Here is a 57671-nt window from a genome sequence, read left to right on the forward strand (position 1 = left end):
GGCGAACTTTTAGTTCTTCATCAATATCGGTAGAAGTGAATATTTTGCCGGTGTAAGTATCAATGGCAAGCATTTCACCTGGGCCAACACGACCTTTTTCGACCACTTCATCTTCACCGTAATCCCAAATACCTACTTCAGAGGCAAGGGTGATAAAGCCATCACGAGTAATAACATAACGAGCAGGACGTAAGCCGTTTCTGTCTAAATTACAGGCAACATGGCGACCATTGGTAACTACAACGCCGGCTGGGCCGTCCCATGGTTCCATATGCATAGAATTAAATTCGTAAAACGCTTTTAAGTCTTCATCCATTAACGGACTATTTTGCCAAGCAGGTGGCATTAACAAACGCATACCTCGGTATAAATCCATACCGCCAGCAAGGAATAATTCAAGCATGTTATCTAGTGATGATGAGTCAGAACCACTTTCATTAACAAAAGGCGCAGCATCTTGAAGATCGGGTAATAAAGGTGATTTAAAGATGTGGGTACGGGCACGACTCCACTGTCGGTTACCTTTAATTGTATTAATTTCACCGTTATGAGCCAAATAACGAAAAGGCTGTGCTAAATGCCATTGTGGAGAAGTATTGGTTGAAAAACGTTGATGAAAAACACAAATGGCCGTTTGCATGCGAATATCAGCAAGGTCTAAATAAAAGTTAGGTAAGTCTACCGGCATCATTAAGCCTTTATAGATAGTTACCAAGCACGACAAACTTGCCACATAAAAAACGCTATCTTCAATGCGTTTTTCTGCACGACGACGTGCCATAAATAAGCGGCGTTCTAAATCTCTATTTCTCCAGCCCGGAGGAGCATCAACAAAAACTTGCTCTATTTGCGGCATGTTATTGACAGCGGTCTCACCTAGCATAGAAGTATCAGTAGGCACTATGCGCCAGCCAATAAGTGTTAGGGTTTCACGCGCTAACTCTTCTTCAAGAATCTTTTTACTTAAAGCGGCTTGAATAGGGTCAGGATTGAGGAAAATCATACCTACAGCGTATTTTTTGCCAAGCTTCCAGTTGTTTTCTTCGGCAATAGCTCGAAAGAAGGTATCAGGTTTTTGCATCAACAAGCCACAACCGTCACCTGTTTTACCATCAGCAGCAATACCGCCACGATGTTGCATGCGATCAAGGGCATGAATTGCCGTTTTTACTAGTTTATGACTTGCTTCACCTTGTTGGTGAGCAATTAAGCCGAATCCGCAGTTGTCTTTTTGAACGCTGTGATCGTAAAGCATGATGTTATTTTCTCCTCAGGAAATAACCACTTGAGCACAGAGAACATGTTAAAGGAATAAAGTTATACAAATAATGCATAAATACTCTGTTTTCACTCAGGTGGAACCCTTCACATTAAACACTTATCGATAAAAGGTCAATCAAAATAGAGTATTTGCTCGTAGTTTTTGTACATTAGTGTAACTATATGTTTTTATTGGTTATTGCTTGTCTAGGTTGGTTTTGTTGATTTTATCGCCTGTTTTTTAAGCTGTTATCAATAGCTTTTAGCGAGTTGAGAATGATTTTTGTTTACTTTGTTGTAATTTTATTACATTTTTATTTTTATGACGAGATATGCTGAGATATGTTGATTTTAGCTGTTATTCATCTTTTATTCATTGATGTATGGATAAGATGGTGTAGAAGACGCTGAAAATTCATCAATAAAAAAGCCAGTAATTACTGGCTTTAATACTAACTTATTTTTTGTACTTGAATATCAATAGATTAGGGTTGGTAGCCACCCTCAATGCCTTTAGTCGTAATACTTACCGCATCGTGGGCATGTAAAGATTCAAGGTGGTTGATACGTAGCCAAAAGTCGTCATATCCAGCGGTATTATTCATTGCGTGTTGTAAACGACGAGCGGCGTCTTCACAAAACATTAAGTTTTGACCATTCAGTAGCGCAAATTCTTGTTCATCTTCTCTTTTTACTGCGGCTTGAACGGGTGTCTTTAAACAGCCTTCAATAATATCGACTAATGCAGTAATAGGGAATTCACTAATGTTGGCATTTAACTTTACTTTTAATTCAGCAACTGAGCGTTGACTATGAGGTGTAGCAACAATACCTTCAGTTGTACCCAGCCACTCATGAATTGAGTCTAAATCGGCTTCTTGGCCATTAAACTTCTCTTTAAAAGCTTTTTGGATTAACTGTCGAGCAAGGGCAGCAGAACAAGGACAAGTTGATGAATATCTAACATCAACTGCTAGCTCTATATCGAGTTTACCTTTATTTAAACGACCGGTTAATGTTACTGGGTATGCTTTCCAGCCTTGCTTACCACTGATTAATGATTTTCTTCTTAAGTGATAGTCGAAGCGGAACTGCACTTTAGCATTATCGCTAAGATCGTGGTGACTACTGATAAAACCACTGAGTAAAGTGACCAAGCTTTGAAAGTCTAAAGTATTACTGGTTGAAAGTTCATCAAGCAGTAAATACAAGCGAGACATATGAATGCCTTTTGCTTGTGGTTCTTTTAAGTTTACAAACGCGTCAATAAAAGTAGAAACCATTCGCTCATTCTCACCTTGCGAAGCAACCATCATCGGCATTTCTATATTACTCATTCCAACCCAATCTAGGGTACCTTCGGTTTGAGCTGTGGTGTGGTTGGCGATATCAGGCATTAATGTGGACATTTCTACTCCAGTATTTCTAACACGCTATGTAAAGGGCTTTTTGAAACTTCAGTACATAACAAACTTATTAAGGGCGCGTATTCTAACGTATATTTCCTTGTAGATATAGCGACAGTTCTTTTTTAAGTTACTGAGCAAGATAACTTATTGAAACGCTCTGTATTCATATGGTTTTATGCTTTTCAAATGACTTTGAAGTAATCTAGATGAAAGGCATTTGTTTAATGACATCGGCGTTGATATTGTTACAATGAAGAAAATTACGCCACGATAATTATAATTTAAGGTAGGTTTTGTGAATTATACCGAACAGTTAGATGTTAATTTATTAGATGGATACTTGGATAGCTTAGGACAAGATATTGTGCAACAGATGTTGGACTTATATATTGAGCAATCAAAGACCTATATTGAAGACATTATCGATTCGATTGCACAAGAGTCACAAGTATTATGGCAAGAACGTTGCCATAAAATGAAAGGTGCAACTGGCAGTGTTGGTTTGTTAACCGCTCATGCTAAGTTGGTGGCAATTGAAAAATTACCCGAGCAATGGCCAGAAAAATCAGCCTTTATCTCTGAGTTGAATGAGATAAATAAAAATGCCGTTACTGCTTTTAAAGTATGGTTAGACTCAAAATAATCATGATTTAAGACAATTAAAAAAGGGGAAGCAATTATTGCTTCCCCTTTTTTAATTATTTATTGTTAAAGCGCGCTTAATCTACAGAGCCAATAAAACGATATCCTTCACCGTGAATGGTATTAATTAATTCAGCAGCGTCAGGTACCGATTCAAAATGTTTGCGTAAACGCCTAATCGTTACATCAACGGTACGGTCATTTGAGCGAAGGTCACGCCCGGTCATTTCTTTAATCAATTGCTGGCGAGTAACAATTTGGCCCGTGTTTTCAATTAATAAACGTAGAGCGCGATATTCGCCGCGAGGTATAGATAAAACTTGCCCGTCAGGTGCGGTCATTTTTCTTGAATTACCATCGAGTGACCATTTATTGAAAGTGATCACTGCTTTTTCAATTTCATTCTTTGTCTGACCAATTCGGTTAAGAATGTTTCGAGCTCGAATTGTTAATTCACGTGGGTTAAATGGTTTTGTTAAATAGTCATCAGCACCAATTTCTAAACCAAGTATCTTATCTATATCACTATCACGACCGGTAAGAAATATTAACCCTAGCTCGTTGTTGCTGGTTAATTCTCTTGCCAATAATAAGCCATTTTTACCCGGAAGGTTAATATCCATGATGACTAAATTAATGGTGTTTTTTTGTAATTGAGTATCCATGCTCTCACCGTCTGTAGCCTCTGATACTTGATAGCCTTCTGCTTCAAACAAGTTACGTAGGTTAAAGCGTGTAACATCTTCGTCTTCTACGATAAGTATGTGAGGTTTTTGCATGTTTTTTTTTCCATTCTTTATGTATTTAGCAATAATGTTTACGGTATGTTAGTTATAGCTGAAAATTATATTAACGCTATGTTACTAATGCTTATTTTGTTAATTATTTATACAATTATTAGTATGGTATAGAACCACTAACTAAAAAACAATCAAGTTTGTTAGTTTCTTCTTATTCAACAAATATTTATCAGCACAGCTTTAATCTTCTTTAATGACTTGTGTTGGGATAATAATTTTGAAATTAACCCCTTTTTCAATTTCACTAATAAAGGATATTTTTCCACCTAGTGCTTGTGTGACTAAATTATACACCAGATGTAAGCCCAAGCCACTGCCACCCGAACCCCTTTTTGTGGTGGTGAAAGGCTCAAAAATTTTATTCATAATAGAAGGCTCAATACCCCTACCGTCGTCCTGATAGTCAATAGTAAGCATATCGCTAGAAATACTAGTCTGTATGGTAATTACACCATGGTCTCTGTCATCAAAGCCATGATTAATAGAATTTTGTATTAAATTAATAATTATTTGATTGATAGGACCGGGTTTGCTTTTTATGACGAGTTCGCTTGGACAGTCCACATTAATAATAAAAGGTAACTTTTTAATTTGTGGGGCTAACGTTAATAATATGTCGTCAAACAAATTTTTGATATTGAATGTTCTTGCTTCTTCACTTGATTGGTCAACGGCAACTTTTTTGAAACTGGCAATTAATTCTGCAGCGCGCTTCAAGTTACGGTAAATAATTGCGGTATTTTCTTCACCTTCAACAAGAAACTTTTTCAATTGACTTGATTTTAAGGTTTTATCATCAAAAGCTTTTTTTATTTCTAATAAGCGATCCGATAATAATGTTGAAGCTGTAACGCCTAAACCTATCGGTGTATTTACTTCATGAGCGACACCGGCAACCATATCGCCTAACGAAGCCATTTTCTCACTTTCAACAAGTTGCCCTTGAAACTGATGCAATTTTTCTAATGTTGAAAGTAATTCATTATTGGAATCCTTCAAGGCTTGGGTACGTTTATTGACTTTATTTTCAAGATCTTTGTTTTGCTGATAAGTGAGTTGCTTGGCATCTGAGAGTTTAGCAAGTTGTGTTTCAGCTCTATTGAGTACAATGTTTATGTTGCGCGCTAGAATATCGAGCTCTTTAAAAGGCATTTGTTCAATGCGTAAATTGAACTGTTTATGTTTCGAAATATCTTGTACTTTATTTGCCATATCTGACATAGGAATGGTGATAAAGCGGTTGAGTATTATTGTTATTAAAAGCGTCACTAAAATAAGCATGAAAATAATGACGCTATAACGCAAGAACATGTTGTTTGTTATACGTTTAATATAGTCAGTACCAACTTGTATATAAACGTAGCCAACTTTTTTATCTTGCTGGGTAATGGGTACCATAAGCTCTATAATATAAGTACTTATCTTTACCGAAGATAACTCCATTATTCTATCTGTTTTTTCAAGTATAGGTGAGCTCATACTTTTATTATAGTTCGCAAAAAACACTATGCCTTCAGGCTCAGGGGATACTTTATAAATATGAACGTGGTTAATATAAGGGACAGATTTAAGCATGGATAAATAATGATCAGTTAACAGCATTTTATCATTAACAAGATTGGTGCTGCTGGCATTAGCGATAAGCTCGGCCCAATATTTTGTATTAGTCGCTGCGTCTTCTTTTGTATCTTCAATAAATGAATTAGCGATGATAAAAGAAGAAAGAGTAACAAACAATACAATGAAACCGATGATCATAATCATCAGTTTTTTCTTTAATGAGTGAATGCGTTTCATTTTTTCCATATATTTATAGTAACTTAAATTTTATATTGAGCAATTAAATTGAACAATGATAAAGAGAAAAGCCCTTTTGCTTAGCTAAAACTTGTGTTCTTCCAATCGCCTCTTCCATGATGGGTTGATAACGGAGAAAACTATTTGCCACCACAGTGACTTGTCCTTTCGGTTTTAAATGGGGTTTTATTTTTGAAAGGAATGTCTCTGTTGCTTGATAATTGGTTTTAAGGCCCTGATGAAAGGGTGGATTTGAAATAACGTAATCGTACTTACCTTTTAGATCTGACAAGCTATCTGATGGAAAAACGTGGCCAGTTAAATTATTTAATTTCAATGTTGCTTGCGCTGAATATAATGCTAAGGCACTGACATCAAGTAAGTGTAACTTAATCTCAGGAAAAACTTTACCCAAGTAACTGGCTATGACTCCGGCACCACAGCCAAAATCGAGTAGCTCGCCGGTAATTTTCTTTGGTAAATTTTCCAACAATACCTGAGTGCCAATGTCGAGGCCGTTTTGACTGAATACACCAGGCAAGGCAACCACATCTACACTTGTGTCTTTAATCATAAAAGAATATGGCTTTAGCCAGTTGTCTAAGATAAAAGACTCTTGCGTCGCAAGTATATTGCTTGCGAATAATAAGCAATGGCGAGCAGCATCAATTTTTGCACAATCGCCAAGCTGTTGTTCGGTCAACTTTGCTAATGACTTAATACCGCTTTTATTCTCACCGACAACCAAAACTAAACATTCATTTGCTATCGAGTCTTTTATCATCGCGAGCATAAAAGTTAACTCGGCCTTACTTTTAGGAAACTGAATAATCACTAAGTCGTGGGCAGTCTTACTTTGATAATAGACATTAAATACCGCAGTCATTTGAGTGAGGTCTAATCGTTTGGCTTGTAAATGTGATTGATAATTCGTGTTATAACATGTCATCACTGCTTGAGGGTGAAGTGCATGGTATTCTTCAAAAAAATCGTCAATAGGTAAGTTGATAAATAATGGCGCTTTTGCTTTTAGTAAATCGGGATTACGCAGCAATAATTGATTGATGTTATCTAACAAAGTTATTCTCAAATAATTGGGTTATGGCATTCATAAATATATAACTTATACCCTAAATTAATTAACGGTATTTTATACGCTTAACGAAAAGATATGTTTATAATAGCCGCTATTCTACGTGAATATTATTATCATGTCAGAAAGGCGAATAATAAATTTGCAAATCACCATATAAAATTCAGGGAGTGGGTTATTTTTACTAAATTTTTTACTTGGTTTAAAGTGAAACTAATACGCAGTGATAAGCGTGCATGGTTATTAAAATTTCGCTATTTTACCGTCCCTAACTGGTTTAGAAAAACACCTGTCGCTGAAGTTTACTTAGCACTTAATGACCCTTATAGCTTTATGCTGATTCAAGTGTTACCAGAGCTAGAGCAACGTTTCAATATTCAATTTAAATTGTTCTTAGTCTATGAAAGTGTTCCAGGGGTAACTATCGATCCCAAATTAATGCGCACTTGGGCAATAAAAGATGCCAACTTTATTGCTGATCAATATCAATTGAAAAAAATAACGCAACGACCGACTCAAGAATCACTCTTTACTGGTCAGCAAATGTGGCAGTTGCGACCTAAAACACTCGATAATGCTTGGCAACTCTTTCAACAGACTTGGTCGAATGATTTTGATTACTACTATCATGCTTCTACACCGGTAATAAATTATCAAATTAAAAATTTAATACGTTTAGTTAAACAAGGGCATTACTTACCTTCGTCTATTTTTATTGCGGGGCAATGGTTTGTTGGTATTGATAGGCTTGAACATCTAGAAAAACGTTTGGCTGACTTTGGTTTAGCAAAAGATGACAGTGTTGCAGTTTATCAAAAAAATAAATTAGTCTTTGCTGAGCAACAAGTGAAAGATAATGCAGCTGACATCGCTGACACGAAAATATTAGAAGCCTTTATTTCATTACGAAGCCCTTATTCTTACATTGGTTTATTACAAGCAGAAAAGTTAAGTCAGCATTATCAGATCCCTTTAAAGATAAAACCGTTATTACCTTTGATTATGCGGGGGTTAACCACGACAGAAAATAAAGAACGTTATGCTGTTTTTGATGCCAGTCGTGAAGCTAAAAAACTTAATATTCCTTTTACCGGTATTGCAGATCCTTTAGGGCAAGGTATTTTTAATGCTTTTCAAATTTTTTCGTATGCAGAACAACAAAATAAAGAACTCGATTTTATTAAGTCTGCGTTTAAGGCCATTTATGTTGACGGTTTAGACTTATCAAATAAATCGGTAATCGAATCTTTATGTCAGCAGCATAAAATCAATTATCTACAAGCGTTAGAATATAATAATGAACATGACTGGCAACAATGGTCTGATACCAACCAAAGTACTTTAGATGGCATGGGGTTATGGGGAGCGCCTTGTTTTCGATTTCAAAATGTTATTTGTTGGGGGCAAGACCGCTTGGCACAAATTGAACAAGCGATCATTGTTTCATAAGATATAATATATCCGTATTATCTTCATTTAGAGCACTATTGACTCAACATTAGAATAAATGTTCTAATGTTGTTGTCCTGAATTCAATAAAGTTTTGTTTTTTCAAACAAGCGAAACTTATGATAAAGGGCCAGAAGAGGAGCATTAACCAGGTAGTTATCATAAAGAGATCAAGCTCTAATGATTGGTAACGAGGGGGATTAATGCCGAGGTAAGTAATTTTTTGATAATTTACTTATCGGTTGTTTGGGTTGAATCCTAACAATTGTCACCAACTTGGTGGGGAGCTTCTGGCCTTTGTAAAGCCTAATGCTCTTCACATAAGTGATTGTTATCTTGGTTATTACAAACGCCTAAAAGTTCTCCGAACGAACAGAGTTCGAGAGAAATGAATCAAATAAAACTATCAAAAAAAATTAGCTTAACAGCTAACCCAACGCTTCATCATACTATTTTATGGACCGCATTAATTACGCCATTACTTGATGATGGTCAAATCGATTTTCCAAGCCTCAAACAATTAGCTATTAGTCAGTCTGACGCCGGTAATGGTATTGTCTTGCTAGGTAGTACAGGAGAGGGCCTGGCCTTAACATCGCAAGAGCAAGTTAAGATTGTTGAATTCGTTTGCCAATTATCACTAAGCGCACCTTTAATGGTTGCTGTTGGCGGTTATCAGTTAACCGAGCAAATTAATTGGATAACAGCTTGTAATAAATTACCTATTTCAGCCTACTTACTTGGTAGTCCCATTTACGCAAAGCCTGGTGTGATAGGTCAAACGCAATGGTTTAGTGCTTTACTTGATGCCGCCAACTTCCCCTGTATGTTATATAACGTCCCCTCTCGTAGCGGTGTTTCTATTGCTATTGAAACTTTACAGGCGGTGCAAAATCATCAGCATTGTTGGGCGTTAAAAGAAGCCAGTGGCGATTTAAATCAGGTACTCGCCTATCGCCAGTATTGTCCAGATATTGCCCTATATAGTGGTGAAGACGCCATGATGCCTTACTTAGCACAAGCAGGTGTAAAAGGGTTAGTTTCGGTTTGTAGTAATGTCTGGCCGGCAGCGACTCATCAATACGTCGAGCTATCACTAGCTGGTGAGACTCAAGGTTTATTTCCACTTTGGCAAAATGCGGTCGATGAGCTTTTTCAGGTGGCAAGTCCCATACCCGTAAAAGTATTAATGCACCAAAATAAAATGATCAACACTCCCTTTTTACGTGCGCCGTTAACCCATTTAGAACTTAACGACTGCAACTCGCTGTTAGCATCAGATAAATTAATTAATCAATGGCTTGAAACTCAAGCTAAGTGATCCCTTTAAGTATTAACATGAGAATTTAAAATGAATTGGCAAGAAACATTAACACAATTAGAAGCAGGTACTGTTCGTGCGGCAAATCAAGATAAAGCAGGAAATTGGCAGGCCAATGTAGCCGTAAAAGAAGCTATATTATCAGCATTTAAAGCGGGCGAAAACATTGCTTTTGATGGCATTTATAAGGGGTTTGTCGATAAACATAATTTACCTGCGCGTGAGTTTACCGCTGACGATAAAGTGCGATTAGTACCGGGTGGTTCTTCAGTTCGCCGTGGTGCGCATGTTGCTCCTGGTGTCATTATTATGCCACCCGCTTACATTAATGTTGGGGCTTTTGTTGATACAGGTACTATGATTGATAGCCATGCATTAATTGGCTCGTGCGCCCAAATAGGTAAAAATGTTCATGTTTCTGCCGCTGTTCAAATTGGTGGTGTTTTAGAACCGGTTGGTGCAAGCCCTGTTATTATCGAAGATGGTGCCTTTCTAAGTGCTGGTGTGGTCATTGTCGAAGGTATTGTTGTTAAAAAAGGGGCTGTTTTAGCGCCAGGTGTCTCACTTTCAGCGTCAGTGCCTGTTTACGATTGTGTGAATGAAGTGATGCTTGAAAAAGGTGCTGATATTCCTGAACGTGCTGTAGTGGTGCCAGGAACACGTCCGGTTTCAGGGGCGTGGGCGAAAACGCACGGTTTAAATATGGCTTGTGCATTAATCGTTAAATATCGCGATGAAAAAAGTAATGCCTCGTTAGAGCTCGAGTCTATTTTACGTTAAGCCCTCTAAGGTAAAGCAGGAATATCATGTCTGAGTTAGTAAATACTACCTATTGTTTTGATTCTCCTTCGGCGCTTGAATTAAGCGCTGAGTTAACAAAGCAACAACCTGAAAGTAGCCAGCAAGAAGGTTACTTTGTTTATCATCTTGATGCGCTTAAAGCCCATTTAGCCGAACTACAACGCCAAGACGTCATTAAGTTATGGTTTGCGGTAAAAGCGAACCCGTTATCTAACATCATTAAAACCTTAGACGATGCGGGTTTTAATTTTGATGTGGCGAGCAGTGGCGAATTAAATCAAGTCTTAAAGCAAGGTATTACACCCGAACGTATCTTAAATACCGGTCCGGCAAAATCAAAAGCACAAATAACGTCGTTCATTAAACAAGGGGTTAATATTTTTGTTGCTGAAAGTTTGAATCAATTAACTTGGTTAAATGAAGCAGCTATTGAGCATGATGTTAAGCCAAGAGTGCTGTTGCGGGTTCAGTTGCAATGGCCAGAGGGTGAAAAAAACCCTTTAGGGGGAAATTGCCTAACACCATTTGGTTTGTCGATAGAGCAGTGGCAAAGCATTAAAGTCGTTAACTTTCCTGGTATTGAGTTGTGTGGTTTACATATTTTTCAATGGGGCAATATGCTCAGTAATGAAAAAATGTTCTCGCTGTGGTCACAAATGGTTGCACCATTAAAAGGTTTAGCTGATGACATAGGTATGCCATTAAAAATCTTAGATTTAGGTGGCGGTTTAGGTATTGATTATTTACAGCAAGGCAAAACACTTTCTTGGCAGAAAATTATTGCTGATCTGGCGATCATAAAGCAGCAGGCAGGTGCCGAAGAGTTATGGTTAGAATTGGGCCGTTTTGCGGTTGCTGAGTGTGGTTATTATGTGGTCCCGGTTGTTGATAGAAAAATGAATTATGGTCAAGAGCAGTTAGTCTTAGCCGCAGGTATTAATCATTTGTTAAGACCGGCGATAACAGAACAGCCTTTTCCGGTAAATTTACTACGAGAGTCTGCACGCGAAAAACAGTTGTTTGATATTCATGGTCCGCTATGTACCAGTATGGACAAATTGGGTAAGTTGCCTTTGCCTGATGACGTATCTGTTGGCGATCAACTGGTATTTGGCTATTGCGGTGCTTACGGTTTTACTGAAAGTATGCCGTTCTTTCTTTGTCACCATATCGCTGCTGAATACGTGTTTAGTCAAGGGACGTTGGTTGAAGTCAGAGCAGCACAACCAGCGGATTGGTATTTAAGATAGCGATAAATACTTCAGCTTAATGTTTAAGATAAAGTGAACAAAATGAATGAAATAAAAAAAGAAGTTATGCATGTTGGTGAAATGGCGAGCGGCGCAGCACTTACCGTTCCTGTTTATCGTATAAAAGGACGTACTGATGCACCCAGTGTTTATATTCAAGCGAATATGCATGGCGCTGAAGTGCAAGGTAATGCGGTTATTTTTCAACTATTAGAATTATTGAAAAACACAAAAATAAATGGCGATATTACCTTAGTACCTTATGCCAACCCTGTGGGTTGTAATCATAAAAATGGTGAATATACCCTTGGCAGATTTGATCCTATCACCGGAGTGAATTGGAATCGGATGTATCACTTTGATGAAAGCATCATCAAGCCGTTTGTTCGTGAATGTATTGGCAAAAAAAATCAAGTTATTGAAGCCAATTTTAAAAAGCTAATGATTGAAAGTATTGAAGAAAAACTTAACCATAATATTTATGGGCTAACGACCGGACAACGCATTGCTTATCAATTACAGCGCTTGGCTCATCAAGCTGACTACGTTTTAGACTTACATACTGGGCCTATTTCAAGTAAACATTTATACTGCCCTGAATATGCGCAAGAAAGCGCTCAGTACTTTGATATTCCACATACATTATTAATTCCTAATGACTTTGATGGTGCCTTAGATGAAGCAACATTCTGCCCTTGGTGGTCATTACAAGACGCTTTTGCTGAATTAGGTATCGAGTTTTCGATTAGTTCAGCGTCTATTAACAAAGAAAGCTTTACCGTTGAATTAGGCTCGCAAGAACAGATTGATCTTGATGTAGCCTTAGAAGATGCTAAAAGTATTATGAATTATTTACAGCATAAAAACGTCATCAACACCACTGAATACCGACCTAAAACGATGACACGTTATGGATGTTATTTAAAAAACTACAAAGCCTTTTATTCGCCAATGGGAGGGATGGTCGATTACTTGGCTGAATTTGGTCAACCATTAGCTGCAGGTGAACCGCTGGCGAGAATTTTACGCATGGATAATTATGGTGACGGCGATCCATTACACTATATTTCACTGGATAAAAAAGTCATTCCTATTTTACATTTTGCCTCGGCGAGTGTGAATCAAGGTACAGAATTATATAAAGTGTTTAGTGAGTATTTTGAGTTTTAATACTGTGTGAATTAGCCTTGATTTATAAATAAGGTATTGACAATACTACTGTTGCCAATACCTTTGAACTACTTGTTTGTTTGCTCTTTTTGGCGAGATTGTTCGATACTCGCGCTAAGTTCTTTGGCTAAAGATTTGACTTCGGGTATAAAATCTTGCATTAACTGTTGTGAAAGTATGATTGAGTCTTGAATAATTAAAGGCATTTTTTTCGTCATACTTCTGCCAATATCTGAACGATAAAATGTTATTAACCCTTGTATTTCTGCTTCGGTAAAATTGCGGCTGTAAATGTCTATCATTGGCTCTTTAAAGCTATGCCAATTCATTTTCTCATCAAGAAGGGCATTTACTTTATCCATATATTTATCAAAATGAACTTTCTCTTTGTTCGAAATATTCATTTTTTTCGACATACCTTCAAACATTAGCGTAACTTGACTTTGCATACTCTCTATCATTTTTGAAACTTCAGTTAATTCCATTAATTTTTCAATCGATGCCCTTGATGATAAGTCGTTAGCTTTACTAGTAAAACTAAGCATAAGTACCAATAGCAGCATGGTGATTCTTCTCATTATTATTCCTTTAATTTTTAATAGAGTGAGTATTGATCATAATACTTGTTGATTATATTGCAACATTTTCATTACATTTGTAGCAACAAAATGATGAGTCGTAGAGTGACTGAAAATCATCACTAGATTACCATCGACTTCTGATTATGGTTAAAATTGGAAGGTAATAAATTTGTTTAACGCATTTATGAAGCATAGGAATCAAATTAGTCATTAAATCGTCACTTAGTAAGCCATAAGCATATTTATTAAAGACAATTTTGTGGTATAAATAATGCTCTTAATAAATTCTAAACGATTAATAAAGGACTAATGGTGAATTTTAAACGGATGTTTTTCTACTATATTATACTCGTTGTTTTTTTGCCTCTTACTATACAAGCGGCTGAAAAAAAATGGGTTTATACCGTTGTAGAAGGCGATAGCTTATGGAGTATCAGCCAAGAATACCTTGAAGAAACAGCTTTTTATCAAAAACTTCAAAAACTTAATGGGATCACATATCCTAAAAAATTACAGCCCAATACCTTAATAGAAGTACCTATGTCGTGGATAAAAAGCTATCCAACCTATGCGACAATAACGGCTGTTTCGGGCAAAAGTACCTTTTTTAAACAAGGTGAAACGCAAGTCACTAAACTCGGCTCAATATTGAGCTTTGGTGATATATTAACTGTTGATGCTAATTCTAGTGTCAGCCTCACGCTTGTTGATGGCTCTGTGCTTACTCTTCTTGAAAAAAGTAAATTGTCTTTTGAGTCTTTAATAAGTTATGGCAAAACAGGAATGTCGGATACGCAACTAAAACTTCACCAAGGTAAAGTTGAAACACAGGCAAAAAAATCAAAGGGACCAGGGTCTCGTTTAGATATATCTACAGCCTCAGCCATAAGCTCAGTGCGAGGCACGGTTTATAGAGTTGCACATTCCTCGCAAGATCATAATTCACTTATTGAGGTATTAGAGGGCGAGGTCGAAGTTAACGCACAAATGCAAAGTGAATATATAGCGAAAGGGTTTGCCAGTAAAGTAGCGAAAGGACAGGTTCCTAGTAAACCGATAATGCTATTGAATGCCCCACGTTTTATCAGCACAAAAAACCGCTTTGAAGGTGAGGAGGTAAATTTTGACTGGGAAAATGTTAAGGATGCAATAGCATACAAAGTGCAAATTTCATCTAATAATACTTTTACAGATATTGTTTGGCAGCAACATCAACCTCAAACAGTTGCCACGCTCGCAAAAATCGTAGATGGCGATTACTTTATTAGAGTTAGTGCGCTTAGTCTTTCAAATATAGAAGGGTTCGCTCGAAGTACTTCATTTTCTGTTAATAATAAGCCATTACCTCCAGCCATTAGTGAAGTAGATAGCTTTTTTGATGCTGGTACTCGTGAACTTACTTGGGCTTATGCGAAAGAATTATCAGGCTCGCTTTTACAAATCGCCTCGGATAGTAATTTTGACAATGTTATTATTTTAACAAATTTGTCTGAAAGCTCATTTATTATTCCTAATACACTTCCTTTTGGGAAATACTATTGGCGGGTGGCTGGCGTTGATCATAAAGGTCGAGGACCTTTTTCGAAGGGCAATGATTTTTTATGGCAGGCATTATTATCTCCTGTGCAATGGAATTATCAGCATAAAACTGATCAGTTAGTCGTTGATTGGTCAGCACTTAAGGTCGATGAGTCAGTACAGATACAGGCTGCTGATGAGTCTGATTTTATGACTAATACCCAGGTTTTTGAATCGGTAGTAAAAACGCTTTCAATACCTATACCTAACGACAGAGATATCTATATACGTTCGCGTGTTATCAATAAAAAATTAAATGTTCATGGAGAGTGGAGCGACGTGAAGACTATCAGTAATAATGATGATAACGCGCTTATATCGTTTGCTTTTTTAGCGCTTTTTATTCTTTTGTAATGGGTCATGATTAGCATTATGTTTAGGCTACTATTTAAAGACAAAAATTTAATGGCAATGCTGCTCATTAGCTTCCTTTTCATATTTTTTTATACGCCAGAAAATGTGTTAAACACCTTGTTTTATGATGTTGTGCTTAAGCAAAAGGAAGTTAAAGAAAATCATGCTGTTATTATTGCTATCGATGATAAAAGTATTCAAACAATAGGCCGTTGGCCTTGGCCACGTAAAGTTCACGCTCAACTAGTCGATAAATTAGCGTCTGCAAAACCTGTCGCTATTGGTTTTGATATCTTATTTGTCGATCCGGACCTAGCCGAGCCAACATCAGATGTCACATTTGCTAAAGCTATCGCCAATACGGCTAATATTGTTTTGCCTTTATCCCCTAATTTTGAAGAAAATGCTAGCGCTCATGAGCTTTTGCCATCGACGATTTTTTTAACAAACAAGGTAGTATTAGGTCACAATGATTTTGAATTAGACACTGATGGTGTTATGCGCAAAGTCTATTTATATGCCGGTTGGCAGCAGGCTAAATGGCCTAGTTTTGCATTATCTCTTGCTCAAATTATGCAGCCTAATAAATTTATTGCTCCCGATAAAGTTTCAAAAGGAAACTTTTGGACAAGACAAAAACCAATAAATATCGCTTTTAATAGCATAGATATCCCCACTTTATCTTATAGCGATGTGCTCAGTGGTGATGTTGACAACACTATATTTAACCATAAAGTTATATTGATTGGAGTTACCGCATCAGGACTTGGAGAGCGCTTTACTACACCGACATCTATGTCTCACCAACGACTTTCTGGTGTTGAAATTAATGGACATATTGTTAATGCTCTACTCTCAGATGCAACGATTACTTTAATACCAAACCTTGGTCAGTATGCTTTTGCAGCGATAATCGTTTTACTCGCGATTCTCTGTTTATCTTTATTGAACTCTGCTTTTGTCTTAATAAGTCTAGCCGGACTAATTATTGCTACCTTTGTTATCGCAACAGGGAGCTTGCTCGTCTATAACCTATGGCTAGATCCGCTGTTGCCCATTGGCTTACTTTTGTTAATTATTTTGTATTTATTGTTTTTTAAAGTGAAATTTTATAAAAATAATTTGCTACAACTCAATCAAAAAATATATACGGATAATGCAACACAACTACCTAACGCTGAAAAAGTAAATTTAATTATAAATGAGCTGATTTTATCAGCACAGCTTGAAAAGAAGCCTTTCCCGGTCATTATTATCAATATAGGTAAATTTAACGCAGTAAATGATCTGGTTGGCTTTAGTGAAGGCAATAACTTATTAAAACTAATCACCAAACGAATACAGTACTTTATTGATGAGCAGCAGGTGATAGCTCGACACACAGGAACAGAATTTATTGTTACTGGGTTAGGTCGTCATAAAGAAGACGATATTAAGCTTATGTGTAATAACATTAATGTTAATTTATCTAAAATATTATCTATTAAAAATGAATCGTTTACTTTGCCGATCAGTATTGGTGTTAGTACTTACCCACACGATGGCTTATCCGCAGAAACCCTGATTAATTGTGCAACTTCAGCAATGCAAAGGGCTAAAGAAAGATCTGGCAGAGGCGTTTGCTTTTATCATAAACACATTAATCAAGAAACTTTAGAGCGACATCATTTTGAAAATGACTTAGCACACGCGTTAGAGAAAAACGAAATTGAAGTTTATTATCAACCACAAGTTAATGCTCAAACAAGTGAGATAGTTGGTGTAGAGGCCCTTGCTCGTTGGCTTCACCCCGTAAAAGGTTATATACCGCCAACTGAATTTATACCCATTGCCGAATCAACAGGGCTGATTAATGAAATAGGAGAGTGGATATTAAGAACGGCCTGTCAGCAAATTAAAATATGTCAATTAACCTATGGTATACCAATAAAGTTGGGCGTTAATGTCTCTGCGATTCAATTTAATGAGGAGTTATTAATAAAAAACATTGAAAAAATTCTTAATGATACTGGCTTTAATGCGCAGTATTTAGAATTAGAATTAACGGAGAGCTGTCTCATCGACAATATGGGGAATACCGAAAATATATTGTCTCAATTAAAAAAATTGAATATTAACTTGTCGATTGATGATTTTGGTACCGGTTATTCGTCTTTAAGTTACTTAAAAAGCTTTCCTATTGATCGCATTAAAATCGATCGCTCATTCATTAAAGATATTAATGACAGTGATGATGCAAATAAAATTGTTTTAGCGATTATATCTATGGCTCAGAGTTTAAATATGTCGACTATTGCAGAAGGTATAGAATTAATAGAACAGCAAAAATTCTTGCAAAAACATCATTGTGATGAGCTACAAGGCTATTTATTTAGTAAGCCTTTATCTTATAAAGATCTTGAATCATTACTTAAAAAAGGTAGGTTTTTGTAACTTTATTTGCTGTGGTTTTACTATTTATTATCACATTATTTGTTGTATAACACCGCTAATGCTTATATTTTTTTTAGCAAGGCTTACCTATATTAAGGCCTCTTAACATTCATTAAGAGGCCTTATTTTTTATCAGATAATTTTTTTATTTTAACCGCTACAGCTTCAAGTGTGTATTGAAGTAATTAGTCATCATGGTTTTAATGTGTAACGTTGTGCCACTGCCTTCGTACAAGCCATGGCTTCGATTCGGGTAAGACATGAAGTCAAACTGACGGTTGTGCTTAACTAATTCATTAATTAGGCGTTCAGAGCCTTGGTAATGAACATTATCGTCGCCTGTGCCATGAATAAGCAGTAACTTACCTTGCAAGTTTTTAGCATGGGTAATAGGTGAACCTTGCTTGTAACCTTCGGCAAAGTCAGCTAATAAACCCGAATAGCGTTCTTGGTAAATAGAATCGTATAAACGTTGATCAGGCACAGGTGCTAAAGAAATACCTACATGATATTGCTCAGGGTAACGGAACATCATATTTAAGGTCATCGAACCACCGCCAGAATGCCCCCAAATAGCAACATGGTCAGTATCAATATAGTCCCAACGATTTGCCATTGCTGTTAATGCATCAGATTGGTCACGTGAAGAAAGTACACCGACTGCGCCGTAAATTGATTTGCGCCACTCTCTGCCTTTTGGTGTGCGTGTACCGCGATTATCAATAGAGGCTATTATGTAACCCTGTTCAGTTAACATTTGATCCCACATAGTTGCACTGCCACGCCAGCTATCAGTAACCGTTTGTCCCCAAGACTCTCCATAAACATAAAAAATGATAGGATATTTTTTCTTAGGATCAAAATCTGCAGGGCGAATAATATAACCGTCTAAAACGACACCATCTTGTGCTTTTACTTGAAAAAACTCATGATCTGTTTTTGGCAACTCAGCTAATTTATCGATTAATACCTTGTTGTCCATCATCATGTGTTTGGTTTGATGACCTTCAATTTTCACTAAACGTTTCTGTGTTGGTTGGCTAAATGTCGAGTGTGAATGAATCGCCCATTGCCCGTCTGCCGACATTTGGTAACTGTTAGTACCAGCAAATTCTTCAGGAGTGACCCGTTGATTACTTAAACTTCCATCAAGCTTGCTGCGATATAAGTAACGCTGTGCAACATTTTCAGGTGAAGCTATGTAGTACAACCAACCATTTTCTTCGTCGATGGTTTGAATGCTTATTACATCAAAGTCACCTTCCGTTAAGTTTAAAGCGGTTTTTCCGTCACGTGTTATGTTGAAAACATGGCGCCAACCACTGCGTTCACTAGTCCATAAAAAGCTGTTGCCTTGGTTTAACCAGCGAGCATCGTCAAAGAAATCAAGAAAGGTCTCTTCTTGCTCTGTCATCACAGTTGTGACATCACCGGTATTAGCGTTAGCTAAATAAAGAATATTAGTGTCTTGTTTGCGGTTGACATGCTGTACCAATATTTGTTGACTGTTACCTGACCAATTCATACGTGGAATATACATGTTGCGTGAGTTGTTGGGTAGATTGGCCCAGATAGTTTTTGTTGTCGCTAAATTTACTACGCCAACTTTTGGTAATGCATTTGTTTCACCCACTTTAGGGTAAGGGAATTTTGTGATGGTCGGGTAAAGTTCGTCAGTATTATTAATCATAATGAAGTCTTTACTACCACTGGTGTCTAACTGCCAGTAGGCAATTTTTTCACCGTCAGGGCTCCATCGAAAACCATCCTTAATGGTAAACTCTTCTTCGTAAACCCAGTCAAACAAACCATTGATTTTTCCATCGCCAGCGTCAAATGTTAATTGAGACACCTTATTATTTGCTAAGTTTTCTACATAAATATTGTCTGCAACCACGTAAGCGACTTTACTTGCATTAGGTGAAAATTTTGCAAACATTAATGAGCTTGCTAAGGGATTTTTGCCACCAAGTTGCATTAATTTATTGGTTTTTATATCTAATAACCAATAATCACCTCGACTGTTTGAACGCCATACTTTTTTACTATTAGTATAAATAAGCAATTTTTGACGGTCGTCTGACCAAGTGTAATTATCTATATCTAATGGCTTTTCAGTGCCTTTAGGTGTCAGTTGTTGTGCCGAAATCAATACCGAACGCTGTAAGGTTTCAGGGTTATAAACAACGATGTCACGACCTATGCTGACTTCTTTGCCTTTTTCATCTGTTTTTGTTTTTGCTGATTTTTCAACGATGGTGTAACCACTACCGTCGGCTAACCAACGTAGGCGAGAAATATAATCTGAGCTAAATTCACCCTCTTTGTAAATACGTTCAACGGTTAACGGCGTTGATTTTTTAAGGTTAATGTTAGTATTTGTGGTATTTTCTGTGGTGATGTTTTGACAAGCAGCTAATGATACTGCAATAGCAGTGGTCAATGCGGTTGAGCATAGCCAACGAGTTATTTTTATTTTAGGCATAATATTTCCTTAATTTGCGTACAATCACTTTAAATTGTATACAATTAATTGGCAATGCTGTTGGTCGACTATTTTGTCACTTTTACCGTATTTAAATGATCGCTTAGCGGTTGAAAAAAGTAAATTTGACCTCACCTATTGCACATCAAAAAACAAAAGGTTGAACCATGGATAACGCACTAGAAATTTCTGGCTTAAAAAAAGTTTATAAAGGTGGTTTTACTGCACTTAAAGGTATCGATCTTACGGTTAAACAAGGTGATTTTTTTGCTTTACTTGGTCCTAATGGCGCAGGTAAGTCGACAACCATAGGTATCATCACCTCTTTGGTTAATAAAACCGCAGGTAGTGTTAAGGTTTTTGGCCATGATATCGATAAAGAACTTGAACAAGCCAAGAGCTATTTAGGTCTAGTCCCACAAGAGTTTAACTTTAATCAATTCGAAACCTTGTTAACTATTTTAGTTAATCAAGCCGGTTACTATGGTGTTGAACGTTCTTTAGCATTTAAACGCGCTGAAAAGTACCTGAAAAAACTCGATTTATGGGACAAGCGTAACGATGCAGGTCGTATGCTTTCAGGAGGAATGAAACGTCGTCTGATGATTGCAAGAGCGCTAATGCATGAACCGCAGGTACTTATTCTTGATGAACCTACTGCTGGTGTTGATATTGAACTTCGTCGCTCAATGTGGATTTTCTTACGTGAATTAAACAAGCAGGGTATTACGATCATTTTAACGACCCATTATTTGGAAGAAGCTGAAATGCTTTGTCGAAATATTGCCATTATTGACTCAGGTGTGATCGTTGAAGATACTGATATGAAATCTTTGCTGTCAAAATTAGACCAAGAAACAATCGTCTTTGATATTGACTCCGTAACTAATGCGCCAGAGCTTGATGCCTTCACTTGTCGGTTGATTGACGACCACACCTTAGAAGTTGATGTGAAAAAGTCGCAACTTATTAATGATATTTTTAGCCAGCTTAACGGACAAAATATTAATGTTCGTAGTATGCGCAATAAAAGTAATCGCCTAGAAGAGTTATTCGTCAGTCTCGTGGGTAGTGGGCAAAAAGTTAAACAGGAGAATAAATAGTATGTCATCAAAAAGTAATTTTATTGCTCTGAAAAGCATCTTATATAAAGAAATAAATCGTTTTATGCGTATATGGGTACAAACATTGGTCCCTCCGGCTATTACCATTAGCTTATACTTTGTTATTTTTGGTGAACTTATTGGTTCGCGCATTGGACAAATGGGCGGGTTTGATTATATGTCGTTCATTGTGCCTGGCTTAATCATGATGAGTGTCATTACCAATTCATACTCCAATGTCGCCTCGTCATTTTTTAGTGCTAAATGGCAACGCAATGTTGAAGAAATGCTGGTTGCACCGGTACCAAATTGGGTGATTGTTGCCGGTTATGTCGGTGGCGGTATGGCACGTGGTATGTTGGTGGGTACGATAGTGACTTTAGTCTCTTTATTGTTTGTTGATATTCAAATTCATAATATTTGGGTGATTATTGCCACGGTTAGTTTAACGTCAGCCACGTTTGCCTTAGGCGGTTTGATTAACGCTATTTTCGCTGGTAGTTTCGATGATATATCCATTATACCAACGTTTATTTTAACGCCATTAACGTATCTTGGTGGTGTCTTTTATTCGATCAGTTTACTCCCTGACTTTTGGCAAGGTGTTTCACAATTAAATCCTATCGTTTATATGGTCAATGCTTTTAGGTACGGATTTTTAGGCATCAGTGATGTGAGTCTAACATTAGCATTCTCTGTATTAGGGGCATTTATTATTACCTTATATGCGATTGCCATGACACTTATCACCAAAGGAATAGGGCTACGTAGCTAATGACTATCAATATCGATAAAGAGGATGTCAGCGTGACGGGTGATTCAAGAGTTATCATCACTAATCAACCTGGCATTCATGAAAAACTTGAAGAAATTGTTGAAAAACATTTACAGCACCGCTCACAAAAGCCTTTTCAAGCACATACCGAGCAAGCGTTTGCCGAAATGGATGCTTTAGTGAAAGCCCATCAAGGGGATATTATTTTAGACTCGTGCTGTGGTGTTGGGCAAAGTACACGTATTCTAGCCAAACAAAATCCGCAGGCTTTAGTGATTGGTGTAGATAAGTCAGCGCATCGCATTAATCGTAATGTTGATGAACTTCTCCATGACGATGGCTCTAAAATTGAGAATTTCCATTTAGTTAGAGCAAATTTGAATGATTTTTATCGTTTAGTTGACCAAGCGAATTGGCCAGTAAATAAACATTATATTTTGTATCCCAATCCTTGGCCTAAATCTAAACATATTCAAAGGCGTTGGCATGGTAGTGCGGTATTCCCACAAATTATTAATATTGGTGAACAAATTATTCTGCGCAGTAACTGGCGATTATACTTAGAAGAGTTTCAATTTGCTGCCGATGTAGCGGGTATTTTAGGTGATATTAGTGCGATTACTAATGAAGAGCCTTTAACGCCATTTGAAGCAAAATATAAAGCGAGTGGTCAACCTTGCTGGCAGTTATTGCTCAATCGTGAATATCTACCTTTTATTTAATTTTATTAACTATGCTGCTTAGCAAAATTGACAATAAGTTAGTGAAACTCGCTAATTTATTTAATGAGCAGTAAATAATGATTTGAAATTAAATTTGATTTTCATTAAAAATCAACTCTTTAACGTATATGGCTTAGATCTTGATTACTTTTTGATTAATGAGTAATAATACTCAATCAAAAAGGATATTGAAGATGAATAATTTAATTAAAAAGAATGTATTAATGATGGCGTTGAGTACTTTAGCACTTGTAGAATTAGCGCTAGTTTACGCAGCAACCATTATGTAGTGACTTTATTGCTGGACTTTTCTCTGGTAGATAAAAATAAAGTACAAGACATTTCAGTCATTTTTTATTAAAGTGCCGTTTTATGTTTACTTACCAACATGGTTACAGCGGCAAGGTATGACGACGAATAAGCGCACAGCAAAAGCGACTCAAGAGTCTTTACACAGTATTTTTACAATTCCGGAAGCACCTGATTCGACGTTGGGGCTGATCGAAAAAGAAATATCAGAAAATCTTGCTGGTTTTTTAGGTAATCATATTGCTGCTAAAGAACGTGCCTTAAGCGAAATTGAAAAAGATTTCGCTAGCTCGGCTATTCCCGAAGAACCTAGTTTTGTCTCTGATCATACTCGTCATATTTTAGATAAAGTTGTTGCACAATCAGTGCATACATCAAGCCCAAGTTTTATTGGTCATATGACTTCAGCTTTACCTTACTTTATTTTACCGCTTTCTAAATTGATGGTGGGTTTAAATCAGAATTTAGTCAAAATTGAAACATCAAAAGCATTTACCCCACTTGAACGTCAAGTGTTAGGTATGATGCATCGTTTGGTTTATAAAGATAATGACCATTTTTATGAGCAATGGATGCACAGTGCTAACCATTCATTAGGTGCCTTCTGTTCTGGTGGCACTGTCGCCAATTTAACGGCCTTTTGGGTCGCGCGTAATAATTTGTTGAAAGCTAATGGTGATTTCAAAGGTATTGCACGAGAAGGCTTATTTAACGCATTAAAACATTATAAATATGATGGCTTAGTGATTTTAGTGTCTGACCGTGGCCATTATTCATTAAAGAAGTCTGCTGATATCCTAGGGATTGGTCAGGACAGCGTGATATCAATTCCTACCGATGGCCATAACCGCATTGATTGCCAGAAATTGCGTGAAAAATGCCTTGAGTTGAAACAAAGAAACATCCGCGTATTAAGTATTGTTGGCGTTGCTGGTACGACAGAAACAGGTAACATTGATCCATTAGATAAAATGGCTGATATTGCTGAAGAGTTTCAAACACACTTTCATGTCGATGCTGCATGGGGTGGTGCGACGTTATTATCAAATAAATATCGTCCACTGCTTAAGGGTATCGAACGCGCTGATTCAGTAACTATCGATGCTCACAAGCAAATGTATGTGCCTATGGGGGCAGGCCTGGTGGTGTTTAAAAATCCGGCTTCTGTGGCTTCTATTGAACACCATGCAGAATATATTTTACGTAAAGGTTCAAAAGATTTAGGCTCACATACCTTGGAGGGTTCAAGACCCGGTATGGCGATGTTGGTTTATGCAAGCTTACATATTATCAGTCGACCTGGTTATGAAATGTTGATTAACCAAGGAATTGACAGAGCAAGGTATTTTGCCGAACGCATTAATCAGCATGCTGACTTTGAGTTAATAACTGAACCAGAGTTATGTTTATTAACCTATCGCTACAATCCAAAAGCGGTGCAAAACTTATTAGCAAATAGTTCAGCAGAACAACAAGATAAGATTAATTATTTACTCGATGACCTGACTAAATTTATTCAAAAACGTCAACGTGAAAATGGTAAATCATTTGTTTCACGCACGCGTATTGAAGTGCAGCGTTATCAAGGTCGAAAAACTGTGGTTTTTCGTGTTGTATTGGCGAATCCATTAACCTCCAATGAAATTCTTAATGATGTGCTAGTCGAGCAACTTGAATTGGCTCAAGAAAGTGAAACCTTTCTACCTGATTTGTTGTCTTTAACTTAGCTTATATTTTGTAATTCTGCTTGAAATGTTTTACTTATACTTTCGTTGTGTAAGTTATTTCTTTCGTTTTATTATTTATCTTCCTAAAAAACCTTATTTAACTCACTGTTAAATAAGGTTATATATATTTTTAATGAATTTTTGTTCTATAAAGTTTCATTTAGATCTATAAATGTTATTTTCTTTATGAAAGTTGTTGTGTAATAATTCATACACGATTACATTTTGTGGTGGTAATAATTATGGAATATGACATGAGAAAAACTCCAGTAGAAGTATCTGAACACAATCACGCTGACATTTCATCGGTTCAACAAGCCTTAATTGAAGCGCAAAAAGAAATTTTAGAATTGCAATCGCAAATTCAATGGTTAGAACGCTCATACGAATAAATTTTTGTCGCGTTTTAGCACAGTAAATACTAAAAAGCCGAACGTTATGAAAATAGCATTCGGCTTTTTTGATCTTTATTGATTAATACGAGCAGTAAATAATTATTACAGGAAAACTTGTAAATTATCGATTAACCTTGCTTTACCACAATGGGCAGCGGCGAGGATCACTAATTCTTTATCATCTTTATTGGCGGGTTGCAGTGTTCTTGCATGACAAATATCAATATAGTCAGTCTTCATACCGGCATTATTAATCAAATGTGTGGCTTGTTTGATCAGACCACTAAAGTCGTGATCAGACTTTATTTGCTGTGCTAGCCATTGAATGCTTTTTGCAAGTGCTGGTGCGATTGCAAGTTGTTCCGGCGTTAAATAACCGTTTCTCGAACTCATTGCTAAGCCACTTTTTTCGCGAACCGTATCGACAGCAATTATATCAATAGCCATTGAAAGGTCTTCAACCATAGTTTTTATCACTTGGACTTGCTGATAGTCTTTTAACCCAAAACACGCGATGTCTGGTTGTACTAAATTAAACAGTTTACACACAACCGTCGCAACACCACGAAAGTGTCCTGGGCGGCTTTCTCCACAGTAACCAACAGATACATTGGGTACATCAACATAAGTCTGCTTATCTAGCCCTTTAGGATAAATCATTTGAGCTGATGGAATAAAGAGTAAATCAGTATTAGCAGAGACTAATTGCTGTTGATCGTTGTCGAGCGTGCGCGGGTAATTGTCAATATCTTCATTGGCGCCAAATTGCATAGGATTAACAAATATACTGGCAACCACTTTGTCGGCGTGACGATGAGCCTCTGTTACTAAAGCTATATGCCCAGCGTGTAAATTGCCCATGGTAGGGACAAACGCTATTTTTAAACCTTGTTTACGCCATTTAGTGACTTGTTGGCGTAATTCGATAATCTCATTTACTATTTTCATATAGGGTATTTTACAATCTATTTAACAAAAATATGTTCGTCACCAGGGAAATTTCCATCGGAGACTTCGCTAATGTATAACTCAATGGCTTTTTTAATGTCACCAGTATCGATCAAAAAATTACGTGAAAACTTCGGCATATAGCTACAGGAAATACCCAAAGCATCGTGCATCACCAAGATTTGACCATCGGTATCTTTACCTGCACCAATACCAATAGTTGGGATTGAAACAGCAGTAGAAATCGCTTTACCTAAATCACAAGGTATACATTCTAAAACTAACAATTGCGCGCCAGCCGCTTCAAGTAACTTAGCGTCGGCGATCATTTTATCTGCTTGTGATTTTTCACGGCCTTGTACTTTAAACCCACCAAATACATTAACAGATTGTGGTGTTAAGCCCAAGTGAGCACAGACTGGAATACCGCGCTCTACTAGGCCTTTAATTGTATCAACTAGCCATTCACCACCTTCCATCTTTACCATGCTTGCACCGGCTTGCATAAGTTTTGCCGCGTTAGTGAAAGCTTGCTCTTTAGTGGCATATGTCATAAAAGGCATATCACTAATGATGAGGGTGTCAGTAACACCACGCTTTACCGATTGTGTATGATAAGCCATATGGTCTATATCAACAGGTAATGTGTCATCTTGGCCTTGTAAAACCATACCCAATGAGTCGCCAATTAAAATAGCGTGAATACCCGCTTGATCGAATAGTTTTGCAAAACTTGCATCATATGCGGTGATGGTAGAAATTTTTTCACCTTGCTGTTTCATTTTTAGCAAAGTTGATGTGGTTATCTTAGCCATATTTAGTCCAAAATTTTTAAGGTTTGAGTAAATACTCAGAGAGCGTATTTGAGTGGGCGTACTTTCGCATAATTGTTAAATTAGCGCAACTTGCTATGAATTTTTAACCCGTTTGTCGCAATTGCTTGGCTTAATGCTAAAACAGGCTTGCCATTGGGGAGTGTTAGCTTAGGTGATAACTCTGCAAGTGGTAGCAAGACAAACTCACGAAGCTCTAAGCCATAATGAGGCACGGTTAAGCGTTCGTGGTTAATGGTTTCATTATCGAATAAAAGCATATCTAAATCGAGAATACGTGCTCCCCAGCGATTATCTTTTCGAACACGACCGGCATTATTTTCGATGGCTTGTAATTCGTTGAGTAAATCTAAAGGATTTAGGTCAGTTCTTAACAAGGCAACAGCATTCATATAATCAGGTTGGTCTTGTGGTCCCATTGGGCGGCTAAAATACAGCGAAGAAACACCGTCGAGTGTGGTGTTTTTTATTTGTGTTAAGGACGCAACTGCAAGTTCTATTTGTTTTTGAGGATTAGACAAGTTACTGCCTAATCCTACATAGACTAACGCCATTAATCAGTACTGCTCGATTTGTCTTCGCGAACAACTCGACGTTTTCTAGGACTTCTTCGGCTGCTAGTTCGTGATTGGGCAATACTTTTTATCATCAATTCTTGCGTGTTGTGGTCATTCACTTGAAAGTCAGTCCACCACTTTGCTAACTCTTCTAATGCTGGGTTTTCAGGTGTTGCTTCTATTTGGGCTCTCAGTAAAAGAAAATCATATCCCGCACGGAATTTCTGATGTTCTAACGCCTTATAAGCACGTTTACCATCTCTACGACTTAGCTTATCTTGCAGGATCCATATGTCTTTCATTACTGCCTGAAAACGTTTAGGGATACCTATACTGCGCTGTTGTTCAGACATTATTTCGCTTAAAGCAGCAAAAAATACATCTTGGGGTGACAGCTGTGGTTGTGCACTACGTAAACGCTCAACATGACTTTGCAGTGGATACCAAAGCATAGCGGCAAATAAGAATGCTGGGGTGACGCGTTGTTCATTATTAATGCGGCTATCGGTATTTTCCAGTGCTTGAACGATAAAACGTTCAATATGTGGATGATTGCCTTTACTTAGCATTTGGTCAGTTGCTGGGAAAAAATAGCGAAATAAATCATACTTTCTTAACTGCTGAAAAGTAAGTTGCGCTTTGCCGGCAATAAATAACTTTAAAAATTCTTCGAACATTCTTGCCGGAGGTATGTTTGCCATTAAAGGAGCTAATTCAGCAATTGGCGCTTCTGTTTCTGGGCTAATGGTCATATCTAGCTTAGTTGCAAATCTAATTGCACGTAGCATACGAACCGGATCTTCACGATATCGTGTTTCAGGATCACCAATCAAACGGATTAATTTAGCGTTAATGTCGCCAATACCGTTAGCAAAATCATGAACTTTAAAATCTTTTGCACTGTAGTAAAGTGCGTTAATGGTAAAGTCACGACGTTCAGCATCTTCTTCGATAGAGCCATAAATATTATCACGCAGTAACATGCCGTCTTCACTTTGTTTTGAAGTCTTTTGGCAACTTTGCTCTTTCTCTGGCGCATTTTCATGGTGGCCACGGAATGTTGCTACTTCAATAATTTCACGGCCAAAAACAATATGAGCTAACCGGAAACGGCGACCTATTAATCGACAATTGCGAAATAAATCTTTAATTTGTTCAGGAGTCGCATTGGTCGCTATATCAAAGTCTTTTGGCTCTAAACCCAATAATAAATCACGTACACCACCACCGACTAAATAGGCGTCATAGCCACCACTATTTAAGCGGTAAAGCACTTTTAAAGCGTTGTTGCTCATTTTCTTACGAGAAACATTATGCTGGTCGCGTGTTAAAACAGTAGAGCCTGAGGTCGGCTGAATTTTAGTTGAGCTTTTAGCCATTTTTTTTGAGGCTTTACCTAATACTCTTTTACACAAGTTGATAACACTTTTGATAATACTGGCCTTGATTGGATAATGTGGGAAGTTGAAACATCTTGTAATGCTAGGTTTCACTTTTTTATTGGCTACAATAATATATCACGGGGCAATAAAAGAGAATATAAAACGTTTGAAAATTCAACAAACACCCGTTTTACTTGAATATTACTGACAAAATGCTATTTCTTGCTGCTTAGGGATCGCATCTGTAGACCAGTTTTCTATCGCCCACTCTATTATTTGCGTGGCAGAATAAGCATAAAGGTCTTTGGGTGGATGTTGCCCTAGAAAATTAAGGGCTGCGATTAAGGAGGGGGTTGGATTGTTATTATCAATGGCAGGAGCTTTGTTTTGTTTACTGAGTTTAAAACCAGTAGCATCAACGGCTAATGGAATATGGCCAAACTGTGGCGCTTGATAACCTAATTGTTGATAAAAACTTAACTGCCTTACTGTCGGATCAAGTAAATCACAGCCTCGAATAACATGGCTAATATTTTGATAAATATCATCGACCACAACAGCAAGTTGATAAGCAAATAGCCCATCTTTTCTGGCTAAAATAAAGTCTTCTTTGGCAAGCTGTTGCGGACAAAAATAATCACCTTGTATTAAATCATGATAGTGATAAATACCGTGGAGATTACATAACCGCGTAGCACTATTTGTTTGCAGATGATTTTTATTTCTGCACTGACCTTGATAAACCCCGCCCTGGGCCTTGATTTCAGCGCGTGTACATTGGCAGTGGTAAGTGAGTTTTTGCTCTGCTAATTGTTTTAAAACGTCACGATATAAATCGCTTTGCTGACTTTGATATAAAACAGGTTCGTCCCAGTGGAGTCCATAAGCATCCAGTGTTGTTAAAATTGCAGCACTGGCGCCGAGCATTTCACGGGGTGGGTCTATATCTTCAATACGAACTAACCATAAACCTTGCTGATTTTTTGCATGTAAATAGCTGGCGAGTGCGGCGATTAAAGAACCAAAATGAAGGAAGCCCGAAGGGGATGGAGCAAAACGGCCACGATATTGAGTCGTAGATTTACTCAAATATTGTGGCCGCGTAATATTAATTTTGTCGTGATTCATATAATGAATACGTTAACGTAATATCATTTAATCAAGCAACTAACCTGCTAATTGGCGTTCTTTAATCTCAGCAAGTGTTTTACATTCAATACATAAATCAGCAGTTGGGCGCGCTTCTAGACGACGAATGCCAATTTCAATACCACATGAATCACAGAAGCCAAATTCATCTTCTTCAATCAATTGTAATGTTTTTTCAATTTTTTTAATGAGTTTACGTTCACGATCTCGTGTGCGTAGCTCTAAACTGAACTCTTCTTCTTGAGCTGCTCGGTCAACCGGATCAGGGAAGTTTGCTGCTTCGTCTTGCATATGCATAACTGTGCGGTCAACTTCTTCGCGAAGCTGCACTCGCCAAGCATCAAGAATTTTCTTGAAATGCTCTAATTGAGCAGCGTTCATGTACTCTTCGTTGGCTTTCTCTGCGTACGGCGATACGCCCGCTAATGCTAAAATACCTAGTACTTTTTTGGCTGGCATGCTTATTCTCCTAAATGCTACATCGACCTACATGGCGAAGTTGTTGCTCTTTCATTAAAAGCTACACCCGTGGTTGCAATTGCCAATAATAAATAGACCTGAAATACCCAGTCTATATTGCGTTGCACGAATCATAATTCAAGGCTTTCGTTACAATTAACTTAAAAAATAATTATTCTTCTTTTAAATCAAACGGTTGTGGGTTCGTTCGGAAAAGTGGAAATATTTTTGTATACTATTTTTTAACAATTTATTTTTGAGCAAGCTTTTTTAACAATTTTTGTTAGGGTGAGTCAATGTATTTAACTCTTTTTTTTGGTTAATCCGTTACATTTTCCGCTAATTTTACCGGCAAGGCGTCGACCAAAGTCATTTGAATGTTGCTGATATCTTGCTTAAAGCTTACTTTGTAAGCAATAACCTCAACACCCTGCTCCTTAGCCTGTGATAGAAGTTCTGCATATTTAGCGTCAATATGCTGTGCGGCCATAACGCTTTCAATCCCACTATGAAGTACAGCAAATAACAAAATAGCTCGATGACCTTGTTGTTTCATTTGCATGAGTTCACGTAAATGCTTCTGGCCACGAAGCGTGACTGCATCAGGAAAGTAGCCTTGCTTACTTATAGAGCCATCACCTAGCAGGGTAACACTTTTAACTTCTATATAAGTTAACACATCGTTTTCGTCAGTAAGTAAGAAGTCGATTTTACTATTTTCATCACCGTATTTTACTTCTCGTTTTAACGTTTTATAGTTGTGCAGTTCACTAATTGTTCTATTAGTCAGTGCTTCTTCAACTAATTGGTTGGCACGTAGGGTATTTACACATATAAAATGATCATTCTGTGTTTGAGTGATTTCCCAACTGTAAGGATACTTACGTTTTTTATTATCGGAAGTACTATACCAGACAGTATCTTTTTCTGTAGCACAACCGGTCATAGCACCTGTATTGGCGACATGAAGTGTTGTTTCAGTGCCATCTTCTAATATGATATCTGCAAGGAAACGTTTATAACGTTTGATTAAAATCGCTTTTTTAAGATTTATGTTCATTGGAAAAATAAATGATAAGTTTTATTAATGTTACGTTATGTACTGACAAACCGCTAACTTTTGTTAGTGGTACTTAATTGGCCAACAATACTCGCTAAAATTATTGCAAAGTTAGCCGTTTTGATAAAATATTTCTTAGATGTTTTGGTGCTGTCGTTAAAAAGTACAACAAGAAAATCGCAGTATTATACCGTTAAATAATCAATTTTCCCTGCTGAACGCCCTCGTTTAAAGCTGAGGTTTGGCTAGGTTTACATTAATTAAATAACTACTTTTCAAAAAATATCGGCTTTGCTTGATGATGAGTATAAACTAAGTCGTATTAATTTATGATCTTCAGGATAGTTTATGACCCAAGTAACAAATATTCATTTATCAAAGCAAAGTAGTAGTAATAATTGGCAAAGTGACAACCTTGTTCAGTATGTTGATAACGAACTTCATATCTGTTTGAAAGATTCAAGTGGTAGCCCCTTAAGACAGATTCAAAAAGCAGCACGTAGCATTGAGAAACTTGGCGTTAAGCATGCACGTTTATCTGGTGATAACTGGCAAGCTAATACTCAATGGAGTTTTGCACTCGGTTTTACTTGTGTCGGAAAATTAACTAACGTTGAATTTACCGGTAGCAGCGAATGTATCAACAGTTTGAACGACAAATTAGCTGTTTTTGCCTGGAGCCGTGATTTAATTAATCAAACACCTTCTGAGCTATATCCGCTTAAATTGGCTGAGTTAGCAGCAGACTATATTAATGCTCAAGCACCTGCTTATGTCACCAGCAATATTATCTCTGGCGATGAATTGCAACAGCAAGGCTGGGTGGGCATTTATAATGTTGGTAAAGGCAGTATTAATCCGCCGTGTTTATTAGAAGTTGATTTTAACCCAACAGGCGATCCTGATGCGGCTGTATCTGCTTGTTTAGTCGGTAAAGGTATCACTTTTGACAGTGGCGGTTACAGCTTAAAGTCAAACGCAGGAATGTTTGACATGAAATGTGATATGGGCGGTGCTGCAGTGGTTGCGGGAGCTATGGCATTAGCCATTAGACAAGGTCTAAATAAACGCGTTAAGTTATTTTTATGTTGTGCTGAAAATATGGTCAGTAACGATGCTTATAAGTTGGGCGATATTTTAACTTATAAAAACGGTGTAACGATGGAAGTCGCTAACACCGACGCTGAAGGTCGCATAGTACTGGCTGACGGTTTATTAGCAGCAAGCGAAACTAAGGCGCCTCTTATTATTGATGCAGCAACACTAACAGGTGCGGCGGTAATGGCTACTGGTGGTGAATACAATGCTTTATTTACTTTAGACAACCAAGCTGCAGAGCAAGCGAAAAAAGCCGCAGAGCAAGTGAATGAGCCAATATGGCAATTTCCTTTAGCCGCTTGGCATCAAGATAAATGTCCATCTGAATTTGCAGATACGGCAAACAGTCGACCTGTACCGGGTGGCGGTGCTGGCGGTGCAAGTAATGCTGCAGGATTTTTATCTAGATTTGTCGACAATGAAGGAGCAGGTTGGTTACATTTCGATTTGGCGACGGCTTATAATGGCAGTAGCACTAGCCTCTTTAGTGCCGGAGGGACTGGCTTAGGTATTGCCACGATCGCTGAGTTAATTAAGTAATTTTTAATGTAACGTGTTAATTGATAAAAGCACAATAATGAACATTATTGTGCTTTTTTGTTTAGGCGATTTATATATTTACATTCTTAGCGGTTATTTACCTGTTTTAGGCTGGCGAACGAAATATAACAATATGGCTTGAAACGTTTGTGATAGAGTGACTATCAGCTTGTTACCCGACCCTATTTCATAAAAATTAAAATGTCTGTTTCTCCATTACCCATAGAAAACATCAAAGCGGAATTTCTTGATGCATTAACTCAGCATCAAACTCTTGTACTATCTGCTCCGCCAGGCGCGGGTAAATCAACAGGCCTACCGTTATGGCTATTAGCACTTGGTCAATTTAAAGGTAAAAAAATATACTTACTTCAACCTCGTCGTTTAGCGGCTAAAACAGTTGCTTGTTTTTTAGCGAAGCAGATAGGTCAGCCGGTCGGGAAAACAGTCGGTTATCGGTTGAAAAATGAAAGTAGGGTATCTGAAAATACTCAATTGGAGGTCATCACTGAAGGTATATTCACCCAAATTATTCAGCATGACCCTGAGCTTGAAAATTGTGCTTTAGTGATCTTTGATGAGTTTCATGAAAGGTCACTTCATGCAGATTTAGCTTTTGCATTAGCACGAGATACACAACAAGGGTTACGAGACGATTTAAAAATATTATTAATGTCAGCAACGTTAGCGACTGCTGAATTACTCAAGCAATTACCCGACGCCGTTTCTCTTGCTAGTGAAGGTCGAAGTTTCCCTATTGATGTTAGTTATTCGCCAGTAAAAAATAGCCGATTATGGCGTGAACACGCGGTTAATATTTGTAAGAATGCAATAAACTCGCACCAAGGTTCAATATTGGTTTTTTTACCCGGTATCGCTGACATTCGTTTTCTTGCTGAAAAGTTAGGTGAGTTATTACCCAAGCATTTTTTATTATGTCCATTATATGGCAACTTAACGCTTGCGGAGCAACAACAGGCAATTTCGCCTACCGAGCAAGGGCTTCATAAAATTGTTCTAGCAACTAATATTGCAGAAACGAGTTTAACTATTGAAGGAATTGATTTAGTTATAGACTGTGGTTTAGAAAAAGTCGCCATCTACGACCGGCAAACGCTGACAAATCAGTTACAGCAGCGTAATATTTCTAAGGCCTCTGCAATACAGCGTATGGGACGTGCGGGTCGAATGATGGCAGGTAAATGTATTCGACTTTACAGCGACGAAGATTTTCAGCGCAGGAACGAACAAAGTGCCAGTGAAATTCAACAAGCTGACTTACTTCCTATGGTTATAGAGGTTGCACGCTGGGGTGTTAAGCAATTTAATGAACTACCTCTGATAGAACTTCCGGCAAAACTACTCGAAACTCAAGCATGGCAAGAATTACAAAAGCTGCAGATACTTGACGATAAAAGAAACTTAACTCCACTTGGCAAAAATGTTGCTGGTTTTGCTTGTCATCCACGTTTTGCTAAAATGATTGTGAGAGCCTCAGCATTAGAAAAAAAACATCAATACTTAGGATTAACAAACCTCGCCGCATTGTTAGCGTCATTGCTTGAAGACCGAGATATATTTCGTGGTGAACGTGCATTTACCGATTGTGACTTACGTCACCGTTTGAGTGAGTTAATTCAGCAATCAAACAGCAAAAAATATCAGTCATTTTTCCTACAAACAAAAAAACACTTACAAAGAATTAATGAAGTTTCAGTATCGAATTTATCAAGCTTACCAGTGGAATTAACCGGATTATTACTTGCTTTAGCTTATCCCGAGCGTATTGCTAAACAACGGGCACAATACGGCCATTTTTTAGCTGAAAATGGTAAAGGTCTTATGATCAATGAGCAAGATGCGCTGGCGAGTGAAGATTATATTGTGGCTGCTAATTTAGCTGAATACCAACAAAAATTACAAGTAAGACTTGCTGCACCGGTTGATATTAAACAGCTTATTAATTTGGGAATTATCGCTGAAAAACAAATAAAACAACTTAATTACGATTCGAAAACCCAACGTATAAGTGCTAAGCAGCAAACAGTATTTGGTGCTATTGTCTTGTCAGAAAAGCCCAGTAATGAACAAATAAGTGATGAAGCACTAGCTACTTTATGGCAACAACAAATTGAGCGAAATGGTCTGTCCTATCTTCATTGGCGCGAAGCTGATCAAAAATTACTCAGTCGTTGGCGTTGGGTTAATCAAACTCAGCCGCATTTAAATTTTCCTAATGTTGAGGAAAGTGATTTATTACAACACTTAGCGTTATGGTTAGTTCCTTTTATTGGTGCGATTAAAAATAAAAACCAGCTAGATAAAGTAAATTTATCATCGGCATTACTATCGTTACTTGATTATAACCAGCAAAAAACCTTCGCTCGTATTGCCCCTGAGTATTTTGTTGGCCCAACAGGAAGACGTTGCCCAATTCGATATAGTGTCGAGCAAGCGCCAATTGTTTCAATGCCTATGCAAGAGCTTTATGGCGTGAGTGTTACCCCTAAGGTTGGCGATGATCAACATAACAGCGATGTTTCCTTGATTATTGAGCTGCTATCGCCGGCAAAGAGACCTATTCAAGTGACACAAGATCTCATTGCTTTTTGGCAAGGAAGTTACAAGGAAGTACAAAAAGAGATGAAAGCAAAATACCCTAAGCACTTTTGGCCGAATGATCCCGCTAATGCAAAGGCGACTAACCGCGTTAAAAAATATATGTAATGAAGCATTAGCTTTATTAACGGATGAAAATACTATTTAAAATGACTAATAATGTGAAAAAAGAAACCAAAGAAAAGACTGCTACCAGAGCCTCTCGGGTAAGTTGGTGCTGGCATACTGCTTTGAAATTGTTCATTACCTTTATATTTTTATTTAGCTTTTATGCGGTTTACCTCGACAGTAAAGTGAAAGATAAATTTGAGGGGCAACGGTGGAACATTCCCGTGCAAGTTTATGGCAAAGTTGACAGTTTCAAAGTTGGCGATAATGCTTCACTTGCTCAACTAAAGCAAAATTTACTTTTGTCTGGTTATCAGAGAAAGCAACAGGCGCTCAACCCGGGAGAATTTGCTTTATCAAAGACGACGCTGATTGTTTATCGTCGCGCTTTTGATTTTGGCAACGGTAATACGCACGTAGAGCGCTTCACTATTAATATTGCCGGTAACAAAATACTTTCTTTGTTTAATGAGCAAGGAGCTATTGAAAGTTTTTCATTTGAACCTTACTCACTGGGGCGATTAGTTCCTGAAAACAAAGAAGATAGGGTGATAGTCTCACTACAAAGAGTACCAGAGCAACTTATTGATACCTTACTATTAGTTGAAGACCGTGATTTCTATTTTCATGCAGGTGTTTCCCCATTAGGAATTTTTCGAGCTTTAGTGGCTAATATTCAAGCAGGGAGAACGGTTCAGGGAGGGAGTACCTTAACACAGCAACTGGTTAAAAATATGTTTTTAACCCGTGATAAAACACTCTGGCGTAAAGTTAACGAAGCGGTTATGTCGATTATTCTGGAGCTTAGATATAGCAAAGATCAGCTACTTGAAGCCTATATAAATGAAGTCTATTTAGGACAACACTATGCTAATGGTATTTATGGTTTTGGCTTAGCGGCTAAATTTTATTTTGGTCAGCCGATCCAATCTTTAACGATTGAACAAATGGCCATGCTTGTTGGGCAGGTCAAGGGGCCTAGTTATTATGATCCTTGGCGTCACCCTAAAAATGCTAAAAAGCGACGAGATCTTGTTTTACGGTTGATGTATCAAAATGAACTGATCTCACAAAAAAACTATCAAGCGGCAGTCGTATCACCTTTATCTATTCGTAAAACTCGCCGTTTAGCCAATAAAAAGTTTCCTGCTTATTTACAATTGGTCAAAAAAGAACTTTCTGAAAAGCTTTCAGCGTTCCAACAACAAGCGGGTGTTCGAGTTTTTACAGGCTTTTCAATAACAGCACAAATGAATGCCGAACAAACGATAGCTAAGCATATCCCTGAGTTAACAATACTAAACAAAGGCGAGTCCTTACAACTTGCCATGGTGGTTACCGATATCAAGTCAGGTGAAGTAAAAGCCTTAGTTGGCGATAAAAAAGCGGGTTATGCCGGATTTAACCGAGCATTAGATGCTAAACGTCCCATCGGTTCATTAGTAAAACCCGCAATATACTTGGCCGCTCTAGAGCGTTATCAACAATATAACTTTGCAACCTTATTGAACGACGAACCTATTGTACTTATCAGCGATGGGGGCAAAGAATGGCGTCCAAATAATTATAATGGAAAATTTGAAGGCAAGGTAAGCCTACATGATGCTTTAGTTAGGTCGTTAAACGTGCCAACAGTGAATTTAGGTATGCAACTCGGCTTAGAAAATATTGCCAATATCTTTCACTTGCTAGGTTATCCCGAAGATATCGTCACTCGCCCTAGTATGTTATTGGGCTCTTTAAGTTTATCACCATATGAAATTAATCAGCTTTATTTATCTATAGCCAATCAAGGATTTAAGAGTAATAGTCATGCGATTGACCGTATTATCTCGGCACAGGGCGAAACTTTATGGCAATTTGAAGCGCCAGACGAGCAGTTGTTCTCAACTCAAGCTATGTATTTACTTGACCATGCTTTATCACAAGTAACCGAAGTGGGAACGGCTAAGTCGCTTACTTGGCGTTTAGATGGGGCAGCAGTAGCAGGGAAAACGGGTACCACCAATGATCAAAGAGACAGTTGGTTTATTGGTTATGATAACCAAAACTTAGTGACGACTTGGCTAGGTCGTGACGACAACAAACCGACCAACCTAACAGGCAGTAGCGGCGCTTTAGTGCTATTTGCACAGTTTATGAATAAAAACGGTGTGGTTAACAAAAGTCGTTTAATGCCTGAAAATATTGCATTAACTAATTTTGAATCTTCCAGTGGTATCGCCGTCAGTATCGAGTGTGCTGAAATGATTAGTTATCCGGCAATAACGACAGGTCTTTTAATAGAGCCGCATTGTTTAGGAAAAAAGCTGACAGAAAAGAAGAAAAAGTTATCTTGGTTCGAACAACTTTTTACTGATTAGCATGACAGGTTTACTAATGTATCTTGTTTTTTTATCATGCCTTTTCTTGCATGTTTATTATACAGATACTATTGTATAAAAAATTAGCTGGCTCATAGGATTGCTTGTTAATCATAAGGGATTGATATCACGTATAAAATTAATACGCTGGATCTGATATGAAGCATCGTTTAAGTTTTGGCTTTTATAATATATTTGCAAATAATATTATTGAAGTAACCGCTGATGAAGGCGTCGAAATGACACTTGAAATGGTTGAGGAATGCCATGAATTTGTGCATGAGAACGTAGAAGGGGATTTTGCCCTGTTAATCAACCGCATTAATAACTACACCTATACTTATGAGGCGAAACTTTCAGTCGCATCTTATGAAGGTTTGAAAGCGCTTGCCTTTGTTTGCTATTCTGAAAAAAGTGTCTTAGTGACTAAGAAACTGCAGGCAAGTCGTTCATTTGATCAATGGAAATATCCGGTATTTTCAGGTTTAGAATTAGGTTGGCAACAAGCTTATCATTGGCTTGAAAATGAATTACTGGCCGTTAAAGTAAATTAGCGTCACCGTTAATAAAAAGGGATAGCCATCGGCTATCCCTTTTTATTTTAAGGATGGTCTTGTTAAAAAATGAGCATCCTTGTGCGTCAACGGGCGTGGTTTAGTCGCTAAACCACGCTAATTTTTACATTATAGTTGAGCAAAGCACTTATCAGCAGCGGCTAACGTTAATTCAATCTCTTTATCGGTATGAGCCATAGATAAAAAGCCAGCTTCATAAGCTGAAGGTGCCAAGTAGATGCCGTTTTCTAGCATTAAGTGGAAGAAACGTCTGAACTTATCTGTATCGCAAGCGGTTGCTTGTTCAAAAGTAGTGACAGGCTCTGGTGAATCCGTAAAGAAAAAACCAAACATTGCACCAGCATAGTTAATGCTTAATGACACGCCATTGCGCTCGGCTGCTGCTTTTAAACCCATAGCAAGCTTTTCAGTTGATGCACTCAATTGCTCGTGTTTATCACCGATGCTTAATTCATTTAATGCCGCTAAACCGGCAGCCATAGCGATAGGGTTACCCGATAAGGTACCTGCGTGGTAAACAGGGCCAATAGGTGCAATATAATCCATAATCTCTTTTTTACCGCCAAACGCACCGACAGGCATACCACCACCAATAACTTTACCTAACGTCGTTAAATCAGGAACAATATTGTAATGTGCTTGAGCCCCACCTAATGCAATACGAAAGCCGGTCATTACTTCATCAAAAATCAATACACTTTTATGTTCATCACAAACGTCACGTAGACCTTCAAGGAAACCTTCTACCGGAAGAACACAGTTCATGTTTCCAGCAACAGGTTCGACAATAATACAGGCGATTTCATCTTTATATTTAGCAAAGATTTGTCTAACTTCGTCAATATTATTAAAACTAACGGTTAATGTGTGCTTGGCAACATCAGCAGGAATACCAGGTGAATTTGGCACCCCCATGGTTAGTGCACCTGAGCCTGCTTTTACTAATAGCGAATCAGCATGACCATGGTAGCAACCTTCAAACTTTAAGATTTTATCACGTCCAGTGTAGCCACGAGCTAACCGAATTGCGCTCATGGTAGCTTCTGTACCTGAGCTGGTCATTCGAATGCGTTCCATTGACGGTACTAGTTCACGTACCTTCTCTGCCATAGTGATTTCTAGCTCGGTAGGTGCGCCAAAACTTAAGCCATTTTGAGCAGTTTCAATAACTGCTGCTAAAATAGCCGGGTGGTTATGGCCTAAAATCATTGGTCCCCAAGAACCGACATAATCAATATAAGCTTTATTATCGGCGTCATAAATATATGCACCTTCAGCGCGTTTAATAAAACAAGGCGTACCGCCAACACCATTAAATGCACGAACAGGCGAGTTTACGCCACCGGGAATAATTTGTTTTGCGCTGTTAAAAAGTTGTTCTGAATGGTTCATAAATTGCCTACTTTGTTAATTATAATACGACTAACATTAAATAAACTGTTGTCGCTTATATACTTAAGAATTATTTATTTGTTGGTGTACCAAGTCACTGGTTTTTCAAATTGGCTGAGCTTATTTTCAACACCCAGTGTTAAGGCAAATAATGCCATACGTACCAGTACACCATTTTGGGCTTGTCTAAAAATAGCTAGGTTGTCTAAATCATTTAAATCACTATCAAGCTCGTTTGCTTCAGGGCGAGAATCGCGTGGTAAGGGATGCATTATTACAGTATGTTGCTGGCAAAACTGCTGATAAACTTCTCTATTTAAGCTGAAATGACCACGGTACAAATTAGCTTCGTCTTTACTGGCAAAGCGCTCTTGCTGAATGCGCGTTTGATAGATGATATCGCACGATAAATTATGGTCAATTTTATCGGTAACCACAACTTGATGTCCGGCATTGGTTAAAGATGAGATTATACTGTCGGGCATGTTAAGTGCGTCAGGAGATATCATCGTTACTTTCATGTTTTTATATAAGCTGAGTAATTTTGATAATGAATGTACGGTTCTCCCGTGTTTGAGATCACCCATTAAGACAATATTTAAACCGTCTAAAGTTTTGTTATGTGGCGCCATTTCAGATTGCATGGTAAACAAATCAAGTAAGGCTTGTGTTGGGTGTTCATTAGCTCCATCTCCGCCGTTAATAACCGGTACACTACTGCCTTTTGAAAACTCTTCAACTGAATACATCGTGGGATGTCGCATCGCAATAATATCAGAGTAGCCGCTAATAACACGTGCCGTGTCAAAGAGAGATTCACCTTTACTCAACGATGAATTTTCTTGTCCAACGGTCTCACGAACAGCACCACCGAGAAGGTTAAAAGCAGCACCAAAACTGACTCGAGTACGGGTACTGGGCTCGAAGAAAAGATTGTTGAGAATTGCGCCATCCAACACATGACAACGCTTCTTACGCATAGCATAAGGCGCCATTAGTGATGAAACTTCTAAAATACGAGAGATAGCATCGCGATTAAGCTGCGAGACAGAAAGGATATGACTTCCTTCAAACTTCATCATAAAAAGTTACCTAAAATTATAAGACTGCGACTATTTTTGATGCAGGAATATAGCACAATTCAGAAATGTTGAGAATAGATTATCGCTGTTATTCAATTTCTGTGTGTCTAAATCAAAGCGTTCAAATTAATTAATGAAAGCTTCTTATGGGCTATAAACCAGAATATGAGCAAAGATAAGCCATTAGAAAGGTTTTAAATACACCAAATATAATATGGCGAGCAATATAAGGACGGGAAATTCATTAAAAATTCGATAAAATTTTCCTGAACGTACATTTTTATCTTCTTTAAAATCTTTAACTAACTTAAAACAATAACCATGGTAAGCGAGCAGTAAAATCACTAAAGTTATTTTTAAGTGCAACCATTTTGAAGCAATAAACCAAGCGTACCCGTAATAATAAATCAAGGCTATGCCTAAAGACACGGTTAACACAGCGAAAGGTGTTACAAAATATAACAAACGTTTTTCCATACCCTTTAAATGCTCGGCGACTTCAATACTAGAGGTTTCAGCATGATTAACAAACAGGCGTGGTAAATAAAAAACACCAGCAAACCAAGCGACCATAAAAAAAACATGGCAAGCTTTTAACCATAAAAGAGTTGTCATACTGTTGTTTTTCCTTCTAATAAATAACTTCTGATCTGTTCAAAAGTAATAATACCTAAGATCTCATTAGGATCATTATCATAAATATAAACACCACCATCTCGCTGTTCAATCAGGGCTAAATAGGCTTCAGCTAAAGTTGATTGGCTTTGCAAAGGTAGTAGCTGTAATTGTACTATTTCAACGCGCTTAGTGCCTGGCTCGTGTTTTATTTTTAACCATGAAAATGTTGAGTAAGGACTAAGACTTTCTGTTTCAGGTGCTACTTCAATAATAACATGATTTAACAATTCAACATTCTTCAATGCCCTGAAAACTTCCAAAGAACATTCTTGTTGATAAACGCTAATATTTTCCTGTAAAACGCCTAATACACCGATACGCTGCAATGATTTCTCGATGGGAGATTTTCGATATTTGAGACCCTGCTGCTCAAGTTGCATAACAAATACCGATCGGTTGTTGAAAAACTGCCCTGAAAAGACACAGGCAGTGGTGATAACTATCATTGCTGGCACAACAACCTCTAACTGATTTGACAACTCGACTACCGTTAATAATGCGGCAAGGGGAGCGTTTAGTGTTGCTGCTAAGAACCCCGCCATACCCATTAAGGCATAATCACCAGCAAAATTTTCTCCGGGTAGATAACCAGTAGCTAATACTGAAACACAGGTGCCTACAATAGCACCAATACCAATAATAGGACCGATAATACCACCAGGAATACCTAGGCCTAAAGCGGTAATGGTCATCAAGATTTTAGCGAATAAAACCCCAAGTAATAATTGTAAAGGAATATTATTTTCTAAGGCAAACGTTATTACACTTAAGTCTGTGCCCATAGCAAAGGGTACAAAGAAGCCAAGTATGCCAGTAATTAATGCCGCTAACATAATGCGTGGCACAATATGAATCGAGCTCGAATATTTTATAATAAGGACTAAGTATCGGTTAAAGCCATAGGCTAATAACCCAAGTATTAACCCTAATATAATCAAAACAGGGTAATGATGAAAACTGAGGGATATTTTACTAAAATATCCAAATTCATGGGCAGGCCCCAAAAGGCTTCGGGTGATCATTGACCCCGTAATAGAAGCGATCATTACAGGAATAAAAATATGCACTTTGTATTCGCGTAAAATAACTTCCATAACAAATATAACAGCGGCAATGGGGGTATTAAAACAAGCGGAAATACCTGCGGCAATGCCACATGCACAAAGTGTGCGTATGGTATTAAAAGGTAGATTTAACTTGTTACCTAAATAACTGCTACAAGCGGCTCCTAAATGTATAGCAGGTCCTTCTTTTCCAACTGAGAAGCCTGAGGCTAATGCAATCACACTTCCGAAAAATTGATTTAACGTATTGCGAAATGGAATAATGCCATTAGCTACTTTTAGGCGATGTAATACAAAAGGAATGCCGGTGCGTAAATACTGGTAGCCGGTTAGCCAAGCAAAAAATAAAATGACTAATCCGCCTACGATAGGCAAATGGAAACGACTTAAAGCATCTAAGCTGGTATAATTATCTTTTTGGACTAAATAAAAGCTTTGAACTGTCTCAATGCTGTAGGAGAATAGCACAACTAAAAGTGCTGATGCAGTGCCACCTAAAGCGGCTAACAAACAAAGTTGCCAGGAAGTTCTCGGTAAGGCTAAACGTTTTCTAAGTAAAGAGAGCGATATCATAATAATGAAAGGGTGCACCTTTTATTGTTTGAGCCTAAAAATATTTATTAACTCGTTGGATATCATAATACTTTTCAAATGAATTGGTTAGCAAAAATAAATCTAAATACGGTTGTTGTGCGTTTAGGCGCATTTCGTTCCGCCCTTTTACTTCTTCTCGTGATTGTTATCTGTCTTTACAGTGGCTATCGTGTTGGGAATTTTTATCATGGTTATCAAGTTAAAACGTTAGCACAACAGCAAACGCGATTGAGTAAACTTTATGAAAAGAATGTTCAGCAAAATAGTCAGATTAATACCCTTGAAGTAGAGTTAGAAGTTGAACGTATGGCTAATCAGCACTCCCAAGAGCTTTTAAAAAGCATGGAGTCTGAGCATTATGAAGTAAAAAAAGAATTAGCTTTTTATGAAAAAGTGATGGCACCAGAAAAAACCGCTGATGGATTGGCGATTGATCGAATGATGATCCATCCAACAGCCAGCCCACATCATTTTCGTTTTCAAATTGTGTTAATGCAACAGCAAGTACGTAAGCGTTTTGCTAAAGGCTATGTCGATTTTACTTTATTGGGAAGTTTAGATAATAAGCCAAGCGAATTAAAGTTAAGTAATATATCGGTATCTACAAAGAAAGATTTATCCTTTAGTTTTCAATATTTTCAAATTGTTGAAGGTGAGTTCACTCTTCCTGAAAACTTTTTACCCGAAAAATTAGCGTTAGCTGCTATTTTGCCAAAAAATAGATGGCAAAAATATCAGCGAATAGATCAGAGCTATATCTGGAATGATTTATTAAAAAACACTCAATAATGACAAGTGTTTTTTAATTATTCACGCTATTCCTCAGTAAGCTTTTCCATAAGTGCTATAGCAGCAGCTCTGTTAGGAAGTGTACTTTCATTTTCTAACGCAGCCTTTAGATATTTCTTTGCTTCACCCTTGCGATCTAATTGATATAAAGTAACAGCTAAGTGATACTTTATTTCAGCATTGTTGAAATCTTTAACAATAACTTGTCTAAATATAGGTAGTGCCAAATCTGCTTGTTTATTTAGGGTATAAGACCAAGCAAGTGTATCCATTATTGCGACATTATCAGGTAATATCTTGTCTGCTTTTTTTGCATACGTTAATGCCTGAGGGAACTGCTCCAGTTTAATGAATACTTGTGCGGCATTATTCAACAAAATTGGCAGTTCAGAAAACATCTCAATTAAATCTTGGTATTTTTTAGCCGCACTCTGCAGTTGATTTTTTGCGACTAGTGTATCGGCTATTGCTATTTGAGAGGTAATGTCTCTTGGGTTTTCTTTAACCCAAAGGGTCAATAAATCAAGCGCCTTTGAAAATTGTTCTTGTTGTTTGTATACACGATATAAACCATAAACCGCGGGTCGGTTTTGACTTTTTTTCAAGGAAGCTAGAAATATTTTTTCTGCTTCGGCTAGTTTTCCTAATTGTAAGTATAAGTTACCCTCAAGGTTGTTTAAAAAGATAATATTAGTACTTTTTTTGGCTATACGCTTTAAAATATCGAGCGCTAACGTTTCGTTTTTTTGTTGCAGATAAATATCAAACAACTTTAAATGGGAGTCAAGATTTTCAGCATTCCATGAAATTGATCTTTTTAAGCTGAGTGTAGCGCCTTCAAAATCTGATCGTGACAATTGTGCATCAGCAAAAATATTATAAATATTTGATTTATCATTACTATTTTTAACCGCCAATTCGAAAGTACTAAACGCTTTTTGGTATTCTTTATCTGCCATGTATAAATTAGCCAGTGCTAGATAAATACTTCCTGCTTTGTTGTTTTTGTTTAAAAACTCACTGGTTAAGGTTATCGCTTCTTTCAATTGGCCAAGCATAACTTGTATTTCAATAATATTTATTAATGCATTGGGGTTAGTATTATCAACACTGTAGGCTTTTTTGTAGGCTGATAACGCTTCATTATTATTGTTGGTTAGGCGATGTATATTACCTAGCTCAATCAGTAAAAATGAATTGGGTTCTGTTAGTTCAACGATTTTCTTATTTATTTTTGTTATCGCTTTTTCTGGCTGTTGTTCTATAACATCGATTCTTGATAAATGGACAAGTGTCCTAAGGTTGTTAGGGTTTAACTTTAGTGATTGTTCTAGTGATTCTTTTGCTAGTAGGTGCTGTTCTAGTTGACCTAATAAAATACCTTTTTTTAAGTGCAAAACGCTATCATCACTTTGTAAAATTAACGCAAGGTCTAATTGCTCTAGTGCCTGTTCAAACTGATTGTTTTGTTGGAAGGCCTCTGCGAGCAGCACAATAAAACTTATATTAGCATCTATTGATTTTGCTAATTGAAGGTGAGTAATAGCTTGTGGGAACTTTCCTGTTAAAATTTCTAACTTTGCTAACTCAAATAAAGGTTGGGGATCTTCTTTATCACTGTCAATAACATCTTTGAGGTAATCTTCAGCAAGTTGTAGTTCTCCTAATACGGTATAGGTCTGACCAAGAAGCGACCATGTTTCAACGTCGTCAGGGGTTACTAGCTTAGATTTTACTAATAATGTTTTTGCACGAAAGGGATTATTTAATGCGAGTTCAATTTGAGCGGCTAACTTTAACGCTCTTATATCGTCACTAATAATAGCGATATATTTTTGCAAAAAATCTTGAGCCTTTAAATTTTCTTGTTGCTGAAAACTAATCACACCCGCTAAATAAAGATACACGGGATTCTGTTTCATTATATCTTCGGGTAATCCCATTAATACGGTATTGATATGAGCGGTTGTTTTATTAACTTCTTCAGTATTACCTAAGGCACTGTTTGCAATTATCTTTAAATAATTTGCTTTCGGCTCATTGGGGATTTCTGTGATGATTATACCAAGGTCGTTTAAAGCAAGTTGAAAATCACCCAGTTCAATATATAAACTGGCTCGCGTAAGTAACGCAGGAAAATCTTTATTGTTTAGCTCAATAACTTGTGAAATTATTTTTAACGATTCAATCCGATTGCCAGCTTGCTGTTCTATATTAGCAAGCATTGTCAAAGCGATACTGTTTGTTGGCGATGAAGAGAGTGCTTTATCAATATAGGCTCTTGCTTGGAGCATATTTCCATTAAGCAGCTCTACTTGTGCTATGCCTAATTGGGCTTTGATACTACTAGGCATATACTCTAAAGCTTCTTGGAATAAAACTTTTGCTTGCGCTAAGTTATTCATCGCTATAAAAGCACGTCCTTGCAATACGGCAACTTTACTCAGTTGTTGTTTTTGAGTTATAGAAGCCATTGGCGCATTAATTACTTTTTTATATTTTTGCTGTAAAAGATAAGCTTCAAGCATTAACGGCAGTATTTTACTTTCATCGGCATTCTTTTCTTGGGCGTTTTCTAGTTGATTTTCTGCCGAAGCTCCATCACCCATAGCAATATATACTTCGGCGAGTAACACCATAGAAGGTAAATGTTCAGGATCATTTTTTAAGGCATTCTTTAAATGAATAATTGCCGCGTTGAGTTCAGAAAGGTAAAAGCTTGCTAGGGCATCTTCATAAGGTTTATCTGCGTTTTGATCGGGCAAAGCCAGAGCATGCGAACTCAGCAATAAAATTGTGCCGGAGAGTAAGGCTAAAGTCGTTTTTACCAAAGAGGCCATTTAATTATTTCTCTTATGAAAATCAATTGCTAAGGATACTAGGAGTCATTATGAATATCTAGCAGATCTTTAATTGTTTAAGTTGTACATTTAATAGTTGTCGATATTTTTTACACTTTTAGGTAAAATAACCGATATATCAAATAATATAATCCTATGCACTTAAAAATAAAGGGCTTTTTAATCTTGGCTTGAATATTGAATTGTGTGGGGTCAATAAGTAAATAAAATTTATACATAGTCTTGTGTTTTTATTACACATGTTATTTATGCCAGTATTTAGAAGTAGGTTTAAAATATGAAATGTTTAAAATGGATTGCAATCGCTGCACTTTCAGTATCAAGTATTAACGGGTTTGCTGTGGATATCCCGGCGGAAACGATCATGGATAAATATATTGGTGCAGGTTACGATGGCGATATTAATGGTAGTAAGTATAGATATGACATTGATAAGATGGTGGTTTCTCGAGTTGGAACAATACTAAATGTTAATATTTTCACATCATTTTACAATAACATTGGCGATAATGATATTGAGTTAGGTGATTTGTTTATGGCCGCGGACAAAGACCTTAATAACAGCGGAACATCTCCTTGGAATCCAGACGGTGCTCTGCCAAACACGGGTGATAGATATTCTAAAACGGATACTAATACGGGTACAAACTGGAACTATGTTTATGACCTTGGCAGTTCACGTAATAATAAATCAGGTACAGGTGACTTGAGAACAGGGTTTTCTAACAACAACTTAATCGTTTCATCAGATGAACATCGAAATGCCCGTTACAATCAAGCTGTTCGGTCTGGTAATGATGGTACAACTATTACATCTTCAGATTGGTCTGTTGGCGGTCGTTCTTATAAAATAGGAAATGTTGGTTATGGTAAAGTTAGTTTTTCGTTTGATGTTGCCAATACTGCATTAGCGACAGCTAATCAAATTGCCTTTCGCTGGGCAATGACCTGTGCTAACGACATTATTGAAGGTGTAGCTTCTTTTGCTCCTCCTAAAGATACTATTGCAGTGCCAGAGCCACAAACATTTGTATTAATGTTACTTGCTATGTTTGGTCTTATTTACCGTAGAAAAATAACTCACTAATTGACCGTTAGCTACTGACCCGTTAGTGGTTTAATTAATGCGCTATATTTAATTATATAGCGCATTTTTTGTATATATTTAAGATGAAATTTTTCTTCTTGCTGATAAATTTTACTATCTCAGACAATACTTGACTAAATTAGTCAAGTTTAAGATAATACACGCGAGACACTCCCGTAACATCTTTGTAAGTAGAGCAATATGTCAACTCCCGAATTACCAATAAAATTTTCCGATGCCGCCGCAAATAAAGTATTATCTTTGATCACAGAAGAAGAAAATCCGGAATTGAAATTACGTGTTTATGTAACAGGTGGTGGTTGCTCAGGGTTTTCATATGGATTTACTTTTGATGAAAAAGTAAATGACGGTGACATGACTATTGTGAAAAAAGGCGTCACTATGGTTATTGATCCTATGAGTTTACAATATTTAGTTGACGGCGAAGTTGACTATATTGAAGGTTTAGAAGGTAGTAGATTTTTAGTACATAACCCAAACGCTTCATCAACCTGTGGTTGTGGATCTTCTTTCTCAATCTAATTCTCTTTAGTTACATTGCGATTAACAAAAAGCCAGCGAAATATCACTGGCTTTTTTGTGCTTTTTTTTCAGCTACGGCCATTCTTTTATTTAAAAAGTTTTTTAAATTAGGCATGCTATTACACCTGATACTGCCGCCAAGCAAGGTTGACATCGCTTTTAGCGCACTATTAAATTTACTGCTATTACAATCTACCTCTTTAATTTTTGCTTTCGCTGGGGCTAACTGATCATACGTTGTGATGGATTGGCCAACGGTACTCTTCTTGGTTAGGTATTTAGTTAAGCTGTCGTTTGCAGCGTTTTCACGGGCTTGGTTATCTAAACGTTGCTTAAGCTTCTCCAGTGACGTTTGACTCATTTTTTTACTTGATGTTTTACTCTCCAACACGTTTTTATCAATTGGCTGTTTAGATAACTTTGCAGGCTGTATCTTCCTATTATTGGTTTTTTCTAACCATTCATTACTTCTTTTTTTTTCATCTGTTGGCATGGTTTCTTTAATGGCTAGCGGTTCCTTGCTGGAAGTAAGAATCGCTTTTTTCCTTAACCGTAAAGGAAAATATAGGCGAGCTTGAATAATAGGGTTAACCGAATCGTTATTTTTTACTGCGCTAAGTGGAACTGTTGATAACCCTTGTGTAAAAATGATCAGTACAGCTATATGCAAGATAATCGAGAAGGTCAGTCCTTTGCTTAATTTATTCAAATGTAATCCTCCTTGTTTACTTTATATTTAGCGCTGTAGTATTGAGCTATAAATCTTTTAAAAGTTCAGTATTCGCTTAATTAGGGCTCAATGGTTTTAATAAAGATAGTTTGCCACTTTTTTAAGGCGAACCTATTTGCATGTCGGCGCAAGATTCTTGATACTGAATTAATTCTACAATCAATAATATCTATAAAAGGGAATATAATGCTTAAAGTGCCTTTTCAATCTGTAATAAAAACGCTTGTTTTCAGTAGTACTTTGTTAGCTTTATCAAGTTCAGCGGCAACACTGACTGAATCAGAAACTAAGCAACTGACACAATTAAAAAATACTGCTCTGCAATCTAATTTGTCCTATCAAGTCTTAGAATCTTTAACCACGGAAGTGGGGCATCGATTAATGGGTTCAGAAGGTGATAGAAAAGCTGTCATTTGGGCGCAAGCTAAAATGAACGCTTTAGGCTTTGATAAAGTGTGGACAGAAGAAGTCACGGGTACTTTTTGGCAACGTGGTGAAGCACAAGCGAAAATAATCTCGCCTTATCCTCATAAGGTCGTCGCCATTGCTCTTGGTGGCAGTATTGCTACCAGTGAAGAAGGGTTGATTGGAGATGTTGCACATTTTGAAACCTTAGCTGACTTAATCGCGGCACCAGATAACAGTTTAGATGGAAAAATTGCATTTGTTTCTTATCAAATGGAAGAGCATATCGACGGTAACGGCTATGGTCCAGCCGTAGGTACGCGTGTGGGTGGGGCAGTTATAGCCGCTAAAAAAGGGGCCTCAGCATTAATTATGCGTTCTGTAGGTACAGACAATAACCGTATAGCTCATACCGGCATTATGCGTTATGAGGCTGGCGTGAAAAAAATTCCTGCGGCTGCGCTTTCAAATCCTGACGCAGACTTACTTGTTAATCAATTAAAGCGTAATAAACCGGTTAGCTTTTATCTAAAATTAACCAGCCATACAGATGCTAAAATAACAGCTGTTTCTGCCAATGTCATTGGTGAAATAACCGGTAGCGAATTTCCTGATGAAATTGTCTCAATTGGAGCCCACCTTGACAGCTGGGATGTCGGTACCGGTGCATTAGATGATGGCATGGGTGTTGCTATGATGCTTGCCTCTGCTCATCACATTGCTCAATTACCTATACGTCCAAAGCGCACTATACGCGTCATTCTTTTTGCAGCTGAAGAAGTGGGTTTATTAGGTGCAAAAAAATATATGGAGGTCCATGAAAAAAATATGGATAATCATATCATTGGCGCTGAATGGGACTTTGGTGTTGGTCAAATTTATAAAATGACTTCGGGTGTTGGTAAAGAGTCATTAACGGCAATTAACGACCTTGCTAAGCATCTTGCGCCATTAGGCGTTGAATTATCAAACGATAATAATGCACAAGCACAATCAGATATGAGTGTGATGAGCGCTGCGGGTATGCCAAGCATGAATTTTGCACCTGATGGTACCAAGTACTTTGATTATCACCACACAGAGAACGATACCTTGGACAAGGTGAACCCTGAAGACTTAAAGCAAGCAACAGCGGTTTACACCCTATTTGCTTATTTTTCAGCCCAGTCAGGAATTAACTTTAGAAAATAATATGAGGAGTCGTGAAAAGTTAAGGCTGATTTTTCGCGACTCATTATTCATCACTTCGTAAATATAATCCCTTATTCTTTTTATTTAGCTCACCGACACCTGCTCTTCTATTCGTACAAGTATAAGAAACATTTATTGTTTTCTTGATTTTATTAGAACTATAAACTTAACTTTTAATAAATATACTTACTCATAGTCAACAGAAGACGTTCTCTAAAGTGCTCCACGAGAGTAAATGAATAGTACCTTCACTGTGCCTTATTTTCAGTTTTATTAAAAAAGGTGAATTAATCTTTGGTGTTTACTCGCGTTAATGCTGGTAAAGTAATAGGTGGCTACAGCCATTTATTATGAAATTACTAAAAACGTATCCAGCTAATCACCTTATGATTTATAATAAGTTGAACTTAGCCTAGCGATTGAATAACAACAGACTTTCTTGTGGAGTGTATGCTTGATAAGCACTTCTAGCAGATTTAGAGCATTGTGTAGAACGGAGTCTAGTCATTGAGTTTCATTTAAGCTCAACTTAAGAAAATGCTAATGTAAAAGTAGTTAAAAATTTTTGAAGGCCCGTAGGGCTTATTATTTGAGTATTTTAACAATGTACGGTGCATCGTACGCCATTTACGATTAGGATAAATATGAAGTTTTTTAAAGAATTACCTATATTTCATAAAATATTAGCAATACTAGCGATTGCAATTTTGAGCTTTGTTATTAATTTACTTATTAACATTACTGCCATCTCTAAAAACCAAATTTTATTACAAAAAATTCAAAATACTACGATTCATTTGGTTAACTTAACCAGTGAAAATGTCAGTACTTGGCAACGTGTAGATGAGCTCTACAACCAGAGTGTCTCTTTTGGTGATGAAGAGTTAGTTGATCAAGCTAGTCAGTTAGTTACGGTGTTAACCGGTAATTTAACGCGTATTGATTCACTTGAACCCTCATTTTCCGATACTTCTACTCTGGTCTCATTAAGCAACGAGTATAATGACATCGCGCGAAATATTTCAGTAGGATTTATCAAGGAAGAAATAGATTTTCAATTGGCCTCAACAAAGACCAGTATTGATAATAAAGCAGATATTTACCAAAAGGTTACTGACCGCTTAGCCCAGGAAAAAGAAAAGGCGGCTAAAGTATTTAATACCTTGGTTGAAGAAACAGTGGCTAACTCTAGTGACTCAAGAGATTTAAGTATTTTAGTCGGTATTTTACTTTTGGTTATGATGTCACTATTGAGTATCGTCATCGCACGTTCAATTAGTCATTCAGTATTAAATATTGATGCTTCTTTAAAAGAACTGGCAGAAGGTGATGGTGATTTAACCAACCAGATTGAAGTCATGAGTCAGGATGAGTTAGGCAGTGTTGTTAAGAACTTTAATGCTTTTACTCAGTTACTAAGAGGTATTGTTTCAGATGTCATTGATGTTGTGCCACCCCTTACCAAAAGTGCTGAACAATTGGCTGAAAAGGTACGTGATGTTGATGCTAATGTACAAAGCCAAGCAGAAGTGGCTGAAATAACAAAACAATCTATGGTTGAAATGCAATTTAGTGTTACTGATATTGCTAAGTCTGCCGCAGAAGCCGCAAATGCTGCAGGTTCTGGAGAAGCAGAAGTTAATCGAGGCATGGAGAATGTTCAGCGTTCTTTACTTATCTCAGGTGAATTAGTCTATGAAATTGGTAATGCAGCGGATGTGGTTGATAGGCTCGCTAAAGACTCGCAGAACATGAATAAAATTCTTGATGTTATTAATGGAATCGCCGAACAGACAAATTTATTAGCGTTAAATGCTGCCATTGAAGCGGCTCGAGCGGGCGAGCAAGGCCGAGGCTTTGCTGTAGTTGCTGATGAAGTTAGAAGTTTAGCTTCGAGAACAGCGTTATCTACTACTGAGATTCGTGGTTTACTAGATAAGCTCATTTCAGCGGCTGACCAATCGGTAAGTACCATGGGATTAGCGCGAGAAAAAGCAAATACCAATGAGGAAATATCACTTGCCGTTGATAAATCTTTAACAAATATAAAAGAACAAATCGGTCATATTAGTTCAATGAACAGCCAAATTGCTACGGCAACAGAAGAGCAATCTTGCGTTGCTGAGACCGTTGTTAATAATATAGAGCAGATGTATAACAGTTTTGGAGCGACTCAAACGGCGATCGAAGAGATTGGTAATGTGGCTCATTTAGTTGATAAAAATGCCATTCAATTACAGAAGGCAACATCGAAGTTTAAGGTTTAAGACCTTTACCCTTCCATTAAAAGAAATTCGATGATTTTGTTCATATCTAGATCAAAATCATCGGCTCTTACCCCTCGAACAATAAAGTCTTCATTGTCGGATAAATTTATATCTTCAGCCATTACGTAACGGCCATCTAGAGAATTATAGAATGAACGCACATTAGGATTGATTGGATCGCCATCATTTCTGCTTTCGACAATAGCCAGTTTATTGGAACTCAATTCGACTAATGAACCAACAGGATAAATACCCATACACTTGATAAATAAGTCGACTAAACGCTGATCTAAATGCTCTTTTTGCGCCAAACTTCGTAAAATACTAAATGCTTTTATATGGCTATAACCCTCTTTATAACAACGGTTGGCGGTTAGGGCATCAAAAATGTCACAAATGGCAATCATCCGACCATATTTCGTGATTTTTTCTTTAGGGATGTTATAAGGGTAGCCAGTGCCGTCGAGCTTCTCATGGTGGAGTGCAGCAACTTCAAGACTCAATTCGGAAATACCCGGTGTCGACTCTATTATTTTTATCGAATGGTTTACGTGGCTTTTCATAATGGTAAATTCAGCTTCTGTTAACTTACCCGGTTTATTTAAAATGCTATCTGGGATATTAATTTTACCGACATCATGTAAAAAAGCACCAACTGAAAGTAACTGAATTATTTTTTTGTCTATTTTTAAAAAGCGCGCAAAAATCGTCATTAATACAGAAACCGATACTGAATGCTCGAGTAAGTACTCATCTTTTTTCCTGATATTGATCACACAGGCTAAGGCATCCGCATTTTTAAATACGGTATCAATGGTTTTATTCGTTATTTCAATAACGGGTGTTAAGTTTATATTTCGTCCTTGTTGAGCATCTGAAAATACTTGCCGTTGAATCTCTTTTGATTGATTAAAGAGTTTTTTCGCTTTGCTTATCTCTAAGATAATGGGGGATTTATTACTTGCTGGTAAGGGCGTCTCTTTTATACGACCAACAATATTATTATCGGCATCGAAGGTGAGTGTTTTGCTGGTATCAATTAATAAACTTTCGACGCCCCTGCTACGCAAATTACCTATAACCTTGATATTTTTTATATGGCCAGGGGTTGTTAAGCTGTAAGCGCCTCGTTGTTTGGCGATATCAACCACATAATGCCCTTTTAATAATCCTGAAATTTCAATTTCAACAATCATAAATAATATACTCGTTAAACTAGCAGCTGTTTTCTATTATTCTTTAGTTGATATAAATGGGTATCCGCCTCTTTTAGCAGTTCGTCCATCGAACGTTTACCATCACTTGCTGCTACCCCACAGGTTATTGTAACGGGTAAAACTGCTTGTTGATAAGGCATAGGGTTTTTGATAAAAAACTCGCTTAAACGTTTTGCTGCTAGTTCTGCTTCTTGGTATTTTTGGCTTGCCAATACCACAACAAATTCATCGCCTGCAAAACGAAAACAGCGGTCATTTTCTCTTATTAATCCTTGTAAATTTGTCGCTATATAAGCCAGTACTCTATCACCACAATCATGACCGTATCGGTCATTAACTTGTTTGAAATCATCACAATCAACAAATAATAGTGAAAAGGGAACGCCATACCTTTGCTGTCGTACTAACTCCTCAGCAATAAAAATTTCCATTAAACGACGGTTGGCAACACCGGTTAAGCGATCATAATGTGCCATGTATTCAAGTTGCTCTCGAATGAGCACATTGGATAAGCACAAACTTACTTTAGTAGCGAGTTGCTCTAAATGAAAGGTGCCGAGTATATTACTAAAGCGACTTTTATCTCTATCAGAAAACAATAGGCTACCAAAAAGTTGCCCTTCTAGTATTAAGGGAATAAGCGCAATAGATTGTGCTTCTATAAGTAATTCAGGAGGTATAACAGCAGGTAAATTATCTAAATCATTCGTTAGGAAAGGTTTACTGTCATGATGAAAAGCTTTTAGCTGCTCTAAAGATATTTTGTTACTATGTCGTTGTTGCCAATTCGATTGCAATCGTTCATTGAATAAATAGCTGATCGGTGTTGGTTCAACCAAAAGTAAAGTAATTGAAGTGATATCAAATTTTTGTTGTATTGAGTTCAACAAACGTTGGATAAGTTCTTCACAAGATTTACTTTCAAGTACTTCTTTTTCTATTTTAAATAGCTTTAGTGCAATGTTTTCATTAGCTTTTGAGTTGGCGATTAGTTGCTCAATTTCTAATTCTGACATAATCATTTCTTGTTTTATGAAACCGTTTTAATTGTGTTCTTTTCAGAGCTATTGTGCAAGGGCTTAGTCAGGTCCCCTTTGTTAATCGCTATATTTACTAAAACATCACTTTTAAACGCTAAGGTAGTTGAGATAATGGTATTAATATTGCTTAACCTTTAATCGTTGATAAGAGAGGCTGTTGGCAACAAAAAAATGTCAGTCTTTATTACTTAACCTTTTTTATGTTCAGCCGATAATAAGTTAATGCTTATATATTTTTTTGAATTTTTGGATTGTCATTTATGCGATTTTTATTAGTAATTTTAGCGTTGTTATTTTTTATAAGTAATACCTGCTATGGTCAAAAACTTGAAGCAGTGCAAATTTATACAGATAACCAGCTTTTGGGTTTGATTAAAGAGAATAAACATTTGGGGCAAGTTGTGCTCGACGAATGTCAGCTTGTACAAGACATTGAAGCACGAGCCACTAAATCAGAATACCCTTCGTACCAATTTCTTTGGGGGGATATGCTAGCGTATGGTGTCTGTGTTAAAAAAGATGTGCCGCTTGGACTTCACTTTATGAAAAATGCTGCAGACCAAGCTTTGCCTGAGGCACTTGAACAACTGGGGCGTTACTACCATACCGGTAAATTTATGCAGGTTGATGTAGAAAAAGCAATGTTTTATCTCAAAGAAGCCGCGGCAGTAAATAATTTAAAAGCACAGATCCGTTTAGCGGATATTTATGCACAAGGCTATGGTAGTCCATTAGACTACCCAGAGTTATATACACAACTTCATCACTCAGTTACCGATGATAAAAAAATTCATCAGCAAATTGCAAAAATATTATCAGCATTGGCAGATAAAATGCCAGAGCATGTTGTTAATTCAGCCAAAGAAGGTAAATTTTAAGCTGTTTTTCATGTGATGACATTTTTTATCGCATTACTCTCTTAATGGCTTTAGCTAATAAATTCATTAATTAACATATGCCTAACCGATTTATATTGCGTTATTAAAATTTAAAAAAGCATCATCATTCGATAAAATTAATGTCTATCGACAGCGTTTTTAATTACCACTTAAAACCAACGCTTTGAATGGTAACGGGTATAGGTATATAATTGCTGTATTAACACATTAATCGAGTTTATCCCCTGAAAGATCCTCATCAAAAACGCGAAGCACAAAAATACGACAATCCAGTGGCGAGTCGAGAATTACTATTATCAGTAATAGAAAACTCTGCTGTGCCACTTAATTTTAAAGCGATATGCAAAGCTTTGAATTATCATGATGAAACGCATCATGTTGGCGTAAAGAGACGTTTGCGTGCTATGGAAAATGCAGGTCAGCTTGTTTTTAATAAACTTAAGCAATATGTCATTCCTGCCAAAAATAGTTTGATCACGGGTAAAGTTACCGGTCATCGTGATGGTTTTGGCTTTTTTATACCTGACATTGCTAAAGGTGAGAAGCCAGGCAAAGATTTTTATATTTCATCTCATGAAATGCAACGTGTATTCCATGGTGATATTGTTAGCGCTATTTTAGTGGATCGTACCGATCGTAAAGGCCGACAAGAAATTAAAATAATTGAAGTCATTGAACCGCGTAAAG

46 protein-coding genes and 1 riboswitch (2 of these 47 cut by a window edge) are annotated in these 57671 nt (G+C 37.2%); of the genes, 24 read left to right on the top strand and 22 right to left on the bottom strand.

Annotation, left to right across the window (positions count from 1 at the left end; genetic code table 11):
• Together gltB and folE2 are read right to left on the bottom strand one after the other, a co-directional pair.
• On the bottom strand, positions 1–1258 hold the start of the coding sequence (gltB, locus tag H4J69_RS06240; RefSeq protein ID WP_182214605.1) for a glutamate synthase large subunit. Its footprint begins 3203 nt before the window's first position; only the first 1258 of its 4461 coding nucleotides appear in the window; it begins with the start codon at positions 1256–1258; the stop codon falls past the left edge of the window.
• Positions 1259–1745: 487 nt separating this feature from the next.
• Positions 1746–2669 carry a GTP cyclohydrolase FolE2 gene (gene folE2, locus H4J69_RS06245; protein ID WP_070375512.1) on the bottom strand — a complete coding sequence of 308 codons (924 nt, stop codon included), beginning with the start codon at positions 2667–2669 and terminating at the stop codon, positions 1746–1748.
• Between the two features lie 295 nt (positions 2670–2964).
• Here folE2 and H4J69_RS06250 point away from each other — a divergent pair, with 295 nt between their 5' ends.
• Positions 2965–3312, top strand: coding sequence for a phosphorelay protein (locus H4J69_RS06250; protein ID WP_182244137.1), 348 nt, complete (start codon positions 2965–2967; stop codon positions 3310–3312).
• A 76-nt stretch (positions 3313–3388) separates the two neighbouring features.
• On the opposite strand, the gene arcA is transcribed toward H4J69_RS06250, so the two are convergent.
• From arcA to H4J69_RS06265, 3 genes are all read right to left on the bottom strand, one after another.
• The gene (gene arcA / locus H4J69_RS06255; protein WP_070375514.1) at positions 3389–4090 is read right to left on the bottom strand and encodes a two-component system response regulator ArcA; all 702 of its coding nucleotides are present in this window, start codon (positions 4088–4090) and stop codon (positions 3389–3391) included.
• Positions 4091–4291: 201 nt separating this feature from the next.
• Positions 4292–5908, bottom strand: coding sequence for a sensor histidine kinase (locus H4J69_RS06260; protein ID WP_182221305.1), 1617 nt, complete (start codon positions 5906–5908; stop codon positions 4292–4294).
• Positions 5909–5951: 43 nt separating this feature from the next.
• Positions 5952–6986 carry a methyltransferase gene (locus H4J69_RS06265; protein WP_259366371.1) on the bottom strand — a complete coding sequence of 345 codons (1035 nt, stop codon included), beginning with the start codon at positions 6984–6986 and terminating at the stop codon, positions 5952–5954.
• 93 nt (positions 6987–7079) lie between these two features.
• On the opposite strand from H4J69_RS06265, the gene H4J69_RS06270 reads away from it, so the two are divergent.
• The 5 genes from H4J69_RS06270 to H4J69_RS06290 all read left to right on the top strand — a co-directional run bounded on the left by H4J69_RS06270 (position 7080) and on the right by H4J69_RS06290 (position 12992).
• Positions 7080–8450, top strand: a complete 1371-nt coding sequence (locus H4J69_RS06270) for a DsbA family protein (protein ID WP_182251926.1) — start codon at positions 7080–7082, stop codon at positions 8448–8450.
• Positions 8451–8576: 126 nt separating this feature from the next.
• Positions 8577–8748, top strand: a riboswitch (Lysine riboswitch).
• Positions 8749–8838: 90 nt separating this feature from the next.
• Positions 8839–9771: a 4-hydroxy-tetrahydrodipicolinate synthase gene (gene dapA / locus H4J69_RS06275; protein ID WP_182215620.1), complete on the top strand. Its 933-nt coding sequence runs from the start codon at positions 8839–8841 to the stop codon at positions 9769–9771.
• 30 nt (positions 9772–9801) lie between these two features.
• A complete protein-coding gene (locus tag H4J69_RS06280; RefSeq protein WP_070375517.1) occupies positions 9802–10551 on the top strand; it encodes a 2,3,4,5-tetrahydropyridine-2,6-dicarboxylate N-succinyltransferase in 750 nt (249 codons plus the stop codon).
• Between the two features lie 26 nt (positions 10552–10577).
• Positions 10578–11822, top strand: a complete 1245-nt coding sequence (locus H4J69_RS06285) for a PLP-dependent decarboxylase (protein ID WP_182221301.1) — start codon at positions 10578–10580, stop codon at positions 11820–11822.
• Positions 11823–11855: 33 nt separating this feature from the next.
• Positions 11856–12992, top strand: a complete 1137-nt coding sequence (locus H4J69_RS06290; RefSeq protein ID WP_404842398.1) for a succinylglutamate desuccinylase/aspartoacylase family protein — start codon at positions 11856–11858, stop codon at positions 12990–12992.
• Between the two features lie 68 nt (positions 12993–13060).
• On the opposite strand, the gene H4J69_RS06295 is transcribed toward H4J69_RS06290, so the two are convergent.
• Positions 13061–13570: a DUF2059 domain-containing protein gene (locus H4J69_RS06295; RefSeq protein ID WP_182244134.1), complete on the bottom strand. Its 510-nt coding sequence runs from the start codon at positions 13568–13570 to the stop codon at positions 13061–13063.
• A gap of 315 nt (positions 13571–13885) precedes the next feature.
• On the opposite strand from H4J69_RS06295, the gene H4J69_RS06300 reads away from it, so the two are divergent.
• Positions 13886–15505, top strand: a complete 1620-nt coding sequence (locus H4J69_RS06300; protein WP_220469598.1) for a FecR domain-containing protein — start codon at positions 13886–13888, stop codon at positions 15503–15505.
• Between the two features lie 18 nt (positions 15506–15523).
• Positions 15524–17938 carry an EAL domain-containing protein gene (locus H4J69_RS06305; RefSeq protein WP_182251927.1) on the top strand — a complete coding sequence of 805 codons (2415 nt, stop codon included), beginning with the start codon at positions 15524–15526 and terminating at the stop codon, positions 17936–17938.
• A gap of 157 nt (positions 17939–18095) precedes the next feature.
• Here H4J69_RS06305 and H4J69_RS06310 read toward each other — a convergent pair whose 3' ends face one another.
• Complete coding sequence (locus H4J69_RS06310) at positions 18096–20423, bottom strand: S9 family peptidase (RefSeq protein WP_182244132.1); 2328 nt, start codon at positions 20421–20423, stop codon at positions 18096–18098.
• A gap of 167 nt (positions 20424–20590) precedes the next feature.
• Between H4J69_RS06310 and H4J69_RS06315 the strand changes: the two genes are divergently transcribed.
• The 5 genes from H4J69_RS06315 (at position 20591) to H4J69_RS06335 (ending at position 25451) form a co-directional block, all read left to right on the top strand.
• The gene (locus tag H4J69_RS06315) at positions 20591–21526 is read left to right on the top strand and encodes an ABC transporter ATP-binding protein (RefSeq protein WP_182215606.1); all 936 of its coding nucleotides are present in this window, start codon (positions 20591–20593) and stop codon (positions 21524–21526) included.
• A gap of 1 nt (position 21527) precedes the next feature.
• Positions 21528–22301, top strand: a complete 774-nt coding sequence (locus H4J69_RS06320; RefSeq protein ID WP_070375522.1) for an ABC transporter permease — start codon at positions 21528–21530, stop codon at positions 22299–22301.
• Positions 22301–23023 (top strand): tRNA (guanosine(46)-N(7))-methyltransferase TrmB, encoded by a 723-nt coding sequence (locus H4J69_RS06325; RefSeq protein ID WP_182221296.1) that lies wholly within the window; start codon positions 22301–22303, stop codon positions 23021–23023. Before H4J69_RS06320 ends, H4J69_RS06325 begins: the two co-directional genes overlap by 1 nt.
• A 407-nt stretch (positions 23024–23430) precedes the next feature.
• The gene (panP, locus tag H4J69_RS06330) at positions 23431–25059 is read left to right on the top strand and encodes a pyridoxal-dependent aspartate 1-decarboxylase PanP (protein WP_182244131.1); all 1629 of its coding nucleotides are present in this window, start codon (positions 23431–23433) and stop codon (positions 25057–25059) included.
• 254 nt (positions 25060–25313) lie between these two features.
• Positions 25314–25451, top strand: a complete 138-nt coding sequence (locus tag H4J69_RS06335) for a hypothetical protein (protein ID WP_157470960.1) — start codon at positions 25314–25316, stop codon at positions 25449–25451.
• Between the two features lie 105 nt (positions 25452–25556).
• Here H4J69_RS06335 and panC read toward each other — a convergent pair whose 3' ends face one another.
• The 7 genes from panC to sfsA form a co-directional block, all read right to left on the bottom strand.
• Complete coding sequence (panC, locus tag H4J69_RS06340) at positions 25557–26402, bottom strand: pantoate--beta-alanine ligase (protein ID WP_182215599.1); 846 nt, start codon at positions 26400–26402, stop codon at positions 25557–25559.
• A 17-nt stretch (positions 26403–26419) separates the two neighbouring features.
• Positions 26420–27217 (bottom strand): 3-methyl-2-oxobutanoate hydroxymethyltransferase, encoded by a 798-nt coding sequence (gene panB, locus H4J69_RS06345; RefSeq protein WP_182215597.1) that lies wholly within the window; start codon positions 27215–27217, stop codon positions 26420–26422.
• An 80-nt stretch (positions 27218–27297) separates the two neighbouring features.
• Positions 27298–27789, bottom strand: a complete 492-nt coding sequence (gene folK, locus H4J69_RS06350) for a 2-amino-4-hydroxy-6-hydroxymethyldihydropteridine diphosphokinase (protein WP_182244130.1) — start codon at positions 27787–27789, stop codon at positions 27298–27300.
• Positions 27789–29171: a polynucleotide adenylyltransferase PcnB gene (pcnB, locus tag H4J69_RS06355; RefSeq protein WP_182215628.1), complete on the bottom strand. Its 1383-nt coding sequence runs from the start codon at positions 29169–29171 to the stop codon at positions 27789–27791. Before pcnB ends, folK begins: the two co-directional genes overlap by 1 nt.
• 204 nt (positions 29172–29375) lie before the next feature.
• Positions 29376–30302, bottom strand: a complete 927-nt coding sequence (gluQRS, locus tag H4J69_RS06360; RefSeq protein WP_182244129.1) for a tRNA glutamyl-Q(34) synthetase GluQRS — start codon at positions 30300–30302, stop codon at positions 29376–29378.
• 39 nt (positions 30303–30341) lie between these two features.
• The gene (dksA, locus tag H4J69_RS06365; protein WP_182175389.1) at positions 30342–30782 is read right to left on the bottom strand and encodes an RNA polymerase-binding protein DksA; all 441 of its coding nucleotides are present in this window, start codon (positions 30780–30782) and stop codon (positions 30342–30344) included.
• A 319-nt stretch (positions 30783–31101) separates the two neighbouring features.
• A complete protein-coding gene (sfsA, locus tag H4J69_RS06370; protein WP_182215592.1) occupies positions 31102–31842 on the bottom strand; it encodes a DNA/RNA nuclease SfsA in 741 nt (246 codons plus the stop codon).
• A gap of 348 nt (positions 31843–32190) precedes the next feature.
• Between sfsA and pepB the strand changes: the two genes are divergently transcribed.
• The 4 genes from pepB (at position 32191) to H4J69_RS06390 (ending at position 39124) form a co-directional block, all read left to right on the top strand.
• Positions 32191–33480 (top strand): aminopeptidase PepB, encoded by a 1290-nt coding sequence (gene pepB / locus H4J69_RS06375; RefSeq protein WP_182244128.1) that lies wholly within the window; start codon positions 32191–32193, stop codon positions 33478–33480.
• 201 nt (positions 33481–33681) lie between these two features.
• Entirely contained in the window at positions 33682–36207 is a 2526-nt protein-coding gene (gene hrpB, locus H4J69_RS06380; protein WP_182244127.1) for an ATP-dependent helicase HrpB, read from the top strand.
• Positions 36208–36260: 53 nt separating this feature from the next.
• Entirely contained in the window at positions 36261–38570 is a 2310-nt protein-coding gene (gene mrcB, locus H4J69_RS06385; RefSeq protein WP_310733591.1) for a penicillin-binding protein 1B, read from the top strand.
• Positions 38571–38728: 158 nt separating this feature from the next.
• Complete coding sequence (locus H4J69_RS06390) at positions 38729–39124, top strand: hypothetical protein (RefSeq protein ID WP_182215586.1); 396 nt, start codon at positions 38729–38731, stop codon at positions 39122–39124.
• Positions 39125–39253: 129 nt separating this feature from the next.
• Here H4J69_RS06390 and hemL read toward each other — a convergent pair whose 3' ends face one another.
• From hemL to H4J69_RS06410, 4 genes are all read right to left on the bottom strand, one after another.
• The gene (gene hemL / locus H4J69_RS06395) at positions 39254–40537 is read right to left on the bottom strand and encodes a glutamate-1-semialdehyde 2,1-aminomutase (RefSeq protein WP_182244125.1); all 1284 of its coding nucleotides are present in this window, start codon (positions 40535–40537) and stop codon (positions 39254–39256) included.
• Positions 40538–40611: 74 nt separating this feature from the next.
• Entirely contained in the window at positions 40612–41619 is a 1008-nt protein-coding gene (locus H4J69_RS06400) for an aspartate carbamoyltransferase (RefSeq protein ID WP_197517584.1), read from the bottom strand.
• 183 nt (positions 41620–41802) lie between these two features.
• Positions 41803–42234 carry a CopD family protein gene (locus H4J69_RS06405; protein ID WP_182215583.1) on the bottom strand — a complete coding sequence of 144 codons (432 nt, stop codon included), beginning with the start codon at positions 42232–42234 and terminating at the stop codon, positions 41803–41805.
• Positions 42231–43871 (bottom strand): chloride channel protein, encoded by a 1641-nt coding sequence (locus H4J69_RS06410; protein WP_259366373.1) that lies wholly within the window; start codon positions 43869–43871, stop codon positions 42231–42233. Before H4J69_RS06410 ends, H4J69_RS06405 begins: the two co-directional genes overlap by 4 nt.
• 141 nt (positions 43872–44012) lie before the next feature.
• On the opposite strand from H4J69_RS06410, the gene H4J69_RS06415 reads away from it, so the two are divergent.
• Positions 44013–44744, top strand: a complete 732-nt coding sequence (locus H4J69_RS06415; RefSeq protein WP_182221285.1) for a DUF6776 family protein — start codon at positions 44013–44015, stop codon at positions 44742–44744.
• A 26-nt stretch (positions 44745–44770) separates the two neighbouring features.
• Here the strand turns inward: H4J69_RS06415 and prsT are convergent, their stop codons facing one another.
• Positions 44771–47584, bottom strand: a complete 2814-nt coding sequence (prsT, locus tag H4J69_RS06420) for an XrtA/PEP-CTERM system TPR-repeat protein PrsT (protein WP_182251928.1) — start codon at positions 47582–47584, stop codon at positions 44771–44773.
• A 298-nt stretch (positions 47585–47882) separates the two neighbouring features.
• Here prsT and H4J69_RS06425 point away from each other — a divergent pair, with 298 nt between their 5' ends.
• A complete protein-coding gene (locus tag H4J69_RS06425) occupies positions 47883–48692 on the top strand; it encodes a PEP-CTERM sorting domain-containing protein (protein WP_182215576.1) in 810 nt (269 codons plus the stop codon).
• A gap of 201 nt (positions 48693–48893) precedes the next feature.
• Positions 48894–49235, top strand: coding sequence for an iron-sulfur cluster insertion protein ErpA (erpA, locus tag H4J69_RS06430; protein ID WP_070375537.1), 342 nt, complete (start codon positions 48894–48896; stop codon positions 49233–49235).
• A gap of 43 nt (positions 49236–49278) precedes the next feature.
• On the opposite strand, the gene H4J69_RS06435 is transcribed toward erpA, so the two are convergent.
• Entirely contained in the window at positions 49279–49944 is a 666-nt protein-coding gene (locus H4J69_RS06435; RefSeq protein WP_182244123.1) for a hypothetical protein, read from the bottom strand.
• A gap of 207 nt (positions 49945–50151) precedes the next feature.
• On the opposite strand from H4J69_RS06435, the gene H4J69_RS06440 reads away from it, so the two are divergent.
• Entirely contained in the window at positions 50152–51561 is a 1410-nt protein-coding gene (locus H4J69_RS06440) for a M20/M25/M40 family metallo-hydrolase (RefSeq protein ID WP_220467854.1), read from the top strand.
• Positions 51562–52205: 644 nt separating this feature from the next.
• Positions 52206–53828 carry a methyl-accepting chemotaxis protein gene (locus tag H4J69_RS06445; RefSeq protein WP_182244122.1) on the top strand — a complete coding sequence of 541 codons (1623 nt, stop codon included), beginning with the start codon at positions 52206–52208 and terminating at the stop codon, positions 53826–53828.
• Between the two features lie 5 nt (positions 53829–53833).
• Here H4J69_RS06445 and H4J69_RS06450 read toward each other — a convergent pair whose 3' ends face one another.
• Positions 53834–55024, bottom strand: coding sequence for an HD-GYP domain-containing protein (locus H4J69_RS06450; RefSeq protein WP_182221281.1), 1191 nt, complete (start codon positions 55022–55024; stop codon positions 53834–53836).
• Positions 55025–55038: 14 nt separating this feature from the next.
• Positions 55039–56061: a DUF484 family protein gene (locus H4J69_RS06455; protein WP_182244121.1), complete on the bottom strand. Its 1023-nt coding sequence runs from the start codon at positions 56059–56061 to the stop codon at positions 55039–55041.
• A gap of 284 nt (positions 56062–56345) precedes the next feature.
• On the opposite strand from H4J69_RS06455, the gene H4J69_RS06460 reads away from it, so the two are divergent.
• On the top strand, positions 56346–56963 hold the full coding sequence (locus H4J69_RS06460) for a tetratricopeptide repeat protein (RefSeq protein WP_182221279.1): 618 nt from the start codon (positions 56346–56348) through the stop codon (positions 56961–56963).
• A gap of 293 nt (positions 56964–57256) precedes the next feature.
• A protein-coding gene (gene rnr / locus H4J69_RS06465; protein ID WP_404842628.1) for a ribonuclease R crosses the window boundary here: on the top strand, positions 57257–57671 show its 5' portion. 1973 nt of this gene lie beyond the right edge of the window; 415 of the gene's 2388 nt are visible here — the first part of the coding sequence; its start codon is at positions 57257–57259; the stop codon falls past the right edge of the window.

This window comes from Colwellia sp. BRX10-9 (genome assembly GCF_014077405.1).
In the GTDB taxonomy this organism is placed as follows: domain Bacteria; phylum Pseudomonadota; class Gammaproteobacteria; order Enterobacterales; family Alteromonadaceae; genus Colwellia_A.

Coding starts and splice junctions, on each gene's coding strand:
- pepB (WP_182244128.1), top strand. CDS start 32,191: ATGACCCAAGTAACAAATATTCATTTATCAAAGCAAAGTAGTAGTAAT.
- H4J69_RS06315 (WP_182215606.1), top strand. CDS start 20,591: ATGGATAACGCACTAGAAATTTCTGGCTTAAAAAAAGTTTATAAAGGT.
- H4J69_RS06440 (WP_220467854.1), top strand. CDS start 50,152: ATGCTTAAAGTGCCTTTTCAATCTGTAATAAAAACGCTTGTTTTCAGT.
- H4J69_RS06320 (WP_070375522.1), top strand. CDS start 21,528: ATGTCATCAAAAAGTAATTTTATTGCTCTGAAAAGCATCTTATATAAA.
- dksA (WP_182175389.1), bottom strand. CDS start 30,782: ATGCCAGCCAAAAAAGTACTAGGTATTTTAGCATTAGCGGGCGTATCG.
- H4J69_RS06390 (WP_182215586.1), top strand. CDS start 38,729: ATGAAGCATCGTTTAAGTTTTGGCTTTTATAATATATTTGCAAATAAT.
- H4J69_RS06425 (WP_182215576.1), top strand. CDS start 47,883: ATGAAATGTTTAAAATGGATTGCAATCGCTGCACTTTCAGTATCAAGT.
- H4J69_RS06325 (WP_182221296.1), top strand. CDS start 22,301: ATGACTATCAATATCGATAAAGAGGATGTCAGCGTGACGGGTGATTCA.
- H4J69_RS06450 (WP_182221281.1), bottom strand. CDS start 55,024: ATGATTGTTGAAATTGAAATTTCAGGATTATTAAAAGGGCATTATGTG.
- H4J69_RS06445 (WP_182244122.1), top strand. CDS start 52,206: ATGAAGTTTTTTAAAGAATTACCTATATTTCATAAAATATTAGCAATA.
- H4J69_RS06335 (WP_157470960.1), top strand. CDS start 25,314: ATGAGAAAAACTCCAGTAGAAGTATCTGAACACAATCACGCTGACATT.
- H4J69_RS06460 (WP_182221279.1), top strand. CDS start 56,346: ATGCGATTTTTATTAGTAATTTTAGCGTTGTTATTTTTTATAAGTAAT.
- arcA (WP_070375514.1), bottom strand. CDS start 4,090: ATGCAAAAACCTCACATACTTATCGTAGAAGACGAAGATGTTACACGC.
- H4J69_RS06400 (WP_197517584.1), bottom strand. CDS start 41,619: ATGATGAAGTTTGAAGGAAGTCATATCCTTTCTGTCTCGCAGCTTAAT.
- dapA (WP_182215620.1), top strand. CDS start 8,839: ATGAATCAAATAAAACTATCAAAAAAAATTAGCTTAACAGCTAACCCA.
- panB (WP_182215597.1), bottom strand. CDS start 27,217: ATGGCTAAGATAACCACATCAACTTTGCTAAAAATGAAACAGCAAGGT.
- prsT (WP_182251928.1), bottom strand. CDS start 47,584: ATGGCCTCTTTGGTAAAAACGACTTTAGCCTTACTCTCCGGCACAATT.
- H4J69_RS06405 (WP_182215583.1), bottom strand. CDS start 42,234: ATGACAACTCTTTTATGGTTAAAAGCTTGCCATGTTTTTTTTATGGTC.
- gluQRS (WP_182244129.1), bottom strand. CDS start 30,302: ATGAATCACGACAAAATTAATATTACGCGGCCACAATATTTGAGTAAA.
- H4J69_RS06305 (WP_182251927.1), top strand. CDS start 15,524: ATGTTTAGGCTACTATTTAAAGACAAAAATTTAATGGCAATGCTGCTC.
- pcnB (WP_182215628.1), bottom strand. CDS start 29,171: ATGGCTAAAAGCTCAACTAAAATTCAGCCGACCTCAGGCTCTACTGTT.
- H4J69_RS06295 (WP_182244134.1), bottom strand. CDS start 13,570: ATGAGAAGAATCACCATGCTGCTATTGGTACTTATGCTTAGTTTTACT.
- hemL (WP_182244125.1), bottom strand. CDS start 40,537: ATGAACCATTCAGAACAACTTTTTAACAGCGCAAAACAAATTATTCCC.
- folK (WP_182244130.1), bottom strand. CDS start 27,789: ATGGCGTTAGTCTATGTAGGATTAGGCAGTAACTTGTCTAATCCTCAA.
- panC (WP_182215599.1), bottom strand. CDS start 26,402: ATGAAAATAGTAAATGAGATTATCGAATTACGCCAACAAGTCACTAAA.
- H4J69_RS06415 (WP_182221285.1), top strand. CDS start 44,013: ATGAATTGGTTAGCAAAAATAAATCTAAATACGGTTGTTGTGCGTTTA.
- erpA (WP_070375537.1), top strand. CDS start 48,894: ATGTCAACTCCCGAATTACCAATAAAATTTTCCGATGCCGCCGCAAAT.
- panP (WP_182244131.1), top strand. CDS start 23,431: ATGACGACGAATAAGCGCACAGCAAAAGCGACTCAAGAGTCTTTACAC.
- H4J69_RS06280 (WP_070375517.1), top strand. CDS start 9,802: ATGAATTGGCAAGAAACATTAACACAATTAGAAGCAGGTACTGTTCGT.
- H4J69_RS06310 (WP_182244132.1), bottom strand. CDS start 20,423: ATGCCTAAAATAAAAATAACTCGTTGGCTATGCTCAACCGCATTGACC.
- sfsA (WP_182215592.1), bottom strand. CDS start 31,842: ATGAACATAAATCTTAAAAAAGCGATTTTAATCAAACGTTATAAACGT.
- hrpB (WP_182244127.1), top strand. CDS start 33,682: ATGTCTGTTTCTCCATTACCCATAGAAAACATCAAAGCGGAATTTCTT.
- H4J69_RS06455 (WP_182244121.1), bottom strand. CDS start 56,061: ATGTCAGAATTAGAAATTGAGCAACTAATCGCCAACTCAAAAGCTAAT.
- folE2 (WP_070375512.1), bottom strand. CDS start 2,669: ATGTCCACATTAATGCCTGATATCGCCAACCACACCACAGCTCAAACC.
- H4J69_RS06260 (WP_182221305.1), bottom strand. CDS start 5,908: ATGAAACGCATTCACTCATTAAAGAAAAAACTGATGATTATGATCATC.
- H4J69_RS06285 (WP_182221301.1), top strand. CDS start 10,578: ATGTCTGAGTTAGTAAATACTACCTATTGTTTTGATTCTCCTTCGGCG.
- H4J69_RS06270 (WP_182251926.1), top strand. CDS start 7,080: ATGTTTATAATAGCCGCTATTCTACGTGAATATTATTATCATGTCAGA.